The organism is Nocardia sp. GCM10030253, from assembly GCF_042675075.1.
Classification (GTDB): Bacteria; Actinomycetota; Actinomycetes; order Mycobacteriales; family Mycobacteriaceae; genus Nocardia.
Map to the genome: position 1 here is coordinate 1 of NZ_JBHTDL010000010.1, position 56,561 is coordinate 56,561.

At 65.7% G+C, this 56,561-nt stretch carries 56 protein-coding genes (1 of these 56 running past the window's edge); 23 read left to right on the forward strand and 33 right to left on the reverse strand.

The window, feature by feature from the left end; all coding sequences use genetic code 11:
* Positions 1-785: 785 nt before the first annotated feature.
* Positions 786-1,850 carry an AraC family transcriptional regulator gene (locus ACFQZZ_RS22555; RefSeq protein ID WP_378684135.1) on the reverse strand — a complete coding sequence of 355 codons (1,065 nt, stop codon included), beginning with the start codon at positions 1,848-1,850 and terminating at the stop codon, positions 786-788.
* A 179-nt stretch (positions 1,851-2,029) separates the two neighbouring features.
* On the opposite strand from ACFQZZ_RS22555, the gene ACFQZZ_RS22560 reads away from it, so the two are divergent.
* Positions 2,030-3,625 carry a flavin-containing monooxygenase gene (locus ACFQZZ_RS22560; RefSeq protein WP_378685043.1) on the forward strand — a complete coding sequence of 532 codons (1,596 nt, stop codon included), beginning with the start codon at positions 2,030-2,032 and terminating at the stop codon, positions 3,623-3,625.
* On the forward strand, positions 3,612-4,514 hold the full coding sequence (locus tag ACFQZZ_RS22565) for a GntR family transcriptional regulator (RefSeq protein WP_378684138.1): 903 nt from the start codon (positions 3,612-3,614) through the stop codon (positions 4,512-4,514). Before ACFQZZ_RS22560 ends, ACFQZZ_RS22565 begins: the two co-directional genes overlap by 14 nt.
* Positions 4,515-4,730: 216 nt before the next feature.
* Here the strand turns inward: ACFQZZ_RS22565 and ACFQZZ_RS22570 are convergent, their stop codons facing one another.
* Together ACFQZZ_RS22570 and ACFQZZ_RS22575 are read right to left on the reverse strand one after the other, a co-directional pair.
* A complete protein-coding gene (locus ACFQZZ_RS22570; protein WP_378684141.1) occupies positions 4,731-5,381 on the reverse strand; it encodes a TetR/AcrR family transcriptional regulator in 651 nt (216 codons plus the stop codon).
* Positions 5,382-5,385: 4 nt separating this feature from the next.
* Complete coding sequence (locus tag ACFQZZ_RS22575; protein ID WP_378684144.1) at positions 5,386-5,994, reverse strand: TetR/AcrR family transcriptional regulator; 609 nt, start codon at positions 5,992-5,994, stop codon at positions 5,386-5,388.
* Between the two features lie 445 nt (positions 5,995-6,439).
* Between ACFQZZ_RS22575 and ACFQZZ_RS22580 the strand changes: the two genes are divergently transcribed.
* From ACFQZZ_RS22580 to ACFQZZ_RS22620, 9 genes are read left to right on the forward strand one after another with little or no spacing between them, the layout of a single operon-like run.
* Positions 6,440-7,291: an MlaE family ABC transporter permease gene (locus ACFQZZ_RS22580; RefSeq protein WP_378684147.1), complete on the forward strand. Its 852-nt coding sequence runs from the start codon at positions 6,440-6,442 to the stop codon at positions 7,289-7,291.
* Positions 7,291-8,157, forward strand: coding sequence for an ABC transporter permease (locus ACFQZZ_RS22585; RefSeq protein WP_378684150.1), 867 nt, complete (start codon positions 7,291-7,293; stop codon positions 8,155-8,157). Before ACFQZZ_RS22580 ends, ACFQZZ_RS22585 begins: the two co-directional genes overlap by 1 nt.
* Before the next feature lie 5 nt (positions 8,158-8,162).
* Entirely contained in the window at positions 8,163-9,215 is a 1,053-nt protein-coding gene (locus ACFQZZ_RS22590) for an MlaD family protein (RefSeq protein ID WP_378684153.1), read from the forward strand.
* Positions 9,212-10,231, forward strand: a complete 1,020-nt coding sequence (locus tag ACFQZZ_RS22595; RefSeq protein WP_378684156.1) for an MlaD family protein — start codon at positions 9,212-9,214, stop codon at positions 10,229-10,231. The genes ACFQZZ_RS22590 and ACFQZZ_RS22595 overlap by 4 nt, the downstream gene beginning before the upstream one ends.
* Positions 10,219-11,250, forward strand: a complete 1,032-nt coding sequence (locus ACFQZZ_RS22600) for an MlaD family protein (RefSeq protein ID WP_378684159.1) — start codon at positions 10,219-10,221, stop codon at positions 11,248-11,250. The genes ACFQZZ_RS22595 and ACFQZZ_RS22600 overlap by 13 nt, the downstream gene beginning before the upstream one ends.
* Before the next feature lie 2 nt (positions 11,251-11,252).
* Complete coding sequence (locus tag ACFQZZ_RS22605) at positions 11,253-12,350, forward strand: MlaD family protein (protein ID WP_378684162.1); 1,098 nt, start codon at positions 11,253-11,255, stop codon at positions 12,348-12,350.
* The gene (locus ACFQZZ_RS22610; protein WP_378684165.1) at positions 12,347-13,423 is read left to right on the forward strand and encodes an MlaD family protein; all 1,077 of its coding nucleotides are present in this window, start codon (positions 12,347-12,349) and stop codon (positions 13,421-13,423) included. Before ACFQZZ_RS22605 ends, ACFQZZ_RS22610 begins: the two co-directional genes overlap by 4 nt.
* Positions 13,420-14,406, forward strand: coding sequence for an MlaD family protein (locus tag ACFQZZ_RS22615; protein WP_378684168.1), 987 nt, complete (start codon positions 13,420-13,422; stop codon positions 14,404-14,406). Before ACFQZZ_RS22610 ends, ACFQZZ_RS22615 begins: the two co-directional genes overlap by 4 nt.
* 37 nt (positions 14,407-14,443) lie before the next feature.
* The gene (locus tag ACFQZZ_RS22620; RefSeq protein WP_378684171.1) at positions 14,444-15,040 is read left to right on the forward strand and encodes a hypothetical protein; all 597 of its coding nucleotides are present in this window, start codon (positions 14,444-14,446) and stop codon (positions 15,038-15,040) included.
* A gap of 123 nt (positions 15,041-15,163) precedes the next feature.
* On the opposite strand, the gene ACFQZZ_RS22625 is transcribed toward ACFQZZ_RS22620, so the two are convergent.
* Together ACFQZZ_RS22625 and ACFQZZ_RS22630 are read right to left on the reverse strand one after the other, a co-directional pair.
* The gene (locus tag ACFQZZ_RS22625) at positions 15,164-15,790 is read right to left on the reverse strand and encodes a TetR/AcrR family transcriptional regulator (protein WP_378684174.1); all 627 of its coding nucleotides are present in this window, start codon (positions 15,788-15,790) and stop codon (positions 15,164-15,166) included.
* Positions 15,787-16,446, reverse strand: a complete 660-nt coding sequence (locus tag ACFQZZ_RS22630) for a TetR/AcrR family transcriptional regulator (RefSeq protein ID WP_378684177.1) — start codon at positions 16,444-16,446, stop codon at positions 15,787-15,789. Before ACFQZZ_RS22630 ends, ACFQZZ_RS22625 begins: the two co-directional genes overlap by 4 nt.
* A 119-nt stretch (positions 16,447-16,565) precedes the next feature.
* Here ACFQZZ_RS22630 and ACFQZZ_RS22635 point away from each other — a divergent pair, with 119 nt between their 5' ends.
* Complete coding sequence (locus ACFQZZ_RS22635) at positions 16,566-17,969, forward strand: ABC1 kinase family protein (protein ID WP_378684180.1); 1,404 nt, start codon at positions 16,566-16,568, stop codon at positions 17,967-17,969.
* Here the strand turns inward: ACFQZZ_RS22635 and ACFQZZ_RS22640 are convergent.
* The 9 genes from ACFQZZ_RS22640 to ACFQZZ_RS22680 form a co-directional block, all read right to left on the reverse strand.
* Complete coding sequence (locus ACFQZZ_RS22640) at positions 17,936-18,547, reverse strand: hypothetical protein (RefSeq protein WP_378684183.1); 612 nt, start codon at positions 18,545-18,547, stop codon at positions 17,936-17,938. The genes ACFQZZ_RS22635 and ACFQZZ_RS22640 overlap by 34 nt on opposite strands.
* A gap of 15 nt (positions 18,548-18,562) precedes the next feature.
* On the reverse strand, positions 18,563-19,507 hold the full coding sequence (locus tag ACFQZZ_RS22645) for an MlaD family protein (protein WP_378684186.1): 945 nt from the start codon (positions 19,505-19,507) through the stop codon (positions 18,563-18,565).
* Positions 19,504-20,535, reverse strand: a complete 1,032-nt coding sequence (locus tag ACFQZZ_RS22650; protein WP_378684189.1) for an MlaD family protein — start codon at positions 20,533-20,535, stop codon at positions 19,504-19,506. The genes ACFQZZ_RS22645 and ACFQZZ_RS22650 overlap by 4 nt, the downstream gene beginning before the upstream one ends.
* Positions 20,532-21,581 (reverse strand): MCE family protein, encoded by a 1,050-nt coding sequence (locus tag ACFQZZ_RS22655; RefSeq protein ID WP_378684191.1) that lies wholly within the window; start codon positions 21,579-21,581, stop codon positions 20,532-20,534. Before ACFQZZ_RS22655 ends, ACFQZZ_RS22650 begins: the two co-directional genes overlap by 4 nt.
* Positions 21,581-22,621, reverse strand: a complete 1,041-nt coding sequence (locus ACFQZZ_RS22660; protein WP_378684194.1) for an MlaD family protein — start codon at positions 22,619-22,621, stop codon at positions 21,581-21,583. The genes ACFQZZ_RS22655 and ACFQZZ_RS22660 overlap by 1 nt, the downstream gene beginning before the upstream one ends.
* Positions 22,618-23,625 carry an MlaD family protein gene (locus ACFQZZ_RS22665; RefSeq protein ID WP_378684197.1) on the reverse strand — a complete coding sequence of 336 codons (1,008 nt, stop codon included), beginning with the start codon at positions 23,623-23,625 and terminating at the stop codon, positions 22,618-22,620. The genes ACFQZZ_RS22660 and ACFQZZ_RS22665 overlap by 4 nt, the downstream gene beginning before the upstream one ends.
* Positions 23,622-24,662, reverse strand: a complete 1,041-nt coding sequence (locus tag ACFQZZ_RS22670; protein WP_378684200.1) for an MlaD family protein — start codon at positions 24,660-24,662, stop codon at positions 23,622-23,624. The genes ACFQZZ_RS22665 and ACFQZZ_RS22670 overlap by 4 nt, the downstream gene beginning before the upstream one ends.
* A gap of 3 nt (positions 24,663-24,665) precedes the next feature.
* Complete coding sequence (locus tag ACFQZZ_RS22675; RefSeq protein WP_378685045.1) at positions 24,666-25,460, reverse strand: ABC transporter permease; 795 nt, start codon at positions 25,458-25,460, stop codon at positions 24,666-24,668.
* A gap of 74 nt (positions 25,461-25,534) precedes the next feature.
* Positions 25,535-26,371, reverse strand: a complete 837-nt coding sequence (locus ACFQZZ_RS22680; protein WP_378684203.1) for an MlaE family ABC transporter permease — start codon at positions 26,369-26,371, stop codon at positions 25,535-25,537.
* A 421-nt stretch (positions 26,372-26,792) separates the two neighbouring features.
* On the opposite strand from ACFQZZ_RS22680, the gene ACFQZZ_RS22685 reads away from it, so the two are divergent.
* The 3 genes from ACFQZZ_RS22685 (at position 26,793) to ACFQZZ_RS22695 (ending at position 28,784) form a co-directional block, all read left to right on the forward strand.
* Positions 26,793-27,443, forward strand: a complete 651-nt coding sequence (locus ACFQZZ_RS22685) for a class I SAM-dependent methyltransferase (RefSeq protein WP_378684206.1) — start codon at positions 26,793-26,795, stop codon at positions 27,441-27,443.
* A 39-nt stretch (positions 27,444-27,482) separates the two neighbouring features.
* Positions 27,483-27,764, forward strand: coding sequence for a hypothetical protein (locus ACFQZZ_RS22690; RefSeq protein ID WP_378684209.1), 282 nt, complete (start codon positions 27,483-27,485; stop codon positions 27,762-27,764).
* Positions 27,765-28,121: 357 nt separating this feature from the next.
* Positions 28,122-28,784, forward strand: a complete 663-nt coding sequence (locus ACFQZZ_RS22695; protein WP_378684212.1) for a histone deacetylase — start codon at positions 28,122-28,124, stop codon at positions 28,782-28,784.
* 786 nt (positions 28,785-29,570) lie between these two features.
* Here the strand turns inward: ACFQZZ_RS22695 and ACFQZZ_RS22700 are convergent.
* The 9 genes from ACFQZZ_RS22700 to ACFQZZ_RS22740 all read right to left on the reverse strand — a co-directional run bounded on the left by ACFQZZ_RS22700 (position 29,571) and on the right by ACFQZZ_RS22740 (position 39,877).
* Entirely contained in the window at positions 29,571-30,521 is a 951-nt protein-coding gene (locus ACFQZZ_RS22700; protein ID WP_378684215.1) for an alpha/beta hydrolase, read from the reverse strand.
* 464 nt (positions 30,522-30,985) lie between these two features.
* Entirely contained in the window at positions 30,986-32,131 is a 1,146-nt protein-coding gene (locus ACFQZZ_RS22705; RefSeq protein WP_378684218.1) for an acyl-CoA dehydrogenase family protein, read from the reverse strand.
* A gap of 325 nt (positions 32,132-32,456) precedes the next feature.
* Positions 32,457-33,524, reverse strand: a complete 1,068-nt coding sequence (locus ACFQZZ_RS22710) for an alpha/beta hydrolase (protein ID WP_378684221.1) — start codon at positions 33,522-33,524, stop codon at positions 32,457-32,459.
* Between the two features lie 60 nt (positions 33,525-33,584).
* Positions 33,585-34,490, reverse strand: a complete 906-nt coding sequence (locus ACFQZZ_RS22715; protein ID WP_378684224.1) for a lysophospholipid acyltransferase family protein — start codon at positions 34,488-34,490, stop codon at positions 33,585-33,587.
* A 172-nt stretch (positions 34,491-34,662) separates the two neighbouring features.
* Positions 34,663-36,180, reverse strand: coding sequence for a GTPase HflX (gene hflX, locus ACFQZZ_RS22720; RefSeq protein WP_378685048.1), 1,518 nt, complete (start codon positions 36,178-36,180; stop codon positions 34,663-34,665).
* Between the two features lie 202 nt (positions 36,181-36,382).
* Positions 36,383-37,264, reverse strand: coding sequence for a diaminopimelate epimerase (dapF, locus tag ACFQZZ_RS22725; protein ID WP_378685051.1), 882 nt, complete (start codon positions 37,262-37,264; stop codon positions 36,383-36,385).
* A gap of 56 nt (positions 37,265-37,320) precedes the next feature.
* Positions 37,321-38,160: a TrmH family RNA methyltransferase gene (locus ACFQZZ_RS22730; protein ID WP_378684227.1), complete on the reverse strand. Its 840-nt coding sequence runs from the start codon at positions 38,158-38,160 to the stop codon at positions 37,321-37,323.
* Entirely contained in the window at positions 38,157-39,092 is a 936-nt protein-coding gene (gene miaA, locus ACFQZZ_RS22735) for a tRNA (adenosine(37)-N6)-dimethylallyltransferase MiaA (RefSeq protein WP_378685054.1), read from the reverse strand. Before miaA ends, ACFQZZ_RS22730 begins: the two co-directional genes overlap by 4 nt.
* Positions 39,092-39,877, reverse strand: a complete 786-nt coding sequence (locus tag ACFQZZ_RS22740) for a hypothetical protein (protein ID WP_378684230.1) — start codon at positions 39,875-39,877, stop codon at positions 39,092-39,094. The genes miaA and ACFQZZ_RS22740 overlap by 1 nt, the downstream gene beginning before the upstream one ends.
* A gap of 276 nt (positions 39,878-40,153) precedes the next feature.
* Between ACFQZZ_RS22740 and ACFQZZ_RS22745 the strand changes: the two genes are divergently transcribed.
* Positions 40,154-41,539, forward strand: a complete 1,386-nt coding sequence (locus tag ACFQZZ_RS22745; RefSeq protein ID WP_378684233.1) for a DUF349 domain-containing protein — start codon at positions 40,154-40,156, stop codon at positions 41,537-41,539.
* A gap of 245 nt (positions 41,540-41,784) precedes the next feature.
* On the opposite strand, the gene ACFQZZ_RS22750 is transcribed toward ACFQZZ_RS22745, so the two are convergent.
* The 3 genes from ACFQZZ_RS22750 to ACFQZZ_RS22760 all read right to left on the reverse strand — a co-directional run bounded on the left by ACFQZZ_RS22750 (position 41,785) and on the right by ACFQZZ_RS22760 (position 45,463).
* Positions 41,785-42,426 carry a hypothetical protein gene (locus ACFQZZ_RS22750; protein WP_378684236.1) on the reverse strand — a complete coding sequence of 214 codons (642 nt, stop codon included), beginning with the start codon at positions 42,424-42,426 and terminating at the stop codon, positions 41,785-41,787.
* 268 nt (positions 42,427-42,694) lie between these two features.
* Positions 42,695-44,230 (reverse strand): tRNA (N6-isopentenyl adenosine(37)-C2)-methylthiotransferase MiaB, encoded by a 1,536-nt coding sequence (gene miaB, locus ACFQZZ_RS22755; RefSeq protein WP_378685057.1) that lies wholly within the window; start codon positions 44,228-44,230, stop codon positions 42,695-42,697.
* 276 nt (positions 44,231-44,506) lie between these two features.
* Positions 44,507-45,463 carry a GlxA family transcriptional regulator gene (locus tag ACFQZZ_RS22760; protein ID WP_378684238.1) on the reverse strand — a complete coding sequence of 319 codons (957 nt, stop codon included), beginning with the start codon at positions 45,461-45,463 and terminating at the stop codon, positions 44,507-44,509.
* A gap of 119 nt (positions 45,464-45,582) precedes the next feature.
* On the opposite strand from ACFQZZ_RS22760, the gene ACFQZZ_RS22765 reads away from it, so the two are divergent.
* The 6 genes from ACFQZZ_RS22765 to ACFQZZ_RS22790 all read left to right on the forward strand — a co-directional run bounded on the left by ACFQZZ_RS22765 (position 45,583) and on the right by ACFQZZ_RS22790 (position 50,098).
* Positions 45,583-46,218, forward strand: coding sequence for an HD domain-containing protein (locus tag ACFQZZ_RS22765; protein WP_378684240.1), 636 nt, complete (start codon positions 45,583-45,585; stop codon positions 46,216-46,218).
* A gap of 178 nt (positions 46,219-46,396) precedes the next feature.
* The gene (locus ACFQZZ_RS22770) at positions 46,397-47,125 is read left to right on the forward strand and encodes an amino acid ABC transporter ATP-binding protein (RefSeq protein ID WP_378685060.1); all 729 of its coding nucleotides are present in this window, start codon (positions 46,397-46,399) and stop codon (positions 47,123-47,125) included.
* A 47-nt stretch (positions 47,126-47,172) separates the two neighbouring features.
* The gene (locus ACFQZZ_RS22775) at positions 47,173-48,009 is read left to right on the forward strand and encodes a glutamate ABC transporter substrate-binding protein (protein WP_378684243.1); all 837 of its coding nucleotides are present in this window, start codon (positions 47,173-47,175) and stop codon (positions 48,007-48,009) included.
* 90 nt (positions 48,010-48,099) lie between these two features.
* Entirely contained in the window at positions 48,100-48,780 is a 681-nt protein-coding gene (locus ACFQZZ_RS22780; protein ID WP_378684246.1) for an amino acid ABC transporter permease, read from the forward strand.
* The gene (locus ACFQZZ_RS22785) at positions 48,777-49,673 is read left to right on the forward strand and encodes an amino acid ABC transporter permease (RefSeq protein ID WP_378684249.1); all 897 of its coding nucleotides are present in this window, start codon (positions 48,777-48,779) and stop codon (positions 49,671-49,673) included. The genes ACFQZZ_RS22780 and ACFQZZ_RS22785 overlap by 4 nt, the downstream gene beginning before the upstream one ends.
* Entirely contained in the window at positions 49,670-50,098 is a 429-nt protein-coding gene (locus tag ACFQZZ_RS22790; RefSeq protein WP_378684252.1) for a DUF1801 domain-containing protein, read from the forward strand. The genes ACFQZZ_RS22785 and ACFQZZ_RS22790 overlap by 4 nt, the downstream gene beginning before the upstream one ends.
* A gap of 111 nt (positions 50,099-50,209) precedes the next feature.
* Here ACFQZZ_RS22790 and recX read toward each other — a convergent pair whose 3' ends face one another.
* The 5 genes from recX to ACFQZZ_RS22815 form a co-directional block, all read right to left on the reverse strand.
* On the reverse strand, positions 50,210-50,800 hold the full coding sequence (gene recX, locus ACFQZZ_RS22795) for a recombination regulator RecX (protein WP_378684255.1): 591 nt from the start codon (positions 50,798-50,800) through the stop codon (positions 50,210-50,212).
* A 346-nt stretch (positions 50,801-51,146) separates the two neighbouring features.
* Positions 51,147-52,193 (reverse strand): recombinase RecA, encoded by a 1,047-nt coding sequence (recA, locus tag ACFQZZ_RS22800; protein ID WP_378684258.1) that lies wholly within the window; start codon positions 52,191-52,193, stop codon positions 51,147-51,149.
* A 410-nt stretch (positions 52,194-52,603) separates the two neighbouring features.
* On the reverse strand, positions 52,604-53,053 hold the full coding sequence (locus tag ACFQZZ_RS22805) for a nuclear transport factor 2 family protein (protein WP_378684261.1): 450 nt from the start codon (positions 53,051-53,053) through the stop codon (positions 52,604-52,606).
* Positions 53,054-53,121: 68 nt separating this feature from the next.
* Positions 53,122-54,009 (reverse strand): pyridoxamine 5'-phosphate oxidase family protein, encoded by an 888-nt coding sequence (locus tag ACFQZZ_RS22810; RefSeq protein ID WP_378684263.1) that lies wholly within the window; start codon positions 54,007-54,009, stop codon positions 53,122-53,124.
* Positions 54,010-54,031: 22 nt separating this feature from the next.
* The gene (locus ACFQZZ_RS22815) at positions 54,032-54,493 is read right to left on the reverse strand and encodes a VOC family protein (protein WP_378684266.1); all 462 of its coding nucleotides are present in this window, start codon (positions 54,491-54,493) and stop codon (positions 54,032-54,034) included.
* 155 nt (positions 54,494-54,648) lie between these two features.
* Between ACFQZZ_RS22815 and ACFQZZ_RS22820 the strand changes: the two genes are divergently transcribed.
* Positions 54,649-55,164 (forward strand): CGNR zinc finger domain-containing protein, encoded by a 516-nt coding sequence (locus ACFQZZ_RS22820; RefSeq protein ID WP_378684268.1) that lies wholly within the window; start codon positions 54,649-54,651, stop codon positions 55,162-55,164.
* Between the two features lie 2 nt (positions 55,165-55,166).
* On the opposite strand, the gene ACFQZZ_RS22825 is transcribed toward ACFQZZ_RS22820, so the two are convergent.
* The gene (locus tag ACFQZZ_RS22825; protein WP_378684271.1) at positions 55,167-56,438 is read right to left on the reverse strand and encodes a phosphotransferase; all 1,272 of its coding nucleotides are present in this window, start codon (positions 56,436-56,438) and stop codon (positions 55,167-55,169) included.
* 59 nt (positions 56,439-56,497) lie between these two features.
* Positions 56,498-56,561, reverse strand: partial view of a DUF3046 domain-containing protein gene (locus ACFQZZ_RS22830; RefSeq protein ID WP_378684274.1) — the end only. 131 nt of this gene lie beyond the right edge of the window; 64 of the gene's 195 nt are visible here — the last part of the coding sequence; its start codon lies off the right edge, out of view — the gene reads right to left on this strand; its stop codon occupies positions 56,498-56,500.

A 56,561-nucleotide genomic window follows, 5' to 3' on the forward strand; every position in this document is an offset into this window, starting at 1 on the left:
TAATTGGCACTGACATTCATCGACACACTATTGAGTTCTCAAAGAACACACGCACACACCATCGCACAGATTTTACTCCGGTTGATCAATGCGGCACTTGTTCAATCTTAGCTCAGCATTGAACCCGAACCAAATCGGGATCTCAGTCGAGCCAGGTGGCCAGGCGCTCCTCGTCCTACCTCGTTTCCCAGGCCTCTCAGCTCCGGGTCGGTGTCCGTGTCGCTCTGACTTGGAGAACATTACGTGACGCTTTGGCGAATATGCAAATCGCCTGATTACCGGGGGTTTTGCGGCATGAACGGCGTGCGCGCCGCGATCATGAACCGGGTCGATCCGCCGTACCGAGTACCCGAAGACGCGGTGGTTCCGGTCGATCACACCGTGGTCGACCAGAACCGATCGCCACGCCGCCGAGGAAGTGAGCGGTCATCGGCGCGGACGCGAGGGATTCACCGATCGAGGCGGGTGAACGCCCACCCATCCCCTATGCCATGCACCCGGGTGTCGCGGGTCCGTAAGTCAGGGCGAGCAGGTTTCCTCCGTCGCCATAGTTGGTGAGATGGGTGTGGTCGTCGAGAAAGATGCTCGACGTAATGGCGATGTCACCGCCAGTCGAATTCCCTGCGACTGTTCCCCAACCCCGGGCAGGGACTCCCGCACGATGCTTCCTCCACGCTGACGCCGTTCACCGCACGCTATGCGCCCGAGCCACAGCGGAGCCATGACCAGGCAAGACGTTCGATCATGGTCGACCGTCGCCACCCGGCACCACACACCCGCGAAATTCAGCCCGAGGTGCCGACCAGTTCGGATCGCGTGGCCGCCGACGCTCGTTGCCTCGATGCACGGGCTCGAAACTCTTGCGGCGGGCAGCCTTTCCACCGACGGAACGCCCGAATGAACGAGGCCGCCTCGGCATAGCCGAGTCGCGCCGCGACCTGCTCGGTGGTCATGTCGATGTGGGTGAGCAACTCCTCCGACATCATCTGTCGCACCTCGTCGACCAGCGCACGGAACGATGTCCCCTCATCGTGCAATCGGCGCGAGAGCGTGCGCGGACTCATGAACAATCCGTTGGCCACCGCGAGCTGGTCGGGGATCTCGCCGGGGTTGCGGACCAGCAGGTCGCGCACCGAGCCGGCGACGCCGGTCCGAGCGCGCCGAGTCGTCAGCAGGTCGCGGCAGAGCTGCTCGCAGGTGCCACGCGCCCAGTCATTGGCCTGCGGCAGCGGAAGATCGAGGTAGGCGCGGTCGAAAGCCAGTTCGTTGACCTCCGCGTCGAATTCCGGTTCGAGTTCGAACACCGCACGGTGGCGGGTGGTGTCCGCGGGCGCCGAATGCCGAAAGCGGACGCTGCTCATCGGGATTCCGGCCGAGAACATGTCCTGGCCGATGGTGTGAATGCCGGTCATTACGCGTTCGGTGAGGAAGGCGCGCAGATCCTCCGGTATCTCCGAGTCATCGAAGCGCAGCCGAGCCCGACCGTCGACCTCGTCGAAAGTGAGCCGGCCGAAAGCGAAGGCGAGGTCGACGTACCGCAGCGCCACATCCACCGCGTCACGCAACGTCCGACTGCTGATCAGCGCGAGCCCCCACGCGCCGTAGAACGGCAGGCGATACCGGCGACCCGCCTCGACGCCGAGACCCGCCTCGGCACCGAAGCGCTCGAGCAGATTGCGTAACACCCGCAGCTCTTCGCGCGCCGAGATCTCGGTACTGGGGTCGATCACCGCTTCGGGAAGCAACGACGTCCCCTCCAGGCAAGCCGCTGCGGGCATGCCACGCTCAGCGGCCAATTGCATCAATACATGCACACTCGAGGTGCTGCGGAGTAGATCCCAATCGAACACGCGAATGCATCCCCATCGAATCCGGCACTGTCTCAGTTGGCGAAACCTATCAATCCGCGTCCGCGCTCGTTGGCGAATGGCCAAGAATGTCGGCAGCCCTGGACATTTTGTCTCAGACGGGAAAACCAACTGTGTTATACAGTGTGAACAACAGCATCGATGCGGATCTGGAGGAACTCATGGCCATCGAGGAAGCGACGCCACCCGAATTCGAGGTGGCGGTGATCGGGGCCGGTCCCGGTGGCATCGCGGCGGGCGTCAAGCTACGCAAGGCGGGCATCGATAACTTCGTCATCCTCGAACGCGCCGACGATGTGGGCGGCAGCTGGCACGAGAACCATTACCCGGGCATCGGCGTGGACATCCCCGCCATCGCCTACCAGTACTCCTTCGCCCGCAACGCGCGCTGGAGCCGCTTCTTCCCGCTGGGCGCAGAGGTGAAGAGCTATCACGCCGAGGTCGCGCGGCGGTTCGGGCTCGACCCACACGTGCGATTCCACACCAACGTCGCGCGCGAGGAATGGGACGACGCGGGCAACTACTGGAAGCTGCATACCGAAGACGGTTCGGTCGTCACCGCACGCTTCGTCATCAGTGCCGTCGGCGCGTTCGTCCGGCCGAAGGAAGACGCGGGCATCCCCGGCTGGCAGTCTTTCGAGGGCAAGATCCAGCGACCCGCCGACTGGGACGACGACTACGACCTCACCGGAAAGCGGGTCGGGGTCATCGGCACCGGAGCCAGCGCGGTGCAGATCATTCCTGCCATCGCACCCGAGGTGGCCCGGCTCGAGGTCTTCCAGCGCACCCCGGTGTGGTCGGTGCCAAAGCCCGATTTCCAGGTGCCCGCCGCTGTGCAACGCCTGCTGGGGATTCCTGGCCTGCAGGCGGGACTCCACGGAAGTGCGCTGGTCGTGGTCGATCTGGTGCTGCGCGGGGTCGTCAAAGCTCCGACGGGGCTGGCCCGCCCGGCGATGGACCGGTTCGACGCGGCGTGCATCGCCGGCTACCGGAAGTACCTGAAGCGTGTCGTGAAAGACCCGGCCACCCGAGAGGGCCTGACACCCGACTTCGGTGTCCTGGCCAAACGGCCGACGATGTCCAACAGCTACCTGAAGGCCTACAACCGCGACAACGTCGCCCTGGTGACCGACCCGATCGACAAGATCACCGCCACGGGCATCCAGACCCGCGATGGCGCACTGCACGAGTTCGATGTGATAGTGCTCGCCACCGGCTATGAGGTTTTCTCCGACCCGGAGACCTACCGACCGGGAACCGTGGTGGGCCGCAACGGATTCGATCTCGCGCGGTTCTACAACGAGGAAGGCCTGCAGGCGTACCAGAGCGTGTCGGTGCCCGGGCTGCCGAACCGTTGGACGCTGTGCGGTCCCTACTCGTGGACCGGCAGCGGCTGGCATGCCTTCGTCGAAATGACCGCCGACCACGCGGTGCGCGCCATCACCGAGGCGGGCGCGCGGCTGGCTACGGTCGTGGAAGTCCGCAAGGAAGCGGCCGACGCGTACCACCGGGCGATCTACCGGCAAGGCGAGTCGTTGCGGTACTACCTCACCGACTTGAACGGGCATGTGCCGACCTACTACCGGAACTCGCAGGGCGACACCACCTATGTGCGGCCGTCGGGGTTCTTCGAGGCACGCCGGGGCAACCGGAAGTTCCCGCTCGACGATTACCGTTACGAGACACCGCAATCGGCGGCCACCGGCGGTGACACCCGTCGGTCCGGAACGCGGCGCGCCGCCGATGCCAGTGCGTAACCCGCTGGCCGCCACGCCGTCGAGGTCACGCAAACCGGACGAACTGCCGCAGTTCGTCCGGCCCGCGGCCGCTGCCGGTAGGACCTGGGAGAATCCCAGCGTGAAGAACCCGACGATCGTCGATGAGATCACCGACGAGCTCGCCTACCGGATCGCCGCGGGCGTCTACCCGCCCGGTGAACTGCTGCCGTCGGTACGCCAGCTGGCGGCGGAGTTCGGGATCAGCACCCCGACCGCGAACAGTGCGCTCGGCAGGCTGGCGGCCCTCGGATTCGTCGAGGCCCGTCGCGGCCTGGGCAATATCGTCCGGGACATCTACCTCTACGGCGGAATCGATACCGCGCATTACATTTTCCGGCACTCCAGGCAGCTGCCCGAACGCGCCGCCAAGATCTTCGCCGACATCATCGATGTCGATCACCTGCTGCTCATGCAGACCATCCGCACCGTGGCCGCGGACCCACGCCGCTACGACCTGACGGCGCTGGCTCGTGCCGTGGACCGGTTCGAACTGCTCGTCAGCGCCGGGCGCGCCGGGGTCAGCGAGATCATGGAAGCCGAACTGCACGTGCTGCGCGTCGGTTTCGCCGCGGTCGGGCAGAGCGCCTTTCTCAACCTCTTCAATTCGGTCGGCGACATCCTCATCGCCACCCCCGAGGCAGGTGATGCCTTCTACGAGCCGCTGGAGCCCGCGGGTCATGTGCAGGTCGCCCGGCAACTGCTCGCGCTGTGGCAGTCGGAAACCCCGATCGACACCGCGGCGATCGACATGGTCGACACCTTGATTCGGGCCTACCATGATCAGGTCGTCGAACATTTCCGGCAACTCGTGACGGCCGCTGCCACTACCGCCGAGCCGCGCACCGAGGTGCCCGCAGTGGCACCGTGACCGGCAGGTTGGTCGCGGATACCAGAGCTCACCACAGGATTGTCGGCGAAACCAGGGCCGACACCGAGGTTCGCAACCCGGCGGACGGCCACCTCAGCGGCCGCGCTCCCGACGAGTCCACGGATAAGGTCGCGGCAGCGGTGCGCGAACTGCGTCTGTTCCAGCCCGAGGTGGCGATCGGCCCAGCGCGCCGAATGGCTTTTCCGGCTGCAGGAATCAGGATTCCGGAAAGAACAGCAACTCGAACTGGGCGAGAATCCGGTCGACGTCGAACCGATCGGGTTCGTCGAGGACAAGCCGCGCCGAAGTCTGGATCAGTCCTTGGATGAGCTGCACCAGGACATCCAGATCGACTTCGTCGGTGTCCGGCCGCCCGGCCAACCACGCGCCGAGCACTCGATGCAGCGGTGCACGCAGTTCGTCGTGTGCCTGCTCGACGCGTTCCCTCGAGGTCGAGGGCACTCCGCTGATGGGGAAGTAGACCAGTCGCCAGGTCTCCGGCATGGCCTGCACCTCGGCGAGGAAACGAGTCAGCGCTGCCGACAACACCTCCCGCGGCTCCGCGCCCGACTCGAGCGAGCCGTCGACACCCGTCATCGCGCGGCTGACCGCCTCCTGCATCCGGGATGTCTCCCGCTCGATCAGATCGGCGAGTAATTCGTCGCGGCTGCCGAACGAGTCGTACACCACCGGCCGGGTCACCCCACCCCGCTCAGCCACCGCGGCAACGCTGACGTCGGTAAATCCGCTCTCCGCGACAATCTTGCGCGCGGCATCGAGCAACTGTTCCCGTCGATCGGCGGGCTGTAGGCGCTTGGCGTATCGGCGCCGGGCCGGCTCGGCGGCCGCCCGCTTCCCAGCTGCCACGGCGCTACCCCTTTTCGATTCCGACGCCCGCGACCATCCGGCGTGTCATCCAGCGCATTGTCTTGGACAGCGCCTCGCGCTGGTCGCGGCCGCCCTCGCGGACGATGATCCGAGCCGCCGTCTCGCTCACGCTGATCGACGCGTGACTCATCATCTCGGTGTCGAGTTCCCGATCGACAAGGGCCGCGATCACAGCGAACAGCAGCGCATTGCGTTCCCGAATCGCGTTGCGCCCCTGCTCGACCCGCTCGTGCATCGCGGGCGGCAGGCCGTCACCGGGCATCAGGACGAACTGCCAGGTTTCCGGTGCGGAGAGCACCTGGTCGAGGAAGGTCTCGACAGCGCCCGCCCCGAGGGCCGCCACGTCGATGGTCGACAGATCGGTGCCCTCGGCGAGTTCCGGTGTCGAGGCGGCCGCCATGGCCAGCACGCGTTCCTCCTCGCGGGCCAACAGCGCCGCGAACAACGCGTCACGGTCACCGAACTCGGCATAGACGGCGGGGCGGGTGACACCGGCCGCGCGGGCGATGGCATGCATGCTGATACTCGCGTATCCGTCTCGCACGATGAGTCCCCGTGCCGCGTCGAGGATGCCCTCGCGTCGGGTTGTCATCAGATCTCCCGTGTCGTCAGTGCCGTCGTCACGCGCTTACGTGGACCGTCGCGCCAGTGTACGCGGCGGGTTTGCCCGCTCCTCGCGTTCCGCGCTTCGCGTAATCGGCGCGAGCGTTGCTTCACCGCAACGACATCCAACACCCCGATAACCCGGGACAGTCACGAATTCTACGTAGTCGTCCTCCACACGGCGGCGAAATTGATACCGTTGTTTTCGCTACTCCGCAGTGTTAGCGTCGTCGCGAACAGTCCTATGGAATCGGTCACTTCGGGGGCACGTCGTGAGCACGCTCATCGTCGTCCGTGATCGCTTGTCTACCGACTGTCGAACACTGTGACACTTCTCGTCGCGGGCACCGCCGCCCGCGACACCTAGCGTTTGGGGAAGGCCTCCGGATTGCCGCGGATGCGGTCCGCGGTGGGGGTTCGATGGAGGACTATCGATGGAATCCGAAGCGTCGACGGGGACAAAGGGTGGGCCGACGGCGGCGCAGATCGCGCGCAAAAATGTCACCGACACGACGCTGTCGAGTCTGCGGACGTTCGGGCGAGTGGTCGACCTCGGCCTGGAATCGACACGGGGCGCGGTCTCCGACATCATCGCGCGCCGGTTCCAGTGGCACGAAATGCTGCGCCAGGCTTGGTATCTGGTCACGGTCACCGCAATCCCCGCGGTGCTGATGGCGGTGCCGTTCGGCGTCGTGGTCTCCGTGCAGGTCGGCAATCTGATCCATCAACTCGGCGCCGACTCGCTGATCGGCGCGGCAGGTGGCCTCGGGGTGATCCAGCAAGGCGCCCCGATCGCGACGGGTCTGCTGCTCGGCGGCGCGGGCGCTTCGGCGATTGCCGCCGACCTCGGCGCGCGCACGGTCCGCGACGAGATCGACGCGCTACGCACCATGGGCATCAATCCCGTACACCGGCTGGTGATTCCGCGCGTCTTCGCGATGATGCTGGTCGCGCCGCTGCTCAACATCCTCATCATCTTTGTCGGTATCGTCGCCGGCTACGCGGTCGCGATCGGCGCGCAGAACGTCACCCCGGGTAGCTACTGGGCGACCTTCGGCTCCTTCACCGTGCTGACCGACGTGTGGATTTCGCTGCTGAAGTCGATGCTGTTCGGGTTCATCGTCGTCATCGTCGCCTGCCAGCGCGGTCTGGAGGCCAGAGGCGGACCACGCGGCGTCGCCGACGGCGTCAATGCGGCGGTGGTGCTGTCGGTGGCAACGATCATCGTGGTGAACCTGGTGATCACCCAGGTCGTCGCCATGTTCCTGCCGCTGCGGGTGGCGTGATGACGGCTACTCCCTACATACCCAAGGGCTTTCGCTGGGTCAACCGCCTCAGGCAGAACCCCGGGCGGGCCTTGACGCCGTTCGAGAATGCCGGGTTCGCCCTCGGCTTCGTCCTGCAGGCGCTGGCCGCGATTCCGTTGACACTGCGCCGCTATCGCGCCGAGACGATGCGCACCATCACCGATATGACCTGGGGGCGCGGCTCGGTCATCGTCGGTGGCGGCACGGTGCCGATGCTGGTCGTGCTCGGTATCGCGATGGGCGCCGGTGTCGGCATCCAGTCCTTCACCACCCTCGATCTGATCGGCCTCGGCCCGGTCACCGGTGTGGTGTCCGCGTTCGCGAATACCCGTGAGCTGGCGCCGATCGCGGCCGCGGTCGGTTTCGCCGCCCAGGCAGGCTGCCGGATGACTGCCGAGATCGGCTCCATGCGGATCTCCGAAGAGATCGACGCGATCGAATCCCTCGGCCTGCGCTCGATTCCATTCGTGGTGACCACCCGGGTCATCGCGGGCGCCATCGCGATCGTGCCGACCTTCCTTATCGCCCTGATCCTCAGCTACCTGGCCTGCGACACGGTGGTGGTGCTGCTGCACGGTCAAGCGGGCGGGGTGTACGAGCACTACTTCTTCCAATTCACCAGCGGCTATGACGTGCTGGCCGCGGTGATCAAAATTTTGGTATTCGGCGTCGCGGTCATCCTGATCCATTGCTATTACGGATTTTTCGCCTCCGGCGGTCCGGAAGGCGTCGGTATCGCCTCGGGCCGGGCGGTACGTGCGAGCTTCGTCGCGATCATCGCGCTGGACATGGTGCTGACCCTGCTGTTGTGGGGCGTCAACTCCTCGATCGAATTCCCGGGGTGAGCCGAATGCCGAATTACGGATTGCCCGGAGTCACCATGGGGCGGAGCGGTTCTCGGGTACTCGGTGCGGCGGCGCTGGCCGCGATCGTGGTGGCGACGCTGGCATGGACCGGATATCACAACGCCCCCGACGGTGCGCGGATGCAGATCCAATTGCGCACCGAGCACATCGGCGAGGGCATCATCGAGGGCACCTCGGTACGCCTGGACGGGGTGGATGTCGGAAAGATCACCGATATCGCCAGCATCGGCGAGGGCCGCCAGCTGATCACCCTCGATTTGGACCGGGCTCAAACCTCCGGTCTCACCGATGATCTCGCGGTCGACTACGCACCGCAGAATCTCTTCGGCATCAGCACCGTCGCGCTGAAGCGAGTCGAGGGCGGCGCGCCGCTGCGGCCGGGAGCGGTGATCGATCTGGCAGGCGCCAACGCGAACCGGGTGGCCGACGCGACTATGGGTAGGTTGCTGCGGGCGCTCACCGAAACTTCCACCGAGGTCTTCACTCCCGAATTCGCTGAAGTGCTGCGGTCTTTCAGCGGTGACCTGCAGGCCTTCACTCCGATTCTGGAGGCCGTCGTCATGCTGAGCCGGGCGATCGCCGATACACAGCAATGCCCGTCGTCGTTCCTGATCGACCAATTCGCGTCGTTCTACCAGGGGCTGGGGACGTTTACCTCCGCCACCTTCAAGCTCCTCAAAGCCGTGCTCGACATCGAGGTATTCCAGAACGACCGGGAAAGGTACGACGCGACCATCGGCATGGTCGTCGACGACGCGTTCCCGGCCATCGGCACCATCGGAGATGTGGCCAGGCAACACTTCTCGGGCTACATCGAGATGTTCGCACCCCTTGTTGCCGCCATCGCGGCGACAGTGCCGAACCCGGCGCGGTCGCATACCGAACTCACCGAACTGATCGAACGACTGGACCGCATGTTCGCCGACACCCCGAACGGACCCACCCTCAATGCCTCGGTCTCGCTGCGCAGTGTCCCCGGACTCGCGGTGCCGCTGCTCGGTCAGGCCGGATTCGCCGCGCTGGGAGGGACGCGATGAAACCGACGTCGACCTTCTCGATCGCGTGGAAGCTCGGCCTGTTCGCCGCGGCGATGATCACGCTGCTTGCGATGATCGCGGCAGCCATCGTCCGACCCGTCGGCGGCGATACCGGTACCTACCGCGCCGACTTCACCGATGCCAGCGGATTGAAGACCGGCGATGATGTCCGCATGTTCGGCGTCGCGGTCGGCAAGGTGTCGGAGATCTCCCTGGTGGACGGCCGCGCGCGGGTCGAGTTCACGGTGCAACGCGAGCGGCCCGTCTACGACGCGAGTTCCCTTGCCATCCGCTACCAGTCGCTGACCGGACAGCGCTACATCGACATCCACCAGCCCGAGCACCCGACTCCGAAACAGGCGAAGGGCAGCACCATCGGCACCAACCGCACCATCGGATCCTTCGACATCACCCAGCTGTTCAACGGACTGCAACCGGTCCTGCAGGAATTCTCCCCCGGCGCGCTCAACCACTTCACCGAGAGCGTGCTCGCGGTGATCGAGGGCAACGGTTCCGGCGTCGGGCCCGCACTCGACGCGATCGAAAAGCTCAGCGCCTACGTGACCGATCGGCAGGCGGTGATCTCCACGATTGTGGCGAACCTGGAGTCGATCTCCACGCGGATCGGCGGCAAATCACCGCATCTGATCACGCTGCTGCGCGGGCTGTCCGACGTGTTCACCGCCTTCCAGACGAAGCTCGACGGCCTGATCGACTTCGCGAATGTGGCTCCGTCCGCACTCGGTCCGCTCAACAGCATGCTGGCCACCCTCGGCTTCACCGAAACAGCCAACCCCGATCTCGAACACGATCTGCGCCTGCTGTTTCCGGATCCGGACACGGCGTTGGACCAGCTCGGCAAGCTGCCCGGCCTACTGCAGTCGCTGTCGGCGCTGGTTCCCTCCAACCAGTCCGCGGTCCAGGTCGACCTCGCCTGCTCGAAGGGCAATGCCGAGGTGCCGTCGATGGTCGCAGTGCTGATCGCCGGGCAAAGGATCTCGATATGCCAGAACTGACGAAGGCGCGCAGACCCGGGCACCGTGGCCACGACCGGCACGAGGCCACCAAGAATCGCCGCGAACTGCGCCTCGGGCTGATCGGCGCGGTCCTGGTCGTCATCGCGCTCGCCGCGACTGCCGTCATCTATGTGCTGCCGCTCGAAAAGACCACCTACACCGCATATCTGCCGGAGGCGCAGTCGATCCGGGTGGGCAATCAGATACGGGTCGCGGGGATCTCGGTCGGCTCGGTCACCGCGTTGGAGCTGCAGCCGGACCGGGTGCGGATGAAGTTCACCGTGAACCGAGATGTCTTCGTCGGTGACACAACCACATTGGAGATCCGGATGCTCACCGTGGTCGGCGGCCACTACGTCGCCATGATCCCCGCCGGAAAAGCATCGCTCGGCAGCAAGTCCATTCCACCCGACCGGGTGAAGCTGCCCTACAGCCTGGTTCGGACACTGCAGGATTCCGCGAAACCGGTCGCCGAGGTGAACGGCGGGACACTCCGCGAAAACCTGGCCGCACTGCAAACCTCGCTCGATCGGAGCCCCGACGGGCTGCGCCGGATGGGCGCGGCAATGCAATCTTTCGTCACGATCCTCAACAAGCAGAACGCCGAGGTGTCGCGGTCACTGACCGTCACCGACGAATTCCTGAGCATCATCAACGGCAACCGGTCGCTGATCGGACAGTTCGTCCGCAAGATCGGACTGCTCGAGGTACAGGGCCTGAACAAGAGGGCGGAGATCGCCGAAGCGCTGCGCATCGCCGCCGAGCTACTGTCCAGGATCGCGGCACTCGAACCCTCCTGGCGCGAACAACTCCAGCCGATGGTCGACAAGCTCATGGATACGCTGCCCGCGCTGCGCGAGCTGGTCGGGAAACTCGACGGCGCGATCGGCACGCTCCGCGGCGCGCGCGACCGGCTGCAGACCGCGGTGACCCCGCAGGACGGGATCGTCGTCGACCACTCGGCGGACACGATATCCGCACCGACCGTCTGTATTCCGGTGCCGGGAAAGGGGTGCTGATCGTGAAACGCCTGCTCGCCTCCCCGGGTTTCGTCACCTTGATCGGCGGCGTCATCGTCGCGGTGCTCGCCGTCGCAGGTTACGTCGTCGCGTTCCGCCCTATGGACAAAACCATCGGCTACTGCGCGATCCTGCCCGATGCCGTCGGCCTCTACCCCGGCAACCACGTCACCATGCTCGGCATCCCGGTGGGCACTGTCACCGCCCTCGAGCCCGAAGGCGACGCCGTCCGTGTCGAATTCGACGTCGACGCCGACCACCCGCTGACCGGACAGGTCACCGCCACCACCGTCGCCGACACCCTCGTCGCCGATCGCAATCTCGCGGTGCTCGGTGAACCCGGTGCACCGACATGGAACCGAAGCGCCTGCGTCACCACGACATTCACACCGAAGAGCATCACCGAAACCCTGTCCGCCTTCTCGGCATTGGCCGACCAACTCGGCGGCAGTGGCGACCCGGCCGAGCAGAACCGGATCCACGACAGCGTCGCCGCCTTCCAGCGGGCCACCTCCGGGACAGGGCCGAAAATGAATGCCCTGATCAAAGACCTCGGCACCGCACTGCGTGCACCGGACGCCGCCATCGGCCACATCGGCGCGCTGCTCGACGCGCTCGGCGAGCTCTCGACCAGCATCTCGATCAACTGGCCGGACATCAAGACGACGTTGCTCAACGCCGGTGACGGCATCGCCTTCGTCAACGAGATCTGGCAGCAGGTCATCCAAATCGTCGATTCACTGCTGGTGGACTTCCCGATGTTCAACGACATCGCCCGCAAGTACGGCCGCGAAATCCTGGGCGGTATCGACGATCTGGTCCCCTATCTTCGGCTGCTCGGCGCCAATGTCGGAACGCTGAAGCAGGTCATCGATATGATCCCGGCCCTGGTCGGCGCATTCCAGCGCGCGATCGACCCGGAGACCGGCAAGGTCCGGATCACCTACGCCGCACCGAAAGTCGCCCTGCCGCAAGCAGATGCCGACCAGATCTGCGCCGCGGTCAATATCGTGACGCCCGGCCGGTGCAAGGCGGCGGAGAACGGCCTGGCGCAGGTCGACCTGGCCGCGCTCGTCCTCGGATCGGTGGGTGCACGATGAACAGGTCGATACTCGTGCGCCGCACCGGTTCCTGGCTTGCCGCCGTGCTCGCGGCCGCAGTGCTGGTCAGCGGCTGCGCTTTCGATCCTTCATCGGTGCCCGTGCCGGGAGCATCTGTATCCGGCCCGACCTATCAGATCCGGATCGAGTTCGCGAACGCGCTGAACCTGCCCAAGCAGGCCAAGGTGGTGGCCAACGGCGCGCAGATCGGCACGCTCAGCACCGTCACCGTCGTGGATCCCTCGGCGCAACACGCCGGCCGCATCGACGCGATCGTGGAGATCTCCGAATCGGTCGCGCTGCCGACCACCACCACCGCGCAGCTGCGGCAGAACACCATCCTCGGCGACATCTACATCGGGCTCACCACTCCCCCAGCAGATTTCGTTGAAACCATTGCGCCGGGCGGCACGATTCCGCTGCGGCAGACCCGTCCCGCATTACAGATCGAGGATCTGATGGCGGGCATGTCGACCTTTATCGGCGGCGGCGCGCTGCACAGTGCGCAGGAGATCATCAATCGCACCAATGCTGTCCTGCCCGCGCAACCTGCCGAGACGGCACGGATATTCGAGACGCTCGGGCGTGATGCCCAGGATGTGGCCGACAATCTCGACAGTGTCGAGCGCTTCCTGGACGCCATCCAGCAGGATCTGACGGCGGTGCTGGACAACAGGGAAGAGCTCGACGCCTTGCTGTCCGAACGTGGTGCGCGTGACATCCCGACCTTCGCGAACTCCCTGGTACTGACCCTCGGCGTCGTCGGCGCTCTCGGCATCGTCGGCCACGCCGTAGCGTGGCTCGGCCCCTTCCTGCAAGCGGGTGACGCCGCGGCCGAAGCATTCGTGCCGATGCTGTTGGCCGCCAACCCACTCGACCTGTCCGCGCCGTCCAATCTGAACCGGCTGGTGGCGTTGCTTCGCGACAAGGTCATCCCGTTCGTGGAGCGAGGACCGAAGGTGAACCTGACCCGCATCGGCACGGAAGCCGCCGGCGCGGTGAACCCGGTGTCCACCGACGACCAGGTCGATCAGATCGTCGCCGCCCTGCGGATGATCGGTGCGGTTCGGTGAAACTCACCTCGGTCAAACCCGGTTCGATGGCATCCCTCGGCGCGATCGCCGCGATCCTGGTGGTCGGCAGCACCTACCTGTCCTTCGGGGTGGTGCAGGTGGGCTGGCTGAAGGAGTACACCGAGGCGACCATGGTGCTGACCGATTCCGGTGGTCTGCTGCCACGCTCCAAAGTGCTGCTTTCGGGTATCGAGGTCGGCAAGGTGACCTCGGTGTCCCACACCGGAAGCAACGTCGCGGTGCAGTTCCGCGTCGACGACCGATACCGCATCCCGACCTCGAGCAAGGCCCGCATCGAAACCCTGTCCGGACTCGGCGAACCGTATCTCGACTTCCGTCCGACCACCGGGGACGGCCCGTACCTGCGCGACGGACAGACGGTGAACGCCGCCAACGTGACGATGCCGATCTCGATCCCGGAGGTGGCGCAGACGGCCACCCGGCTACTGAACCAATTGGATCCGCAGGCAATGGCTTCCATAGTCCAGACCTTCAGCCAGGGGCTGGCGGGCACCGAGACGGTCGTCCCGGAGCTGTCACGAGCGACCGACCTGCTGGCCGCGACGCTGCTGGCCAGATCCGATGTCATCCGCGAGATGCTGGTGGCGTTCCAGGCCAATGCGAACGACATGGCGTGGTCCGGGCCCGCGTTGACCGATGCCTCCGGACCGTGGGCCGCCTTCGGCCCCCGGGTCAGCGAGGTGGCGGCGGCGATTGCGCGGGTCATCCGAAAGGGCGACGTCCCAGCCGATTACGTCATCGACACCGAGGAAACCATCGGGCTCGTCCCGTTCCTGCGTCAGCTGGCCGAACGGATCAATGCCATCGGACCGGACGTGGCGACGATGATCCCGCTGTTGCAGCCGTTGCTCCCGCTCGCGACGGATGCCGTGCGCCCGCTCGATATCGGCAACCTCATCACCCAGGCGCTCAACACCACCAGCCCTGACGGAACGTTGAATCTGCAGATCACCGTCAAGTAGCGCCACCACAGGCCGAACCCAATCATTCGGAGCAGCAATGAAACTCGACGTCACGAAGACCGCCGATGCCGAGGCGACCGATGTCGTCGAGTCGAAAACCGATGGTGCACCTCGGTCTATTTCGCTGCCGGTCAGCACGGTGGCATGGGCCGCGGCCACCACCGCGCTGACGATCCTCGCCGTGACGCTCGCCGGCTTCCTCTTCGCGGCACGCAGCGAACTCGCCGACCGTGACACGGTGACCGCCGACAACCGGCACGCCGAACAGATCGCGACCGACTACGCCGTCGGCGCCTCCACGGTCGACTACACCGAGTTCGCCTCCTGGGTCGGCCGACTCAAGCAGAACACCGCCCCCGCGCTTGCCAACAAGTTCGACGCCACCGCACCGAAACTGCAAGAGCTGCTCACCCCATTGAAATGGGCCTCGACGGGGAGCCCGATCACCGCCAAGATCCTGTCCGAGCACGACGGCGTCTACAAGGTGAACGTCTTCGTCAACGTCAGCTCCACGAATGCGCAGAACCCGGCGGGCGCACAGACCACGGTCACCTACACCGTCACCCTCGACCGCGGCTCCGATTGGAGGATCACCGACGTCGGCGGTCTGGATGGCGCGCTCTCGGTCAAGTAATCGACTCCAGCCGGTCGACCCCGACACGAACTGTCTGGTGCCGTTCGCCGAAGTATCGGCAGTGCTGGCCACGGCCGCAGGGGGTCGAAGAAGCACCGGAGAGTTGCAGCTGGCGGACTCTGATCACGTAATCGTCGCGGCGAGGGCGGCGCGAACGAACGCGGTGAGCTCGGTGTTGACGCGTTGTCTGGTCAGTCCGTCGGAGCCGCCGCGCATCGCGGACAGCAGCGCCGACAGGATGACCGACAGCAACACCTCGCCCGCGATCCGGGGATCGACCTCGGGATCGAGGAAACCCTGCGAAATCCCGTTGCCGATGCGTTCCTTCGCCGCATCACCGTAGATCCGCAGATTCCCGACCGTCCGGTCGATCACATCGCTGTCGATCGAAGCAGCTTCCAGCAGAATGAAATTCACCAGGCCGGGTTCGCTCTCGACCAGTTCGTAGCAGCGGTCGATCATGCGACTGAAGACAGCGCAGAACTCGTCGAGGGTGCGCGGGTTCTCGGCGTTGTCCAGTCCGAGAATGCGCTCCTGGATGAGCACGAAGTAGTGATCGATGACCGCATCGAGCACGTCACGCTTGTTATCGAAGTAGTTGTAGAAGGTCCCGTGGCTGACGCCGACGCGGGCGACGATGTCGGCGACCGAGACATTGCGGTAGCCCTTGCTGACGAACAGCTCGTAGGCCGACTGGACCAGCTCCGAGCGCCGCTTCGCGCTGCGGACCACCGCCGCCTCGGTGCTCACGGCGCGAGACTCCGCGGCCGCAATGCCTTCATCATCAAATTCAACACGGCGGCCACCGTACGCTCGCGCACTTCCGCGTTACTCGGTCCGCGCAATTCGCGCATCAACCCGGGCAGTACCAGGGTCAGAATCGTATGGGCGATCACGTCGACATCGACATCCGCGCGGATCCAGCGGGCTTCGATACCACGGCGCAGCTCCCGTGCGACGAACTTGGCGGCGAACATCTCCAGGCCGAGCAGGCGGTCGGCCAGTTCCTTGTCGATGGCGCTCGCCTCGACGAACAGCAGCCGGATGAACTCCGGTTCGCCCTCGACCATGTCGTATATCCGGCTCGCCGCGGCGTGCAAACTTTCCATCAGGTCCTCGGCCGAGGTGGGCAATTGCAGCATCTTCTGTGGCTCGATCGTGGCGACGAGTTTCTCGATGCCGAAATCGACCACGTGGTCGAGGATTTCGCGCTTGCTTGTGAAGTAGCGATAGACCGTGCCCTGCCCGATCGACGCATGGGCGGCAACGTCGGAGATCGCCGTGCCCTCGTAGCCGCGCTCGGCGAACACGACGTAGGCGGACTCGATGATCTGTCGCCGTCGCCGTTGCGCCAACCCGGCTTCGGGCGGCCGACCACGGCGGGCTGCCCGAGGCTGCTCCGGCACATCTCTCCCATCGACATGCTTGCCGATCGATGGCTACCATCGACCTGCGAGATAGGGACTGATGCGTCAGTCTACCAACGGGCCGGCAGCCGCGTGTGCCCACGGGAACGGAGACTCCCATGTCGGATCGTATCCGCACCTCGCGCATCGGCCGCGGCAGCACGGTCGGGCGGTACGCGGCGCGGCAGGCGGTTCGCAACGCTCGCGCGCGGTTCGCGCGGATGACGCGGCCGTCGAATCCGGACGACGAGGCCGCCGCGCGTGAATTCCTGCGGGCGACAGACGAACTCGTCGACATGCTCGGTGGGATGAAGGGCGCGGCGATGAAGGTGGGCCAGATGCTGTCCATCATCGACCTCGCCATGATTCCGCGTGACAAGCGCGAGCATTTCCAGCAGCGTCTTGCCGTATTGCGTGACAGCGCGCCCGCTTTCGCCTTCGATCAAATGCGGCGTGTCATGGAGGACGACCTCGGCGGCTCGCTGGACACCCTGTTCGCCGAATTCGATACCGAACCGATCGCGTCGGCATCCATCGGCCAGGTCTATCGGGCCCGCTTGCCCGACGGTAGCCCGGTGGCCGTCAAGGTCCAATACCCGGGCATCGCGTCCGCGGTTCGCGCCGATCTGAAGAATCTCGCACTCCTGCTGAGGCTTTCGAAGCCGCTGCTGCCGACGGCGAGCACGGACTCCTTCATTGAAGAGCTTACGTTTCATATTGGCGACGAGACCGACTACCTGCGCGAGGCGAACACCCAGCACGAGATGGCGACGCATTACGCTGGCCACCCGTTCATCACCGTGCCCGATGCGGTGTTGCCGCTGTGCGGTCCACGAGTGCTGGTGACCGAATACATCGACGGGATGCGATTCGACGAGATCGCGCGCGAGCCTGCCGACGTGCGCAACCGCGTCGCCGAGATCATCTACCGGTTCTACATCGGGTCGATCTATCTCGACTGCCAATTCAATGGCGATCCGCATCCCGGTAATCTGCTGCTGACCAGTGACGGGCGGGTGGCCTTCCTCGATTTCGGCCTGTTCAAGCGGATGGATCCCACCAGCGTAGATTTCGAGCGGAAGGCTGCCGACCTGGCCTTCGACGAACGCGCCGACGCACTGCACGCCCTGCTGCGCACGTCCGGTGTGCTCGGGCCCGCCGCGCCGATCACCCCGGAACAGACTCTCGAATACTTCTACGACGCCTCGCCATGGACATTCGACGACGAGGACCTCGAGGTGACCGGCGAACTCGCGGGTGGTGCGCTCATGACGGTCGCGGATCCCCGCTCCGCGGCTTTCGGACGGATGCACCGGCAGACGCTGCCGCCGGAACATTTCTTCGCACGGCGCGCGGATTTCTACGCGTTCGGCATGATCGGTCAGCTCCGCGGCACCGCGAACTGGCATCGCATGGCCCGCGAATGGGTGCGCGGCGACGCGCCAGCCACGGAGTTGGGCGTCGCGGACACCCAGTGGCGGGCGGGTCGCTACCGCGCGGCGGGCGCTTGTTTGGGGCCGTAGTCGACGACCTGCCAGGTGCCCGCGTTCTTCGAGACGGTCACCAGGAGCAGGTTCGGCACGGTGGCCGGTTGAGGCTGCTGGACATTCTGGGTGCGCTGGGTCGCGAAGACGGTGACCGAATACTGGTCGTTGCCCTTTGGTTCCACCGCGGTGCCGATCACCTCGCCGGTCGCGACGACCTGTGCGCCGGTCATGATGTTCGCGAGCGTGTCGCGCACTTCCTCGTAGCGATTGCTCAGCGCCTCCGAGGCGCCGTTCTGCACACCGTCGAAGAAGCCGGAGAGATTGCGGTAGTCGTAGGTCAGCGACCGGATCGTGTAGTCCGTGGCCACCTGGGCGGCCTGGTCCCGGTCCGCGTTCTGCTGCCGCAACGCGTCGAGGTCATCGGCGGAGGATTGCCATTGCATGCCGAGCGCAGCGGCCAGAACCACCATCAGGATGGCCACACCTGCCAGGACCGATTCGCGGGTGCTACCCCACCTGGCCCGCAGCCGATTCGAGTCGGCTGAAGCCTCCGCGCGCACATCTTTCGCTTGGTCGACCACCGAGACATCCTGGGTCTCTTCGTTTTCCGACATTGCTCACTCAACTCTCTATTTCGGAATGTCGATCGCTATCCGGGCGGGGCCACCGTCCCGGAACACGGTCGCCAGCAGGTCGATGATCGAACCGGCGTCCACTCGCAGTGGTTTGATGACGCTGGTCGCAGGCTTCAGCACGGTGGCGAGATAGGCCAGGTCCGGTCCGAGCATCCCGAGGTATTTGTCGATCTGCTGGACGAGCGGCCCGAGCGGGTCGTCCCACAGGTGTTCACCCGCATAGGAGTAGTCCTGGAACGACTGGATCAGATGCAGCAGGTCCGGCAGGCCGGTGTCGATATCACCGCGCATGTCGGCGAGTTTCGGGCCGTAGCCGTCGAAGTTGTCGCCGAGCGTCTGCCCGTTGAGGTACAGCCGGGTGATCGCCTCACGCTTGTCGCGCAGCATCTGACCCATGAGAGTCATTGCGCGGGTGAGCTTTCGGATATCCGCCTCGCGCCCCTCGTAGCCCTGCGCCAGCGTGCTGGTGAGCCGGCTGATCTTCACCGGATCGATCTGCGCCGAGAGCGCGTCCATATTCGCGAGCGCGGCGCTGACCGTCGTGGCGATCCGAACCTGCTGTGCCGGAATCACACTGCCGTCGCCGAGATAGGGCCCCTGGCTCGTGGTCGGCCGGAAGTCCATGAACTGCTCCCCTGCCGCCGACAAGTTGCTGATGCGCACCACGCTGTCGATCGGCAACCGGAACTTCGCATCCACCTCGATCCGCACGGCCAGACCCGTCGCGGTCGCCGAGATGGCCCTGACCCGCCCGATCGGCATGCCGCGCAGATCCACCTCGGAGGTCGGCATCAGTCCGCCGGACGACGGCATCAGGACCGTCATGGAGTAGGTGTCCTTGCGCGGATCCATGTCCAGCACGCCGACCATCATGTAGGCGCCGCAGACCAGCGTCAGCACCGTCAGCAGCACCAGTGAGACCGGACCCGAGAGCTTCATCGGACCATTCCTATAGAACGCAGCACCTGGATCAGCTGGTCGGAACGCGCCTCGGCGTCGGCGGTGATGGCCGCTGCCGCGCCGCCGGGACCGACGCGCTGCACGCGAATGTTCGGCGGCGCACTGAAGAACGGAATCAGCTTGTCGCGCAATAGCTGATTCACCTTCTCGACGTTCATCGGCACCGTGTTGTCGGCCGAGGCGATGGTCAGCGCCGCCGGCGTGATGATGCCGATGATGCCGCGCAGATCGCCGACGAGTGGCAGCGCGAGATCGCTGACGTTGTTGGCCAGCGGGCCCGCGTGCACGATGATGTCAACCACGCCGAGAATGACCGCCGCGAGTCCGACGGCCCGTCCCGGGCCCGAGACCAGGGTGCGGTCCACACCGCTCTTGTTCGCCTCCAGTGTGGTCGAGATCGAGGCGGCCGACACTAGGATGCGGTCCAGGTCGTTGGTGTTGGCGGCGAGATCGCGCAGCGCGTTGCGTCCGCCGGCCAGGACTCGGTCGAGCTCGGCCGGATCGCTCGGGTAGGCGGCATTGAGTTGGTTGATCACATCCTGCAACTCCGCCCAACGACCGCCGGTCACAATGTTCGACAGTGCCCGCAGGATGTCCTCCACATTGGTGGCGGGCACCGTCTGCACGGCCGGAATGACATCACCGTTCTGCAAGAAGGGGCCGCCGGAGTTCTTCGGCGCTTGTAGTGCGATGTGGATATCGCCGAGGATGGTGCTCTGGCGCAGTTCGGCCGTGGTCGACTTCGGCAGTTGCGCATCGGTTCTCAGATCGACCGTCGCCACTGCGATGTCGCCGATCAGATCGATGCGGTCGAGCACGCCGACATCGACGCCGTCGGCCACCACCTTGGCGCGGTCGGGCAGATTCAGCACCGAGCCGAACTCGATGGTTATCGTGTACCTGTTCCCGGCGATATACGTTCCGGGAATCGGAATGTCGCTCGCCCGCACCCCGCAGCCCGCGGCGAGGAACACGACCGCGAGCAACGCGGGCAGCAGGCGCTTCATCGCGGCACCGCCGATCCCAACAGCACCTGCGCCAGGCCGATTTCGACGACTTTGCCGCCGATGGTCGCCTCGACGCGCGGTGGGCGGTAGTCGACGCGGGCGGCGCCCACGCTCGTATCGAACAACGCCGCAAGGCTGTTCGCGATCACCGGCACGTGCAGAAGAATGTCGGCGATATCGCCTGCCGAGCGGGTGAAGGTCGTGATGGCGGGCGCGGCCTGGTCGAGAAAGCCGTAGGCCTGGTGGTCGTACTTGTCGACATTGCGGGCAATGACCGGAATGAACTGCACGGCAAGATCGACCGCTCTGGACAATTCGTCCGAGACGCCGCCGATCATCTGGATGCCGTCCTTCAGGTTGTCCAGCAACGCCCGCATATCCGGCCAATTGGCGACGAACATGGTGATGAGCTGATCAAGGTTGTCGATAAGCCTGCGGAGGGCCACATCTCGATCGGCGCGGTCGCCGATCAGCTGGGAAAGCCTGGCCATCAGGATGTTCCACTGCGGTCCGGTACCCGCGAGGGCCCGATCGGCGGCAGTCAGCGTCTCATCGAGCAACGTGTCGCCGGGTTTACCCGCGGCCGCCGCCTGCCCGCCGGTGAGGTCGGCCGAAAGCGCACCGACCGCGTCGAGCGCTTCGCTGATGCCGATCGGAGTCTTCGTCCGCTCCAACGGAATGCATTGCGTCGGATCGAATCTCGGGCCGCTGACATAAGACCTGGTCAGCTCCACATGGCGGTCGGTGACGATCGAACTCGAGATGGTCACCGCGCCGACATCGGCGGGCAGTTCGATATCGTCGGCGACCTTCATCCGTACCCGCATGCGGTCGCCGCGCGCCTCGATATCCGAGACGCTGCCGATGTCCACACCCAGCATGGTGACGCTGTTGCCCGGGTACAGGCCGACAGTGTCGGCGAATTCGGCACACACCTGTTGCTGTGGCCGATACACCGAGGACACCGATGACGCACCCGTCGCGCCCGCCGCGACGACCGACGCCACGGCCACCGCTCCGAGCACAGCCTTGCCTGGTGTTCTCATCAGCATGCCTTGCCCTCGAACGGGATACAGATACCGCGCACCACGCCGGCCGACTGGTCGACGATCACCCCGTCGACGCCGAGCATGGCCGAGATCTCGGCCATGAAATCCTTGATGCCACCGACAATCGAGTCGATCTCGCTCGGGTCCTTGACCAGCTTGTCGAACAATCCCTCCAGCTGGGCGACCGAGGGTTCGATGGAATTCCCGTAGGCCATCACCGGCCGGTCGATGACGACGAACAGCCGCCGCAGCAGGTTGAACACCTGAATGACCTCGACCTTGCGCTGACCGAGGACGACCGCGACGATGCCGAGTTGCCGGACGAAGTCGGCAAGCACTTCCCAGTCGGTGGCGACCGCACCGATGTACTCGTCGGACACGGCCAGCGCCTGGTCCAGCTGTTCGGAGCGGTCGGCGAGCACATCGCTCAGTTCGGCGAAGTTGCCGACGATATTGCGAATCGCGTCCGGCTGACCTGCCAGCGCCTGGTTCACCTGCACGATCGTCGCGCGCAACGTCACGCCGTCGACCTCGCGTAGCGTCGGTGTCGCGGTCTCGATGACATCGGTCAGCTCGAATGGCGTTCGGGTCAGCTCGGGCGGAATGTGCTTGTCGCCCAGTGAGTTCTCTCCCGCCGGACTGAGTGACAGATAGTGTCCGCCGATCGGAGTGAGCATCTTCAGCTGCACCGACGAGCGATCACCCACATGGACGTTTCGATCGATACCGAAACGCACCTCGACGTGATCGCCTACCAGTCGGATCGAGCGCACCTCGCCGACTTTGATGCCCGCGATGCGCACCTCGTCGCCGGATCGCGCACCGCCCGAACTCCGGAAGTCCGCGGTGTAGGTGTGCTCACCGAACGGCACCGCGTACACGACGCCCGCTGCCAGCAGCGCGAGGGCACTGACCACCACACCGGCGATGCCCCAGCGCAATTGGGATCGCGATTCCTTCGCCGCGGCTTGCTCACCGATTACCGCGTCGAGCACGTCCCGGACCATGGCGATCACGTACCGGACCAGGCCGCTCACTTGCACACCACCAGATTCTGATTGCCGAGCACGACCTGCCCGATACCCGGAATTCCCGCCTCACCCGCGCCGCAGGTGAAGGTGCGTGAGAACCCGTCCGCTGGCATGTTGTTGTTCAGGCCGGTGAGCAAAGACGGCACCAGCGACAGGATTTCGACGACCTGGCCGGTCTGCGGCAGCAGTCGGCGCAGCAATCCAGCCAGCGGCGGGTAGCTGTCGTCGTAGGAAGCCTCCAGTTCCTCCAGCAGTGGCACCAGTGGTTCCAACGCACGATTGGCATCCGTGACCGCGTTCACCAGGGTGGAGGTCTTGCTGCTGAACTGCCGCAGGATGCCGCCGAGCTCTTTCACCAAATCGCCGACCGCGACGGACTTTCCGCCGATCTCGCGGGAGATCTCGCCGAGGTTGCGGATCAGCAGCACGATCAGCGCTTCGCGATCCCTCGCGAACGCGGTCAGCCGATCCAGATCGGCAAGCAGCGGACCGATGCCCGCGCCGTCACCCTGCAGGACACGAAGCATGTTCTGCCCGAACTGATTCAACTGCTCGGTGTCGAGCGTGCTGAACAGCGGCTTGAAACCGTTGAACAGCTTGGAGACATCGAAACTCGGAATCGTCCGCCGCACCGGGATGTTGGCCCCGGACGCGAGCCGGGTCCCGGTGGGCTGCTGGTTCATCAACTCGATGTAGCGCTGCCCGATCAGATTCTGATAGCGGACGGCGGCTTGGGTGTTGTCGTAGATCGGTCGGGACCCGTCGACGGTGAATCGGACCGTGGCGAGGGTTCCGTCCAGATCGACGGATTCGACCTTGCCAACCGCGACGCCCGACATCCGGACCACATCACCCTCGTACAGTCCGGAAATATCGGTGAACTGCGCGCTGTGGGAGACATCGGTGTCCGGAACCGGAATCCGCAGCGCGGCAATGACAAACGCCGAGCACACCGCCACGATCGCCACGAATACCGCCAGTTTCGCCGCGGCACCGCCTACCGGGTTCATCGTGCGCCTCCCGGAGCCGTCGGGATCAGCGAATCTGCCAGGTATGGCATATTTTTCACAATCACCTCGAGTTGCAGCTGCACCTGTCCGTCGACGACCGGGAATGCGGATCCGATGGCGCCGAGGAGCGCAGGCAGGCGGGGGTAGGCGGGGGCGATCGTGCCGATCGACGCGCTGATAGGGACGACCAGGTCCAGCACGCCATCGATGATCTGCGCCAGATTCGGGTTGCGCTCATGCAGTAGGTCGGTGACGGCGATGACCAACTTGTCGTTCACGCCCGCCAGTGCCTTCTGCGTCCGTTTCTTGTTGGTCGGGTCACCGAAGTATTCGCTGTGGTCGAGTATGCCAAGGATTACATCGACCGCCGATGGCGTGATTTCTGCTATGCCCTCCGAGGTTTCGGCGCCGATCTCGAGATAGTGCGCCAGGGGTGCCCGTTGATTGGTGGCCAGCATTCGCGCCATGTCGAAGAAGGCCGACACGGTGGGGCCGAGATTCGAGGAGTTCTCGATCAGCAGGTCGAAGATCCGGCGCACCTCGTCGGAGTCGAGCACCCGCGCCAGCCGGGCCGCTCGCCGGAACACACCCGCCACGGTCGCGTTGGTCGCGTTCTCGCCGATGGACAGCGTGGTGTTCTCGCGCAGCCGGGCGCCCTTGCCTTCGGTCACCAATTCGATAGCACTGGAACCGAAGACATTCGAGGAGGTGAACCGTGCGGACACATCATCGGTCAGCACCGCGGCCTGGGCACGGTCGAGCTCGAGCACGAGCCGCTGGTGACCGTAGCCGACCGTCTCGACCCGGCGCACAGTGCCGATCGCGAAGCCGTGGAATTTCACCTCCGCCCCCGGCTCGAGTCCCTCACCGAGGGTCGCCGCATCGATGGTGACGGTGAAGTGGTCCGCGAACTTCCCCTGGGTGTAGGACGAAATGAGCAGCCCCGCAACAACAATGACGATTGCGACAAAGAGGCCGCAGGCGCGCAACGCCCACGGTCCTGCCGCCCGGCCCGAATGATCGCGAAAGACCGGCATGGCTTACCCCGAGATCCTGATTCCGACGTCAAGGCCCCAGAAGGCGATCGTCATGATCATGTCGGCGATCACCACGAGGACCAGGCTGGCCCGAATCGCGCGGCCCGAGGCGCGACCGACACCCTCGGGACCACCCGTCGCGTAGAAGCCCTGGTAGCCGTGAATGAGGATGATCATGACCACGAATACGGTCGCCTTGATCAGCGAGGCGAACACATCGCCTGGTTGGAGGAAGGCGTCGAAATAGTGGTAATACGTGCCCGATGATTGGCCGTGCAGCACATTCACCACGACCGCGCACGAGAGGTAGCTCAGGATCAGCGTCAGCAGAAACAGCGGAACGATGGTGATGACGCCCGCGATCACGCGCGTGGTCACCACGAAGGGAATAGGCCGGATGCCAATGGCTTCCAGCGCGTCGATCTCCTCGGAGATCCGCATCGCGCCGATCTCGGCCGTCATCCGGCATCCTGCCTGCGCGGCGAACCCGATCGCGGCGACCATGGGCGCCATCTCCCTGGTGTTCGCGTAGGCGGAGACGAAACCTGTCAGCGGGCCCATGCCGACCATGTTCAGCGCGGTGAATCCCTCCACTCCGATCGAGCCGCCGACCGCGACGCCGAGAAAGATCAGCACCGCAACGGTGCCGCCGCCGACGATCAAAGCACCACTGCCCCAGGTGATGTCGGTGAGCACGAGCATCGTCTGGCGGCGGTAGGCGCGCAGCGTGTGCGGCACCGCCGTCAGCACCTGACCGACGAAAGTCAGCTGATGCCCGAGTGATTCCAGAATCGACATCGGGCCACGGACACCGCTCGCGGCCACTCGCCCCGCCACACCGAAGGGTTGATATTTCGCCGGTACCTCGACCATCAGCCGACCCTCTGCGGCATGAACATCGACACCAGCTGTGTGATCACGAGATTGACGCCGAACGCGGCCATTACCCCGATCACCACGGCGGCGTTCACCGCATTGGCGACACCCTTCGGTCCGTGCATCGCCTCCAACCCTCGCTGGCACGCGACGATCAGCACGATGACACCGAAGATCACCGATTTGACGATCGCCACCACCAGATCGCCCATAGACGCGAATGCCGCGAACGATGTCAGGTAGCTGCCCGGAGTCACGCCCTGGAATCCGACCGCGATCACATACCCGGTGAACACCCCCATGAAGATGATGAGCAGGCACAACATCGGCGTCAGCACGATCATCGCGGCCAGCCGAGGCGCGACCAATCGACGCACCGGGTCGATGCCCATGGTGCGCATCGCGTCGACTTCCTCGCGGATGGTGCGCGCGCCGAGATCGGAGGCGATCGCCGAACCGGCCGCGCCACCGAGCAGCAGCGCCGTCACCATCGGCGCACCCTGCCGAATCACCCCGAGCCCGCCCGCCGCGCCCGCGACGGAGGTCGCACCCACCTGCTGAGTCAGACTACCGACCTGTACGGAGACGATGACGCCGAACGGAATCGCCACCAGCACAGCGGGAATCGCGGTGACGCTGACAATGAACCACCCCTGTTGAATCGTCTCCCGCCACGGGTGCCGCAACCTGATGAGATCCCGGAAGAGAAACCCGAACGCCGCCACCGCGAGCTTCAACGCCCGTCCGAATGTCCGCAGCCCCGAGAAGACCAGATCCAGCCCCCACGTGATCAGCGGCGCGGGTAATCGAACCACCCTATCGACAAGCGCCATGCAACCCCGCCTTGCTCGAGCCCTACCGGGCGACCCTACCGCGCTTAGCTGACTGACATATCACTCTTTGCAGAAATTCCCATTGATGCCGGTCAGATCCATTTCCTGAACGCCGAGTTCTTGGGAGTCGACCGCCGTTTCGGCGATCGAGGTATCGCCGGTACGGGTGTCTGCATCGCGATCCGCCCGTCGTAGGCCATTCGCCCCGACCGATCGATCGAGCCCATGACTCGGTCGGCATCAGTCAGTCGGCGACCGAGCAGCCAGAGGAATTCGGGCTCGAACGCGGCGAGGTTCAGCACGGTCACCAGACCCGGAGGTGCGCCGACGAGCGCGGGTCTGCATCGGGAGCCGGACGACGACTTCCCAATGTGTCTCAGACAATCTAATCTGAGGGTGACACTTTCTGAAGGGGACATTGATGTCTGCCACGCGACAAGCGTCTGTGCGCGCGTTCAATGGATTGGTAACCCAGGGCTGGAACAGGGCCGCGGGCCTGTACAACACATCGATCCTCCAGCGGCTCGCCTATCGGCCGCCGCAGGACGAGATCATTGCCCAGCTGGCGGTCAGTGGGGCCAAAAGAATCGCCGATGTCGGTTGCGGCACCGGTATTCTGGCCTCGCGGATCGCGGCAGATCTGACACCGGAGGCGATCTACGGCTGCGACGCCTCGGCGGGCATGTTGAAGCAGGCCAGGTTTCGTTCGGACCGAGTGCAGTGGCGAAATCGACAGGCCGAAGACCTCGGGTTTCCCGACGACGCCGTCGATGCGGTGGTTTCCACGCACGCCTTCCATTTCTTCGATCACCAGGCCGCCCTCGCCGAGTTCCATCGGATTCTGGCACCTGGCGGACTGCTCGCAATCGTGCTGAACAACCCGACCAGCCGATTCGCTCGGGTACTCCAGCCCGCACCGATACAGGGCCTCGCGTACTTTCCGCCGCCCAACGAGATGCGAACACTGATCGAGGCAGCGGGATTCACTGTCACTGAGCAGCGGCCTGTGCAACGTCATCCGATTCCGCCCGCGCTGGTACCGGACGTGCTGACCGTCGCACGACGCGACTGAGCCGCCCGAGGTCTTACCCTCCACTCCCGAGGACACTTCATGCCGCATCCCGCCACACTTGCCAAGCTCGCACCTCGCATCGAGCAACTCCCGGCTCCGATCCCCCGCGTCTGGGCCGGTCGCACCCGCTTGCACGCGATGCTCGGAGAAACGATCAATCGAATCCAGCAGCGGCAGTATTACTTCCGTGACACCGTCGCTCGGCCGGGGATGCAGCGGCTCGGGGTGCGTCGACAACACCTCGATGCCGCACGCACTCAGCACACCCGCATCTTCGACCCGATCTACGACACAGCGCGCACGGCACACTGGTATGTCTGAAGCCGGTGGTCGGCGCACTTCGGGTGCAGCATTCCTCACCTGCCGGTACACACCTTCGCCTATCCCGATAGTCGCGCGTCGATCCTGATCGGACGGTGCAGCGCCTTCAACAGCACCGCGCGCACAACACATTGGTCCGTCTGACGTCGGCAGCTTCGGGCGCGGCGCGCGTCACCTGGCTGCCCAGCGCTTCGGGCAACGGAGTTCGAGCCGTTGACTTTCGGACTGGCGTCGGCAACCGGGATGCCGACTGCCGCCGAGTGATTGCGCTGGCTATGGGTGGCTTGACCTGAGGGATTGGTTGCGGCATAGCGTTGCACCCACGTAGACCGGGTTGCACTGCCTATCGTCGAGGTGATGCCTAGCAACGATGTTCCCGGCGCGGCAGGTCGATCCAACAATGGGACCGGCCTGGTCTGGTATGCGGCCTACGGGTCGAATATGCATCTGCCACGGTTACGGTGCTACCTCGCGGGCGGCACCCCTGCGGGCGGTGCCCTGACTCTCCCCGGCTGCCGCAACCCCGCAGACCCGACACGTTCCGCCCCGATCATGCTGAGCGGCCAACTGTATTTCGCCACCGAATCGCTGGTCTGGACCGGCGGCCGGGCCTTCTACGATCCGGATGCTCCCGGTGTGACCGCCGTCCGCGCCCACCTGATCACCGCCGCCCAGTTCTCCGATATCGCCGCTCAAGAGATGTACCGCGAGCCGGGCACCGACCTCGACCTGACCGAGGCAATCAACTCGGGCCGCAGCACACTCGGCCCCGGCCGCTACGAAACATTGGTCTGCGCAGGCACCCACGACGGCTACCCCCTCCTGACCTTGACCGCCCCTTGGCATTGCACCGACCTGCCTGGCAATCCACCATCAGCCGCATACCTACGTCATCTAGCCACCGGTTTGGCAGATTCGCACGGATGGACCACCGAACGGATAGCCGCCTACCTGGCGGCATGCCCAGGCGTGGACATCGGCTGGACAGCTGACTCCCTCACCGCCCTACTCACCCCGTGAGCCCTGCGAGACAACTGGCATTCCATGACTGGTGAGACGTTCCGTCCTCGATTACCCCACTCCCAGAGCATTTTCGGCTCGACGGTCGCTCGTGTCATGCAATGCCCTTCGCGCGATGTCGCGTTGCCGCGGGCAGACAAGCCGTCTTCGAGGCCCGTGAGAAGTATGGTCACGACACCTGCGTGCTCGATCGATAGCATCGGATACGCCTCGAAATGGCCTGGGGGACAACCGAATGAAGGGAGTTCCTGAGCAGTGAGCAAAGTACTGCGCTGGCCGACTCCGCGTTCGCCGTGGCGGCGCCGTGGCAATGTTGACGACACTCGTTGCGCTAACGATGCTTTCGTTTGCTGAAGAACCGGCTGCGCGCGCTGATGCCGCGCTGCTGTTGCCGACAGACGATCCGTTCTACCGTGCTGCGGGTTCGCTGGTCGATATCGCACCGGGCACCGCGCTGAAGACACGAACCGTCGGGCTCGCCTCCCACGGGCCTCGCCCATGATTCGATGTCGACATACGACAGCTACGCGACCAGGCCAGCGCCTGGCCCGCGACCTGCGCAGCCACTGAGTGAATTGTCGATCACCACTGATCGCGCCTGTGGACCTGCTCGACAAGGCGATCGTGCCGACGGATCAGATACCGCACGGTCGCGAGCTAGCAGAGCATTCGGGCCGCACCCACCACCGTGTGTTGCATTACCGGTAGTCGTCACCGAGCTCGAGTTCGCAGCGCGGTCCGACCAGGTATCGGGGCCGGGTCACTCGATGGCGTCGCTCGGCATCCTCACGCACCAAGCGCGCGAGCCAGGTGCGGCCAGGAATCGTGCAGGTCAGTTTCGAACTGCCCCCAGGTGTGCGAACCCTCCGGCCGGTTGACGTGCACCGCGGGCAAACCGAGCTCGGCGAGCCTGCTTGCGAAGGCCGACGTGCACGAACTCGCGATCGCCTCGAGCGGCGGGAAAGGCAGGCCGCCTTCATCAATCACGCCGGGAGTGCCGGTAGCGGCTGACAGGTAGATGGTTTTGCCTGCGAGAGCGGACGCGTTGGCGAAAGCGTCGTGCGCCCGCCACACCGCTTGGCCCAGCGTGCCCCACATGTTGACCGGGTTGCCGCCGCCGCGACCCACTTGGGCGGTAACCATCGCCACCCCCAGCGGGTCCGAGGCCCAGGGGCACCCGCTGTACGCCGCCACGGCGCTGTACAGATGCGGCGCCTGGATCGCGAGGTCGACCGCGGAGGCCGCGCTCATCGACACTCCCGCAATCGCGTTCCGCCCAGTGCTGCCGAGTTGCTTGTCGAGGACCGCAGGCAGCTCCTGCGTGAGATAGGTCTGCCACCGGTTGCGACCAACCGCCGGGTCGTCGGCGAGCCAATCGGTGTACATGCTGAAGGCGCCCCCGACCGGCATCACCACATTCACGTGCTTGTCGGCGAAGAACTCTCGGACATCGGTGTCGTCCCACCACGAGATCCCGTCCACACCGCCACCGATCCCGGTGAGCAAATACAGCGTGGGCGCGGAGCGACCCGCGGCATGAATCACCCTGTTGCGCACCACACGATCCATCGATGGCGAGTAGATGTCCATCCTCGATACGGAGCTGTCCAGGGGGACGTCGTCGACCAGGTGTGCGCCCGCCGGAGCCGCGGCGGCGGGGGAAACGGATAGGACGAGAACGGAAACAGCGGCGACCAGCACGCTGACGAGCACCACCAAATACTTTGAAGCCCTCATGTTTCCGTTATACCCGTAAGTTCGCACAACGAATCTTCGGCGCGGAAGCACCGATCTGGCGGTTCAGTACTTGGACTGCGCCTTCGCAAGCCTGGCCACCCCGGCTGACGCAGACAGCGCGTGCGGTGCTGACGGCTCGCGGCGAATAGGCCATCGACGAAAACCCGGGCACAGAAGAGCATCCCCACGTGCGCGGAGAGCACCTCCCAGCCTTGCCCTACCTTCCAGGACCATCCCTGCGTGCGCAGGGAGCACGAGCGCGGCAACATCTGTCACTTCCAAGACACCGGATCATCCCGCGTGCGCGGGGAGCACACTTCTTGACCAGGCGCTTTATCGACGCAGCAAGCGTTTTTCATTCAGTTTGGTTCGCCGGCCACCTCGAACCGTGGCCTCATCGAAACATACGGATCCCAGTCTACGGCCGACATCTGCCGCCGACTGGAGTCCGAAACCGCTTGTCGTCAGGACAGTTTCAGCGACCGCCCGATGATTTCCTTCATGATCTCGGTCGTCCCACCGTAGATCGTCTGAACCCGAGCGTCCATGTACGCCTTGGCAATCGGGTATTCCTTCATATAGCCGTACCCACCATGCAACTGGAGGCAGCGGTCAATCAGGTCGACCTGTTCCTCGGTGCTCCACCACTTCGCCATGGCGGCGTCCTCGACGGAAAGCTTGCCTGCGTTGAGGTCCTCGATGAAGCGGTCGACGAGGACGCGGACGGCGGTGGTTTTGGTGGCCAGTTCGGCGAGGACGAAGCGGGTGTTCTGGAGGGCGCCGATGGGCTTGCCGAAGGCCTTGCGGTCGCGAACGTATTGGATGGTCATGTCGAGACATGCCTCCATGGCGGCGGCCGCCATGACGGCGATCGACAGGCGCTCCTGGGGCAGGTTATGCATGAGGTGGATGAAACCCATGCCCTCGGTGCCGAGCAGGTTCTTGCCGGGGACGCGGACGGCGGTGAAGCTCAGTTCTGCGGTGTCTTGGGCTTTGAGGCCGAGCTTGTCGAGGTTGGCGCCGCGTTCGAAGCCGGGCATACCGCGTTCGACGACGAGGAGGCTGAAGCCCATCGCGCCTTTTTCGGGGTCGGTTTGGGCTACGACGATGACGAGGTCTGAGTTGATGCCGTTGGTGATGAAGGTCTTGGCGCCGTTGAGGATCCAGTCGTCGCCGTCGCGGACCGCGCGGGTTTTGATGCCCTGGAGGTCGGAGCCGGTGCCGGGTTCGGTCATGGCGATGGCGGTGATGATTTCGCCGGAGCAGAAGCCGGGGAGCCAGCGTTGTTTCTGCTCGTCGTTGGCGAGTTCGGAGAGGTAGGGGGCGATTACGTCGTTGTGGAGGGCGAAACCGAGGCCGGAGTATTGGCCGCGGACGGATTCCTCGGCGACGATCGCGTTGTAGCGGAAGTCCTTGACTCCGCCGCCGCCGTACTCCTCTGGCATGGCCATGCCGAGGAATCCCTGCTTACCTGCCTCGAGCCAGACGTCGCGGTCGACGATGCCCTGTTCTTCCCACTTCGCGTGATTCGGCGCGACGTGCTGATCGAGAAACTTGCGGAACGACTCCCGGAACAGATCATGTTCGGGTTCGAACAATGTGCGCTCCACACCAACCTCCTAGTGACCACAGCGGTCGGTCCACACCGACCCGTCGTTGTCACATACGGTACCCGGAAAGAGAATGGCAGTTCACTTCGCGTCCGGAATTTATTGCCCCACCAGGTCCAGCGGCGGTGAAATCCGCAGCAGATCGAGATTCCCGGCAAACGCCCAACCCAGGCGGGCGCCCGTGGGCATTGGGCCAGGAGCCTCATCGAGTGAACCGGCCAGGAGATGACGCACACGCCGTCGAGACTCCAGCGACTCGCCCGGCTCGGGCCTGAAGGACGAGACCGTCTGGAGCCGATGCGCACCCCCGGTGACTCGACTCGGCTCAGGCCGGGAGGCCGAGGCCCTTGGCTAGGACCGGCCAGGAGGAGACGAGGGCGTCCTCCCAGTAGCCCCAGGAGTGCGTGCCTGTCGGCTGGAAGTCGTAGGTGGCGGGGATGCCGAGCTGGTTGAGGCGGTTCTGCATGTTGCGGGAGCAGTAGTCGGCTGCGGCTTCGAGGCCGGCGCCGAGGGTCACCTGGTTCACGAGGCCGCCGACGCCGGGTAGGGCGTGGGTGCCGTCGAGGGTGTCCCACTGGCCGGGGAGGCCGGTGCCGTTGGAGATGAACAGGTTCACGCCACGTAGTTGGTCAGCGTGCACGTATGGGTCGTTGGCGGCCCACATCGGATCGCGTTGCCGTCCGTACATGTTCTTGGATTTGCCGCCGCCGGCCGCGACGACGGCATTGACGAAGTTCCAGCCGATCGGGTCGCTGATCTGGGCGCACCCGCTGTAGGTGGCAGCCGACTTGAACAGGCCGGGTTTGGCGATGGGCAATTGCAGCACGGCGGTGCCCGCCATCGATAGGCCCGCAATCGCGTTGGTCCCGTTCGCGCCGAGCGCGGCGTCGATCAGGGGCGGCAGTTCCTCGGTGAAGAAGGTCTGCCACTTGTTCACGCCGAGGGCAGGGTCGGGCTCGCGCCAGTCGGTGTAGTAGCTCCAGGCACCGCCGACCGGCTGGATGACGTTCACGTCCTTGTCGGCGAAGAACTGCGCAGCGGAGGTTTTCACGTCCCAAGTGGCGTCGTCCTCGCCGCCGCCGGCTCCCGAGAGCAGGTACAGCGTCGGTCGCGCGACGGAGGTGTCGGCGGGGCGCTGCACCTTGATCTCGATGTTCTTGTCCATGGCGGCGGAATACACCTGGAGGACGAGGTTGCGGTCGTCCTTGATGGTGAAGTCGGCTATCCGGGACCCGTCCGGCGAACGGGGCGAGGCGAGCAGTGAACCCGAAGCGACGATCGGATCCAACGGTGCGGCCGCGGCGGTGGCCAGGCCTCCTGACGCCGCGGGCACCCCCAGGAACATCACTACCGCACTCGCCGCTGCCGCCGTTCGTCTCCGTGTCCACTGCATTGGACCACCGTAGCTGGCACTAACTGAGAATTTGCTGACAGCGCAGGTGAGGACCGGTCGTCAACGATTCAACAGGCCGCGCAGCCGACCGATCAGGGTTCGACCGGAGTCACGCTCCCGCTCGGCGAAGAGGAACTTCAGCTCCTCCTCCAGCTCTTTACGCACTACATCGCGCAATTCCACTGCGGCAGAATGCTTGTCTGCCGCATCACGCCACGGTGCCGGGTCGATCGGGGCACCCGCGGAGAAGTAGAACCGCTCCGGTCGTGGCACGACGGTCGGGCCGATGCCACGGATGAGCGGCGGGGTCAGATCCTTGCTGAGCCCCAAGGCTTCGACCGCCCAGCGCAGCGGACGCATCACCGGGTGGTCGCCGTCGAAGACAATGTCGTAGGCGTCGTCGACGCCGATCATCGCCACCGGCACGATCGGGGCGCCCGCCTCGATCGCCATGTGCGCGAATCCGGACCGCCCCTCCCATTTCAGGGCGTACTTCTCGTTCTTGCGGCGAACCGCCTCGCGACCACCACCCGGGAACACGATCACGGCCTCGCCTCGGGCCAGCAGCGCCAGGCAGTTACGCCGGTTGCCACGGACCGCACCGAAGTGGTGCAGCAGTTCGCGCACGCCGGGGACCGAGATCAGCACGTTCTCGGCGAGGCCGCGGATCAGCCTGCCGCGGCGGCGCAGGATCTCCGGCAGCAGCAAGGGCGCGTCGATACCGCCCATCAGGTTGTGGTTGCCGACCAGCAGCACCGGACCCTCGGCGGGGATGTTCTCCAGGCCGTAGAAGCGCGGGCTTGTCCAGGCGCGCAGTGGCGCAAGCAGGGTGTCGAGCACCCGCAGATCGGTGTCGGTCAGCGAAACCGATAGCGGCGCACCGTCACTGAGCACCTTGTCGGTGTGCGACGAGTCACCGGACGGCCGATTGTCGGAATCGGCCGAGCCGGAGTTGTCGTGCGACATGGAACCCTCCTGATGTCGATTCGACGACAATAACGTAACGAAATCGACTGCGTCGCACCGGTTGTGCGGCCGGAATGCACGAAACCCGCCGACCGGGGGTCGGCGGGCCGTGCACGCTCGCACAAACGGGACAGTGAGCGTTACGTCACACTCCGGTTCCGCGTCGCGACGATCAGTCCTGCGACGGGCCGTTCGTCTCCGAGTATCCAATGGTCTCGGCATGCCCGTTGGCCTCCGGGAACCCGTCGCCCTCCAGCTCCGCGGCGGACCCGGCGTGGGCGTATTCCGACAACGCCGCGGCCAGTGCATGCGGAACCCGTGCCCGCACCCGAGTGCCACCCTCTTCGTGAGCGGACGTGGTGATCCGGCCATCCGCGTGAATGCGGGCGAGCAGGTCGCCGCGGGTATAGGGCAACAGCACGCTGATCTCGACATCGAGTCCGCCGAGGACCTCGGCCAGCCGCTCACGCAGCGCCGCGATGCCCGCGCCGGTGTGGGCGGACACGTAGGCCGCGTCGGGCAACACCCCGCGCAAGCGGGTGAGCTCTACCGGATCGGCCGCGTCGATCTTGTTGACCACCAGCAGTTCCGGCGGCGCAGCCGAGCCCGACTCCTTGATCACGTCGGTGATCACCTCGCGGACCGCCTTGATCTGATCGGCGGGCAGCGAGTCGGAGCCGTCGACGACGTGCAGCAGCAGATCGGCGCCGGTGACCTCCTCGAGGGTGGACCGGAACGCCTCGACCAACTGGGTCGGCAGGTGGCGGACGAAACCGACGGTGTCGGTGAAGACGACCTCGCGGCCGTCGTCCAGGCCCGCGCGCCGGGTGGTCGGATCGAGGGTGGCGAACAGCGCGTCCTGCACCAGCAGGCCCGCACCGGTCAACGCGTTCATCAGGCTGGATTTGCCCGCATTGGTATAGCCGACGATCGCCACCGACGGAATGCCGCTGGAATTGCGGCGGGCCCGCTTGGTGTCGCGCGCGGTCTTCATCTCACGGATCTCGCGGCGCAGCTTGGCCATCCGCTCACGGATGCGACGACGGTCGGTTTCGATCTTGGTCTCACCGGGACCACGCAGACCGACACCGCCGTTGCTGCCCGCGCGACCACCGGCCTGCCGGGACATGGACTCACCCCAGCCGCGCAGTCGCGGCAGCATGTATTCCATCTGGGCCAGCGCGACCTGCGCCTTGCCCTCGCTGGAAGTGGCGTGCTGGGCGAAAATATCCAGGATGAGCGCGGTCCGGTCGATCACCTTGACCTTGACGACCTTCTCCAGCGCGGTCAGCTGCGCGGGAGTCAGTTCACCGTCGCAGATCACCGTGTCGGCACCGGTCTCGAGCACTACGGAGCGCAGCTCATCGGCCTTGCCGGAACCGATGTAGGTGGCCGGGTCCGGCTTGTCGCGGCGCTGGATCAAGCCCTCGAGCACCTCGGAACCCGCGGTCTCGGCGAGTGCGGCCAGTTCGGTCATGCTCGCCTCGGCCTGCACGGTGCTGCCCGAGGTCCATACGCCGACCAGCACGACCCGTTCCAGGCGCAGCTGCCGGTACTCGACCTCGGTGATGTCGGTGAGCTCGGTGGACAGACCCGCGACACGACGCAGCGAGCTGCGGTCCTGGAGCTGCATCTCGCCGACCGTGGGGTCCGCGGACTTCGATTCCCGGGTCCAGCCCGAACGCGCCATGCGCGCCTTGTGCTCGGCCACTACGTCGCCGGTGTCGGCGCCTTCGTCGAAGCTCGCCTCATCGGCGGCCTCGGTGAAGTCGTCATCGTCGGCTGCCGGCGTGAATTCATACGTCTCTTGTTTCGTCATACAAGATCCATGGTCCCACGATGTACCGACACGGCGCATCCGAGTATTACAACGCCACGCCGCCCGGCGATTTTCAGAGAGCCTGCCACCACCCTGCGGCGATGTGACCGGAGGCGACCAGCACCGACGGGCCACGCAACTGGGCGGAGCCGTCGCGGAGGGTGACGGTGACCTCGCCGCCGGGGATCCGGACCCGGACCTCGCCGCTGTCGGTGGCGATGGTGAAGCCGGCGTTGGCCAGTGCCGCGGCGGCCGCAGCGACGGTTCCTGTTCCGCAGGAACGGGTTTCGCCGACGCCGCGTTCGTAGACGCGCATGTCGACGGAGTTGTCGGCATCCAGCGCGGTGACGATCTCGACGTTGACGCCGTGTGGGAAGAGGTCGGGGTCGTAGCCAGGGGATGCGGTGAGATCGAGCTTGGCGAGTGCGTCGACGGACAGGCCGGGGTCGACACAGGCCAGGTGCGGATTGCCCACGTCGATGCCGATTCCGGAGAACGCCCAAGCCGTGATGGTGGCTGTCGAGGGACCCAATTCACGCACCACGCCCATATCGACGGTGACATCACCGTTGACGGGGTCGGCGGCGTGCACGGTGACCGGGCGCGCCCCGGCCCGGCTGCCGACCACGAACCGCGTGCTCGATTCGAGGCCGCTCATGGCCAGGTAGTGCGCGAATACCCGGACACCATTGCCGCACATCTCCGCGATCGAGCCGTCGGCATTGCGGTAGTCCATGAACCAGTCGGTGGCGTCGACGCCTTCGGGGATCTCGGCGAGCACGCCGCGGTCGCGCAGGGCTCCGGCACGCGCCACGCGCAACACTCCGTCGGCACCCAGGCCGCGCTGGCGGTCGCACAGCGCGGCGATCCGCTCGGGGGTCAGATCCAGCCGAACCTCCGGGTCTGGCAGCACCACGAAGTCGTTCTGGGTGCCGTGCCCCTTCGAAAATTCGATGTCCGCCACGTTCCGATTCTCCCTGTGTTGTCTGCTCCCACCTGTTCCCAACTGCGTCACCTGACAAACGTCCGACGCTGGCGGGAAATTTCGTACAGCGTGGCCGCCGCGGCCGACGGCGCCCCGAGCGAGCTGGCGGTGCCGCCCATCGGGATGTAGACCATGTCGTCGCAGGCCTGCTGCCAGGCCGCGCTCATACCGCTGGTCTCGTTGCCGATCACCAGGATGGTCGCCTCGGTGAAATCGTGGTCGAATACCGCGCTCGCGCCGTCCTCGTCGGTGCCGACGATGTGGGTGGGGATGCCGCGCCGCACCTGCCGGTCCCGGAATTCGAGCACCTGCGTGGCTCCAGCAGCACGGAAGACCGGCATCGCGAACAGCGACCCGGTGGAGGCGCGGACGGCTTGCGGGTCGTATTGGTCGGCGCCATGGCCGGTGACGATCACGCCGTTGGCACCGAAGGCGTCTGCCGAGCGAATCAGGGTGCCGAGGTTGCCTGGCGAGTTGGGGCGGTCGAAGACCACGACGACCGGCGGTGCGGTGTCGCCGGGTTCGCCGGGCTCGAAAGTGTCGAGTTCCGACTGTCGCGATACCGCGACTGCCACCAATTCCGGTATGCCGGTGGCCTTTTCGCCGAGTTCGGCCATCAGCTCCGGCACCAGGCCGACCTGCGGGACCCCACTGGTTTCGAGGAGTTCACGCGCCCAGCTCGACAGGTCGGGCGTGCCGAGGCGGTAGAGCATCGTCTCCAAAGGCCAGTCGTTGGCGATCGCCTGGGTGATCGGGCGCACGCCCTGCACGAGAAAACGGCCGTCACGGTGGCGTTTGGTGCGGTTGTTCAGATATGCCTGCCAGACCTGGACCGAGGCATTGCGGGTACTCACACGTCTTGTCACTGCGGAGTCCGTTCTTTGTTGTCGAGACGTGGCGCGTTCAGCAGGGACAGCACGGTACTGACCAGCTGCGGGTCTGCGCCGTCCACCCAGCGCACCCTCGGATCTCGCCGAAACCACGAGCGCTGTCGCCGGACGTAACGCCGGGTGCCGATCAGGGTGCGTTCCCGCGCGTGGTTCAGGTCGTATTCGTTGTCCAGATAGGACAGGACTTGCGCGTAGCCGATGGCACGGCGCGCCGTGACGCCGTCGCGCAGGCCGACATCGATGAGGCCGCGCACCTCCTCGACGAGTCCGGACTCGAACATCAGGGCGGTGCGTCGCTCGATACGCGAATCCAGTTCTGCGGTATCGCGATCCACGCCGATGATCGCGGTGCCCCAGCGTGGTTCCCCGATGACGGGCGCCGAGGCCGCGAACGGGCGACCGGTGAGTTCGACGACCTCGAGTGCGCGCACCATCCGCCTGCCGTCGGTGGGCAGGATGGTCGCCGCGGCGGCGGGATCGGCCGCCAGCAAGGCCTCGTGCACCGCGCCGAGGCCCTGCTCGGCGAGCAGGCTCTCCCAGCGCGCCCTGACCTCGGGATCGGTGGCCGGGAACTCCCAATCATCCAGCAGCGCTTGCACATACATCATCGAGCCGCCGACGATGATCGGGGTGTGCCCGCGCGCCATGATCGCGGTGACGTCCGCGGTCGCGGCGGACTGGTAGGCGGCAACGGTCGCGGTCTCGGTGACATCGAGGACGTCGAGTTGGTGGTGCGGGATGCCGCGGCGCTCGTCGGGGGCGAGCTTTGCGGTGCCCACGTCCATGCCGCGGTAGAGCTGCATCGCGTCGATGTTCACGATTTCGCCGCCGAGACGCTCGGCGAGGTCGAGGCCCAGATCCGATTTGCCGGTGGCGGTGGGGCCGACGACGGCGATCGGGGTGATCATCACGGAGCATCACCCCGCTCTCGGACCGGCCGCCACACACTCACCTGGTAGCCGACGCCGAAAGGCGCGTCCTGATAGAGCGTCTCGACCTCCGGGTCGCTCGGGTCGGCGGCGAACAGCCCGGCCAGCACCTGGTAGGCGGCCCGCCCGGACATCGCCAGCTCGGCGCACAAGGCCGGATCCAACGCTAGGAGTCCCGCCCGATCACCTGCGGCCAGTGCGCGATCGAGATCGTCCTGGACGGCGGTGGCGCGCGAATCCAGATATCCGGGCGAGGCCGTGGACAGCGTTGCGGCACCGTCCGCGACTATCAGCACTCCCAGCGGCTCAGGTACGTCGTCGAGCACAGTCCGCAGTTCGGTGCCGATTTCGGCACAGCGGGCCGTCGATGTATCCGCGGCGACAATCCGGGCGGAGGCCTCCGCGGACGGTGCGGCCTGTCCCCGTAACCATCCAGCGATCAGCGCGGACAGCGGAATCCGCGGGTCCGGCACATCTTCGGCAGACTTTGTCGAGAGGGCTGGATTCGACAGCGCGACCCGGGTGTCGACACCGAATCCGCGGAACGTGCCCAACGTGTCGGGGTCGAGCAGCTGATCGGCGGCGCCGGTTCCGACCACCATCCAGCGGTGTGCGACCGCCAGAGCACCTGCGGCCTCCAGGGCCGCCGCACGGAGCAGCGCGGGCGCGTCGACCGGATCCGCCCCGGTCACGCGCGTGGCACCGCCGCAGAGCGCGGGCACGAGGATCGGCGGCGACGGGACCAGGGCCGCAATGGAGAACACGCCGTAACCGTAGTCGTTCGCAGGACCGGTGCCACGCACCGCGGGTACCGGTCCCCGGCTGACCCCGCGGCCGGTCGGGTTCGAGTGTCTCTGCCGCAAACTTGGCCGAGATTGATAGTGTTCGAGGTGCTACAACCCAGGTCATCACGGGTTGGCTTCCCTGGAAACCACCCGTGCGAGGACGTCGATCAATAGTTTCTAGGGCTCGAACCGGGTTCAATGGGATGAGCTAGGGCGTAACCAGGCAGCCGTGACGCGCGGCAGGGACGAGGAGCAATGACGGACAGCAACGGAACCGCGAAAGCCACCCCCGGCATGACACCGCGACCCTCGGACGTCCCGAAGCCCGGTGCCCCGAAACCGGGCGGCACGCAGGCCCATCCCAAGCCGCACGCCATGAAGCCGGCTCCTGGCGTGGAGCATCCGCATCCCGTGCTCGTCCCGTCCTCCAGCGATCCCAGCGAGTGGGGCCGCGTCGACGACGACGGCACCGCGTGGGTGAAGACCGCCGAGGGCGAACGCGTCGTCGGTTCTTGGCAGGCCGGTGACGCGGCCGAAGGCCTCGCGCATTTCGGCCGCCGATTCGACGACCTGGCCACCGAAGTGGCATTGCTGGAGGCGCGATTGGCCGCGGGAGCGGACGCTCGTAAGACCAAGGCAGCGGCTGTCACGCTGGCCGAGTCGTTGCCTACCGCCTCGGTCATCGGCGATATCGATGGGCTGTCTCGCCGACTGGCCGCGATCGCCGAGCACTCCGAAGAGGCGGCGGCGCACGCCAAGGAGGAGAAGGAAAAGGCTAGGCACGAGCACACCGAGCGCAAGGAACAACTGTGCGCCGAGGCCGAGAAGATCGCTACCGAGTCGACCCAGTGGAAGGCCGCGGGCGATCGGCTGCGCGAGATCCTCGACGAGTGGAAGTCCATCCGCGGGGTGGATCGCAAGGTCGACGACGCGCTGTGGAAGCGCTACTCCAAGGCGCGTGAGGCGTTCAACCGCCGCCGCGGCGCCCACTTCGCCGAGCTCGACCGGGAACGTTCTGCCGCCAAGACACGCAAAGAAGAGCTGTGCGTGCGCGCCGAGGAGTTGTCCGGCTCCACCGACTGGGTGGGCACCGCGGGTGTTTTCCGCGACCTGCTCGCCGAATGGAAGGCCGCGGGTCGAGCGCCACGCGAGGCCGACGAGGCGCTGTGGCGGCGGTTCAAGAGCGCTCAGGATGTGTTCTTCGCCGCGCGCAACGCCGCCGTCAACGAACGCGACGCCGAGTTCGAGCACAATGCCACCGCCAAGGAAGAGCTGCTGCGCGCCTACGAAAACATCGATCCGGCCAACGGCCTCGATGCCGCCAGGAACTCGCTGCGCGAGCTGCAGGACAAGTGGGACGCGCTCGGCAAGGTGCCGCGTGAACGGATGCAGGAACTGGAAGGCAAGCTGCGCGCCATCGAGAAGCGGGTGCGCGACGCGGTCGACTCACAGTGGCGCAGGACCGACCCGGAGGCGATGGCCAGGGCGGCCCAATTCCGTGAGCGGGTAGCGCAATTCGAGGAGCAGGCGGCCAAGGCGACCGCCGCGGGCAAGAAGCGTGATGCCGAGAAAGCCCTGGAGCAGGCCAAGCAGTGGCGTGAATGGGCCGAGGCGGCAGAGGGCGCTGTCAGCAACCTCTGACGGCTCAGGGAAGCGCCGCCACTACTCGGCTGAACGATGTCTTCGAGCAGTCATCGGCAACTCCGACCACCACGTCTCGACAGGTCAATTCGCGGGCATCGTCACTGACGGACCCACCGCAGAGCGAGTCTTTCGAGCGACCGTTCGCGGCCTGCTCGCGTTCGGCCATAGCGCACGCGACGAAGTCGCTGGCCTCGGCCGCTCGGATACGAGCCATCGGGGCCGCGAACACGCAGCGCCGCAGATCAAATGCCGCGGCGGCGGCGCTCGCGTTCTTCGGCGGCGGCGGTGGCGATGCGGCGCTGCTCTTCCGCGGCCAATTGCAGTGCGGTGCGGCTCCATACGACGCGGACCCAGTGGAAGGTCAGCACGATGACGGCGAGTGCGCCGAGGATCAGGCCGATGCCGGGGCCGGCGCCGTAGTAGTTGGCGCCGCCGGGGCCGCCGACGCCGGGGGTTTGCCGGTGCCAGATGGCGAAGACGCCGAAGGCGCTCGCGATGGCGGACCCGGCGACCGCGATCCAGGCCAGTGCCCAGCGTCGGGTCATCAGGGCGAGCAGCGAGAAGCTGATACCGAAAACGACGACGAACCAGACGAAGATCCGTGACGGCAGACCGATGTGCTCGAAGCTTGCGGCTTCGGTGCCGAGCAATACGTCGAAGCCGCGGGCGGTGCCGGCGTGCGGCAGCACCAGCGACAGCAGCAGTACGAACACCGCGCCGGCGACAACCATCGCGCGGATGCCGGGGTCGATCTCACCGGCGACGCGGCGCTCGACGGCATCGAGATCGTCGCGGAATTGCTCGAAGTCTTTGCTGCTCTCGACCGAATTCACTGAGCCCTCGCTTCGTTCGGCGTCGTCATGGTCGGCACTGCCGGAGTCCACTGTGCCATCGCTATCTCCGGCACCGGCGGCCGACCCACTACGCGAGGTAGTATTTGCCGTCGAATCCGGACCGTGGGGGTTCGATTCCCCCTCAGCCGCAGGCGGATTCACACTGTCCTCGCTCCGACCGGACTCGGGTTCCACTCCCCCGTCTCCGCGCGTCACGTCACTGCCTTCGCCTGGCTCGCCGCTCATACCGTCGCCTCACTGACGCGCAGCTCCGGCATGCGCGATGCACGCTGGAACATGACTCCCGCACTTAGCCCGCTCATGCGTCGCAGCCGGTCGAGCAGCCTGCGGCGGCCGGTTCCGGTGCGGGTGCACCGATGCGGGGCAAGCCGAGGCCGACACCTATCGGTTCGGTCTTCGGGGTGATGCCGCGTTCGTGCGCGTCGCCCGCGCGGGTGCGGCGATGGGTGCGAACGGGTCCGTCGGCGATCAGGTAGTGCGGGGCGGCGCCGGTGATGTCGACGGTGATGACGTCACCGGGGCGAATCACGTCGGTGCTGCCGGGTTCCGTGACGGGCGGACGGAAGTGCACCAGTCGGCCGTCGCGGGCGCGGCCGCTCATGCGTGCGGTGGCGGCGTTCTTCTTGCCTGCACCCTCGGCGACCAGCAGCTCTACCTCGGTACCGATCAACTCACGGTTCGCCTCCAGGCAGACTGCCTCCTGCAGCGCGATCAGCCGTTCGTAGCGTTCCTGGACGACCTCTTTGGGAAGCTGGTCGGGCATGTCGGCGGCGGGCGTGCCGGGCCGCTTGGAGTACTGGAAGGTGTAGGCGCTGGTGAAACGGGCCTGGCGGACCACGTCCAGGGTTTCCTGGAAGTCTTCCTCGGTTTCGCCGGGGAAGCCGACGATGATGTCGGTCGTGATGGCCGCGTGCGGCATTGCGGCGCGGACCTTTTCGATGATGCCGAGGTAGCGCGCCTTGCGGTAGGAGCGGCGCATCGCCTTGAGCACTCGATCCGAGCCGGACTGCAGCGGCATGTGCAGCTGCGGGCAGATATTGGGCGTTTCCGCCATCGCCTCGATCACGTCGTCGGTGAACTCGGCCGGGTGTGGGGAAGTGAAGCGGACCCGCTCCAGTCCCTCGATCCGCCCGGCCGCACGCAGCAGCTTGGCGAACGCGCCGCGGTCGCGCTGCTCCTCCGGATCGGCGAAGGACGCGCCGTAGGAGTTCACGTTCTGTCCGAGCAGCGTCACTTCCAGCACGCCCTGGTCGACCAGCGCCTGTACCTCGGCGAGCACGTCACCGGGGCGGCGGTCGACCTCCTTGCCCCGCAATGACGGCACGATGCAGAAGGTGCAGGTGTTGTTGCAGCCGACCGAGATCGACACCCAGCCCGCATACGCGGACTCCCGCTTGGCCGGCAAGGTCGAGGGGAACGCTTCGAGCGACTCCAGGATTTCCACCTGCGCCTCGTTGTTGTGCCTGGCCCGCTCCAGCAGCACCGGCAGCGAGCCGATGTTGTGGGTGCCGATCACCACGTCGACCCAAGGAGCCTTACGGACCACGGTGTCGCGGTCTTTCTGAGCAAGGCAGCCGCCGACCGCGATCTGCATACCGGGCCGGTCGGCCTTGATCGAAGCCAAATGACCGAGGGTGCCGTACAGCTTGTTGTCGGCGTTCTCGCGGACCGCGCAGGTATTCAAGACGACCAGGTCAGCCGTCGCCCCCGGCGCGGCCTGCACGTATCCCGCATCCTCGAGCAGGCCAGACAAACGCTCGGAATCGTGCACGTTCATCTGGCAGCCGAAGGTGCGGACCTCGTAACTGCGAACTGCTCCCTCTACCTGGCCCATCGAATTCACCTGTCCAGGGTAAGGCCGTCGGTATCCGCGCCGTTCAGCGCATAGGTATGCGGTTGCCTCGCCTCCGCCCGGTCCCCAACGAGCCAACCGCCCTAACACCCCCCGCGCCAGCTGCACACCCCGTACACGGGGTATGCGGGGCTACGAAACAAGGTGTGCTGTCTATCGGGCCGCACCGCGCAGCGTGGTGCGGCCCTCGGTAGGCACACGGGTTGGACCGGGTGCCCGCATGGGGTGGTGCGGGAACGGCATCGTCCACTGCGGCGATCAGGCAGTGGTGCGAAAGCGGGCGCGGTATGCCGAAGGGGTGATGCCGAGTCGCCGTCCGAATGCCCGGCGGAGCGACTCGTCGCTGCCGAAGCCGCTACGCGAGGCTGCGTCGGTGACCGTCGCGCCTTCCGCAAGCAGGGCTTGGGCTGCCTCGACGCGCACGGACTCGACGTAGACGGCGGGTGTCGCGCCGAGTTGGTCGTGGAACAGGCGGGTCAGGTGTCGGACGCTCAGGCCCGACCGTGCGGCAAGTGCTGGTACCGAATGATCGGCCGACGCGTCGGCGGCGATGCCGTCCACGACCGCCCGCAGCGGATCATGGCGGACCGGCGGGACGCGTAGCGATGCGGAGAATTGCGACTGTCCTCCCGGTCGCTGCATGAAGACCACCAGATCGCGAGCCACCTCGCGTGCCAGGGCCGCGCCGGCATCCTCCTCGACCATTGCCAGCGCGAGGTCGATGCCGGCGGTCACGCCTGCGGAGGTGAGCAGATGTCCGTCGCGGACGTGGATAGCATCCGGCTCGACGCGGACGGCGGGATAGCGGCGATCCAGCGCGGCGGCGTGTCGCCAATGTGTGGTTGCCCGGCGGCCGTCCAGCAAGCCCGCTTCGGCCAGGGCGAACGCGCCGGTGCACACCGAGGCAACCCGGCGGACCCGCGGGGCCAGCTCGGCAACAGAGGTGAGCAGACTGCCGGGGATTCGATCGCGCGGGAGATCCGCGGAGCCGGGGACAACGACGGTGTCGACCGGGACGGCGGTGTCGATCCGGCCGTCGACGGCCAGCCGACCCGTCGCGGTCGTCACGTCCGCGCCGTCGGCGGAGCAGACCGACCAGCGATATGCCGCGCCGAGGTCACGCGCCGTCGCGAACACCTCGAGCGGGCCGGTGATATCGAGCTGTCGCACGCCGTCGTAGGCCAGGAAGACGATGTGGCGAAGCTCGCGGGACATGCCTCGAGCCTATCCCGCGAGCATGGCCGAATCCGAGGGATATCTGTCCATACGGACATGGCCTCGATCCTTGCGCGCAACAAGACTCGATGACGAGAAAACCGACACGAGGAGCCCCCATGAGCCACATCGCCGACATCGTGATCCCCGACAGCCGCCTGGCCGCCGCCGCGACCGAACTCGTTCGCGACGCCACCGGCGATCTGCTGTTCGACCACTCCCGTCGCGTCTATCTGTTCGGCGCATGGCAGGGCGCTCGCCGCGGTCTCGACTTCGATCCGGAACTGCTCTACATCGGTGCGATGTTCCACGACCTGGGGCTGACCGACGAATACCGCACCGCCGACCGCAGATTCGAGATCGACGGCGCCGAGCAGGCCGCAGCGTTCCTACACGCACACGGCATCCCAGAGGAGTCGGTGCGGCTGGTATGGGATGCCATTGCGCTACACACCACGCCGGAAATCCCGCACTGGATGCGGCCGGAGATCGCGTTGGTCACCGCGGGCGTGGAGCTCGATGTCCTCGGGATCGGCTACGGCGACCTGCCCGCCGACATCCGTGAGGCCATCATCGCCGCGCACCCGCGCCCGGACTTCAAGAAGCGGATCCTCGCCGCGTTCACTCACGGCATCGCGGATCGGCCGCAGACCACCTTCGGGAACGTCAAAGCCGACGTGCTTGCCCGCTTCGTGCCCGGCTTCGAGCGGACCGATTTCGTGGATGTGATCGAGGAGTCGAACTGGCCCGAGTAAGACCGGCCGGAGGTTACAGGCACGTGTCGCTTCGGCGTGGCGGGGCGGTGTGTCGCGGAAACCCGGGCAAATTCGTATTTTCCGCTTAAGGTCTTGATCCATGACCGACGCCGCTGCCGCGCCCGACACGACCGGGGCCGCCACGACCGGGGATGAGAGCGCCACCACCAGTGCGCCGATGATCTCGATGCGCAATGTGGATAAACACTTTGGTGAGCTCCACGTGCTGCGGGATGTCAACCTCGAAGTTCCCAAGGGACAGGTCGTCATTGTTCTCGGCCCTTCGGGGTCCGGGAAATCGACGCTGTGCCGCACCATCAACCGACTGGAGCCGATCGACTCCGGCGACATCGCCATCGACGGTGTGCCGCTGCCCGCCGAGGGCCGCGCACTCGCCGCGCTGCGTGCCGATGTCGGAATGGTGTTCCAATCCTTCAATTTGTTCGCGCACAAGACGATCGTCGAGAACGTCATGCTCGCGCCGCTGAAGGTCCGCAAGATTGCCAAGAACGACGCGCGCAGCCGAGCGATGGAACTGCTCGAACGCGTAGGCATCGCCAACCAGGCCGACAAGTACCCGGCGCAGTTGTCGGGTGGTCAGCAGCAACGCGTCGCGATCGCCCGCGCCCTGGCAATGAGCCCTAAGGTGATGCTGTTCGACGAGCCGACCTCAGCACTGGACCCGGAAATGGTCCAGGAGGTGCTCGACGTGATGGTGTCGCTGGCCAAGGAAGGGATGACCATGCTGGTGGTCACCCACGAAATGGGTTTCGCTCGTCGCGCCGGCAACCGGGTGTTGTTCATGGCCGACGGACAGGTGGTCGAGGATGCCGAGCCGGAGGCATTCTTCACCGCGCCGAAATCCGAGCGCGCCAAGGACTTTCTCGGAAAAATATTGAGCCACTGACCATCTGACAATCACGGCCATCGAAACCATATGAGGGAAGGAACTCGATGAGGATCAACCGTGCGCTTCGAATCGGTGTCGGGGCGATCGCCCTGGCGCTGACCGCCGCGACCGCAACCGCTTGTGGCGGAGGCGACAGCAAGACCGCCCTGGACAACGCCAAGGACGGCAAACTCACCATCGGTATCAAGTTCGACCAGCCGGGTCTCGGCCTGCGCAACAAGGACGGCTCCTACGGCGGGTTCGATGTCGAGGTCGCCAAATATGTGGCGGGCAAGCTCGGCGTCAAGCCCGAGGGCATCACCTTCAAGGAAGCTCCTTCCGCACAGCGCGAGACGCTCATCGAGAACGGGCAGGTCGACTACATCATCGCGACCTACTCGATCACCGATAAGCGCAAGGAAAAGGTCGACTTCGCCGGTCCGTACTACGTCGCCGGTCAGTCGCTGCTGGTGCGCGCGGACAACACCGACATCACCGGCCCCGACAGCCTGAAGGGCAAGAAGGTCTGCTCGGTCAAAGGCTCAACCCCGGCCGGCAATATCGAGAAGAACTTCCCGGACACTCAGCTGCAGACCAACGACACCTACTCGCTGTGCCTCGAGGGGCTCAAGGGCGGGTCCTGGGACGCGGTGACCACCGACGACATCATCCTGGCCGGCTACGCCGCGCAGAGTGCGGGCACCTTCAAGGTGGTCGGCAAGCCGTTCACCACGGAGAACTACGGCATCGGTCTCAAGAAGGGCGACAAGGAACTCCGCGACAAGGTCAACGACGCGATCGAGGCGATGATCGCCGACGGTTCCTGGAAGAAGGCATTCGACGAGACGGTCGGTGTGTCCGGATACCAGGCGCCGACGCCGCCGACGGTCAACCGGTACTGAGTTTCTTCGCGCGGATGGCCCGGGCCTGCCGGACCGGGCCATCTGTTGTTCCCCTGTTGAATCCACACCGATCGGAGGGACGCGTCCGCCGTGTTCGACCTGATCTCGAGGTACGACGACCAAATCCTCAAGGCCTTCTGGGTAACCATCCAGCTGACCGTGGTGTCCGGTCTGGCTGCGCTGGTTATCGGCACCATCGTCGCCGGGCTGCGCGTGTCCCCCGTACCTGTTGCCCGCGCGGTCGGTACCGCCTACGTCACCATCTTCCGTAACACCCCGTTGACCCTGATCATTGTGTTCTGCTCGCTCGGTCTCTACACGACCATGGGCTGGCGACTCGCCCCCGAAGGCCCGAATTCGGTGGCGCAGAACAACTTCCGATTCGCGATTGTCGGGCTCAGCATCTACACCGCGGCTTTCGTCTGCGAATCGCTGCGCTCGGGCATCAACACGGTGCCGCTCGGCCAGTCCGAGGCGGGTCGCTCGCTGGGCTTCAGCTTCGCGCAGAATCTGCGACTCGTAGTGCTGCCGCAGGCATTTCGCGCGGTCATCGCCCCACTCGGCAGCGTGTTCATCGCGCTGACCAAGAACTCCACGATCGCCTCGGCGATCGGCGTCGCCGAGGCCGCCCACCTGATGGCAGGCATGGTCGAATCCGAAGCCGTGCCGCTGGCCATCGGCGCGATCTTCGCGCTCGGCTTCGTAATCCTGACTCTGCCGATGGGCCTGCTGTTCGGCTGGCTCGCCAAACGATACGAGGTTGCCCGATGAGCGCCGGTGCTTCGGTCCTTTTCGATGCGCCGGGCACCCGCGCGCGTATCCGGTACAACATCTACTCGGTGCTGGTCGTCGTCGCTGTCGGCGCTGTGCTCTGGTATCTGTACAGCGGCTTCGCCGACAAGGGTCAGTTCACCGCGGAGAAGTGGAAGCCCTTCCTGGAGAAGGACGTCTGGACCACCTACCTGCTGCCCGGCTTGAAGGGCACCATCGTCGCGGCACTGATGTCGATCGTGTTCGCGCTGGTGATCGGCATGATCTTCGGCATACTGCGGCTGTCGGAACATCGGGTGGTGCGATGGATCGCGGGCGCGGTCGTCGAACTCGCCAGGGCGATTCCCGTGCTGATCCTGATGATCTTCCTGTTCTCGGTCTTCTCCGATTACAAGCTGTTCAAGGTGGACCAGCTCGCCTTGGCCGCGGTGGTCACCGCGCTGACGATCTACAACGGTTCGGTCATCGCCGAGATCGTCAGGGCCGGCATCCGGTCGCTGCCGAAAGGGCAGACCGAGGCCGCGGTCGCGCTGGGTCTGCGCAAGGGCCAGCTGATGCGGCTGATTCTGCTGCCGCAGGCGATCACCGCCATGCTGCCCGCGCTGATCTCGCAAATGGTTGTCGCGTTGAAGGACTCGGCGCTGGGCTACCAGATCACCTACGTCGAAATCGTGCGGTCGGGGCAGCAACTCGGTGCTGCCGAACAGAACACGATTCCCTCGCTGATGGTCATCGCGATCGTCATGATCGCACTCAACAGCGCACTGACGCTGGTGGCGACCAAGGTGGAGAAGCGGCTGCGCGGGCGCAAGAAGAAGGGTGGCGCCGTGCTGGCGGCCGACTCGATCATCACCGACGCCGCGCCCGGCGTGGACATTACAAAGAAGCCGTGAGTCTCGATTCGACGGCGCTCGACGACTACCTGGCCCGAACCGGGGCCAGGGAGCCGGAGTTGCGGGCGCTCGATGCGGTAGTCCGCTCGAGCGCACCGTCATTCGAGCCGGTGCTTACCGAGGGCATGGGCACATCACTGCTCGGGTATGGCCTGATGCCGTACCAGACCAAGAGCATGAAAGAGCCGTCCGAGTGGCCGGTCGTGGCGTTGGCGGCGCGGAAGAACTATGTCTCGCTGTACATTTCGGCGGTGCAGGACGGTGAGTATGTCGCCGTGCGGTACGCCGACCGGCTCGGGAAGGTCGATGTCGGCAAGTCGTGCATCCGGTTCAAGCGTCTCGACGATCTGAATCTCGATACGGTGCGCGAGATTTTGGCTGACTTGGAAAGGCGCTCGCTCGCGGGTGAGAAGCTGTACGGCTGAGAGCGGTCTTCCGGTTGGGACAGCCAAGCTCAGAGACTTCTCTCCATGCAATCCGTACCTCTAGCACCCGTAGCGGGCGCGATCCTGAGAGGGTGCGTATTCGGCGGCAACCTAGTCGATCGAGTCGGGGAGGTCTTCGGTGTCGGCAGCTGTGCCGTGGCTGGATAGCTCCGCTTTCACCACCTGGTAGGCGGTGGACTGGTTGTAGCCGCGGCGGGCGAGCATGCCGACTAGGCGGCGGATTATTTTGTCGCGGTCCAGGTTTGCAGGCATCGAGCGGAGTTTGCGACGGACCAGGTCGGTGGCGCGGGATTCTTCGTCGTCCGCGGTGATGGCATCCAGGGCGGGGGCGGCGTCGGATTGGGCGACGCCCTTGCGTCGGAGTTCTTGGGCCAGTGCCTGTTTGCCCTTACCGGAGAAGGTGTGCCGGGCGTGGACCCACTCTTCGGCGAAGGCGGCGTCGTTGATGAGGCCTACTTCCACGAGACGGTCCAGGGCGGTCTCGGTCACCTCGGGGGTGAAACCCTTGGCCGCCAAGCGCCGTGCGAGTTCGGCGCGGCTGCGGGCGCGGACGGCGAGCAGGCGCAGACATGCGTCCTTCGCCTGCTCGACCGTCCCGCCCGGCAGGGTGGGTTCCGACGAGGACCGGTGCGCACCGGCCTGTTTCGGCTCCGATCGACCCCGCTCGGATCCGGCCGCCACCGGATCCGTCTCCCATCGGCTTCCCGAACGATCAGAATCGCCCGATGGGGTGGTTTTCGCACGCCGACGCCTCGACGTGGACCCGGTCGAGCGCGCCCGCTGCGGTTCGAGCGCGCCCGACCAGCTTCCTCCCATGTCCGGATCGGCCGAACCACCTTCAGCCGACCGGAACCGTCCGAATCCGGACTCGTGCGGTCGCGATCCAGTGTTGACCGGATCAGCGGAACGGCCGGAAGCGGACAGGAGTTCATGTAGCCGACGCCGCGTTTCGTTCACCGGGTCGGGCCGCGCCTCATCGGGCGCGGCCGGACCGGAACGTTGCGGTGCGCGTCGGCCGTTCATCGGATCAGAAATCGGCGGGCACCTCGGCGACCGCATCGGCCGCGGTCACATCGGCACCGATGCCCAGCTTTTCCTTGATCTTCTTCTCGATCTCGTCGCGGATGTCGGTGTTCTCCAACAGGAACTTGCGGGCGTTCTCCTTGCCCTGCCCCAGCTGGTCACCGTCGTAGGTGTACCAGGAGCCGGACTTGCGGACGAAGCCGTGCTCGACACCCATATCGATGAGCGAGCCTTCCTTGCTGATGCCGAAGCCGTACAGGATGTCGAACTCGGCCTGCTTGAACGGTGGCGACACCTTGTTCTTGACCACCTTGACGCGGGTGCGGTTACCCACGGCGTCACTACCGTCCTTGAGCGTCTCGATGCGGCGCACGTCCAGGCGCACCGAGGCATAGAACTTCAGCGCCTTACCACCCGTGGTGGTTTCGGGGGAACCGAACATCACGCCGATCTTCTCGCGCAGCTGGTTGATGAAGATCGCGGTGGTACCGGTGTTGCTCATTGCACCGGTCATCTTGCGCAGCGCCTGGCTCATCAGACGGGCCTGCAGACCGACGTGGCTGTCGCCCATCTCGCCCTCGATTTCGGCGCGCGGCACCAGCGCGGCCACCGAGTCGATGACGATGATGTCCAGCGCGCCGGAGCGGATCAGCATGTCGGCGATTTCCAGGGCCTGCTCACCGGTGTCCGGCTGCGAGACGAGCAGGGCGTCGGTGTCGACACCGAGCTTGCGAGCGTACTCGGGATCGAGGGCGTGCTCGGCGTCGATGAACGCGGCGACACCGCCCGCGGCCTGCGCGTTGGCCACCGCGTGCAGCGCGACGGTCGTCTTACCCGAGGATTCCGGGCCGTAGATCTCCACCACGCGGCCGCGCGGCAGACCTCCGATACCGAGGGCCACGTCCAGCGCGATGGAACCGGTCGGAATCACCGAGATGGGCTGGCGAGCCTCCTCGCCGAGACGCATGACCGCGCCCTTGCCGAAGCTCTTCTCCACCTGAGCCAACGCCATCTCGAGCGCCTTGTCGCGGTCATACGCCTGTGGTGCCATGTCCTGATCCCCTTTTCGACGGGTAAGTCTTCGTTCTTGGTTGGCGCCCACATTAGAGGGCGGCACCGACAAGTTCTGGGGCCCACATTAGACGAACAGATGTTCGAGTCAAGCGACGCGCCCGGCAACACGCATACCGGCTTACCCCACCCCTGGCAACCGACCCGTTAAGCGAGGTCACGCCGCACCGGGTCCGCGGCGATGCCATCACCGCACCAGCGAAATCCGGTCACTGTCCAGCAGTGTCTGCACCTACTCGAAGACCCACAGCGCCGCCCGCACGGCAGACCATGCCGATCACACGGCCGTCACCGCGCAAACATCCGCATTCGACGGCACCGCTGAATCCGCGGGCTGTGCGGCGGTACCCAGCTCACGGTTCGCGCGCACAGTGCGACATCCGGCACCGGTCACTGCTGAGGCTGGACCGAATTGTCGCCCTCTTCCCGTGGGCCGAAGATGCGGCGGGCGGATTCGGCAATGCGGACGTCGTTGATGCTGGCCTCACGGCGCGACATCAGGCCTTCGGGGGTGAACTCCCATTGTTCGTTGCCGTAGCTGCGCCACCATTGGCCGGACTCGTCGTGCCACTCGTACTGGAAGCGGACCGCGATGTGGTTGCCCTCGAAGGCCCAGAGATCTTTGCGCAGCGCATAGCCGTTCTCGGTGGACCACTTTCGGGTGAGAAAGTCCACGATGGCCGCGCGACCGGTGAAGAACTCGTCGCGGTTGCGCCACACCGAATCTTCGGTGTAGGCGGCCGCGACGCGCTCTGGATCGCGAGTGTTCCACGCATTTTCGGCGGCGCGGACCTTCACTTCGGCAGATTCACGATCGAAAGGAGGTAGTGGAGGTCGCACGACGACTTCTTTCTTTTGCGTGGAGATTCGGACAGTCCGGGCAGACCTGCGCGGCAATGAGTCACGGGTCAGGGATTGACGGGGGAATGTTCGGCGGGACCCCATCGGAGCGGGACCGCGGCATGCATTTCGACGACTTCGGTGATGGTGAAATCGATGGAGCACTGGGCGCCGGTGACGAAAGTATCCGATTCCCAATTGAGTTCGGCGGTGCCGGTGAGTTGGAGAGTGCTGCCGGTGACCCAATCTGGGACCAGGATTCCGCAGCGCGGATTCACCTCGATGTTGCCGAGCGTCATGAACATCGAGTTGCCCCGGTAGTCCGGCCAGCGCAGCTGCGTCGGCGAAAGGACCTGCAGGAAACCGGGATTGCCGCCGCGGTGGGAGGCGTCGGCATTGCTGTCGAGGTCCGCCGTGGCGAGGAAGAACGTATCGGCTGCGGCGATGACGTCCTGCTGCCGTGCGTCGAGTTCGGCGCCTCGGCGCGGAGCCGAGGGTGCGACATCGGGGCGGTAGGACTCGATCTGCCTGCGGGAGATGTACTTCGGACAGTTCGAATACACCTGGTCGGTAGCGATCCGCAGTCCACCGTCGTCCGGAGTTGCGGTGCCGTTGACCCGCATCCGCCGTCGGCGCTGCGGCTGCAAGGCGATCAGGCCGATCCGGGCCGGGCGAGCGAGCGCGTCGCGCAGCGGATCGCCGGGGATGGGTCGCGCGTCGACGGCGAGCGTCACGTCGTCGACGGCATGCACGAAACCGGGCGGGCCTGACAGTTCACCGGCCCACAGCCGCCCAGCGTCGTCGGCGGCCGCGATCACCACCACCGGCTGCTCGGCGAGGAAGGACGCGGCGACCGCCGGAATGTCACCACGGATCATCCGTCCGACACGCTCAGCGATGTGGCCCTGCCCCATGCGCTGCTGGACGGCCAACTCGCCGGAATGAAAGGTGCCCATCGCAATTCACCCACAATCGAGGTCAGAAGAATCCACACGTCGGGGCGGCGCCGGTGGGTGCTGGTGCGGATTCGGCGCCGGTCGGGGCGTAGACCTCGAGGCGGATGCCGTCGGGGTCCGCGAAGAAGATTCCGCCGGAGGCCACTCCCTCACCGTGCGCGACCACGCCCTCGTGGGCGAAGTTCACCGCGAGTTCGCGCAGCACCGCCTCGACCGACCGAACCTGCTCGATGGTGTCGACCTGGAACGAGAGGTGATGCAGGCCAGGCGTTTCGGTGGAGAACGCGCCGTCGGACTGCTCCCATAAGGTCACCATGAGCTTGCCGTCCGCACCCAGGAACGCCCACCGCCGGTTGTCGTCGGTGCTGGCCGCGAGTTGTTCGAAACCGAGCGCACGCTGATAGAAGTCCACCGATCGGTCCAGGTCGGAAACGTTGAGCCCGATGTGCCCGGTGGCCAGCTGGGGTCGGATTGCGGTAGTCATCGTGGTCCTTCCGGAAATGTTCAACCATCATTTCTTGTTTTAATGGTTAGAAGATAGCGGCGCGGAGCACGCCGCGTCAACCCATAAAATGGACTTATCCGGTTAGAACGGCGGTGGTTGTCTTGGCAACACAAGGGAGCCCGTTACCCTCAGTCATGCTCGATCCACGCCCCCACCTCGGTGAGCCGCTGGCACTCGACCTGCTGAACACGAGGTGGATCGAGGACGGACCTCAGGACCTGCTGACCGATGTGGCAGGCCTGGACGTCTGGCTGAACTCGGCAGGCCTGGCCGAGCGTACGACCTCCGACGAACGGATGCTCGAAGCGGTACTCGCCGCGCGCTCCGCCATCTACGACGTGGTGAAACACACCACGATCTCCGGGCTCAACGATGTGCTCGAGCACGGCCGCATGCGGCGCACTCTCACCGCCGACGGACCCGCCGACATAGAAGACGTGGCGGATCCGGCTTGGCTGCCCGCCTGGTTGGCCGCCGACAACCTGCTGCGCCTGCTCGCCGAAACCCCCGGCCGCATCCGCCAGTGCGCCCACCCCGACTGCGTGCTCTTCTTCTACGACACCTCGAAAAACGGCACCCGCCGCTGGCATTCGATGGCGACCTGCGGCAACCGCGCCAAAGCTGCGCGCCACTACGCGAAAAAGGTGTGAGGTCAGAAGAGTTCGTCGAGCAGCCGGTAGTAGTCCAGTCGCCGCCGATCGGGCTCGGTCAGCTCGTAGGCAGTGAAGAACGCGCGGACCTCCTCGTCGCCGAAATCCTCCCGTAGATCGCGTTCGGCCAGCGCCAGATCGCGGTACCGGTCCGCCACACCCAGGCTGCCGACATCGATCAGAATGCCGCCCTCGAGCACGTTGGACGGCGTGAAGTCACCGTGAGCGACCACCAGGTCCTGCTCGTCGGGGCGTTCCGCGTGGAGTCGGTCCAGTACCTGCTGTGGGTCCAGATGCCCGTGGTCGTCATCGAAGTCCTCGGGATCGATCAAACCCTCGAGCACTCGACGGCGGGCCTGCGCCAACATGACATCGAGTCGACCGTCGAACGGGCAGTCGGCAATGGGGATGCTGTGCAGGCTACGCAGCAGCACACCCATGATCGCCCCCACGGTCTCACCGGTGGCCGCCACGTTGGCCGCGGCAGGACGGTCGGCCGCAGGATTGCCGCCGGGTGCCGTATTGCTTTCGGCCGCAACACCTTCGGCCGCGATACGGCTATCGTCCTCCGCGCGCGATGCCAGACTCGGCACGCCCGCGTCGGCGAGGGCCAGTACATCACCGTCGAATGCGGCCACGTCCGGTAGCCGGATCCCGTAGCCGCGCAACCAGTTCAGGCGGACGTGCTCCGCTGCCGCTTTGGGACCGCGCTTCACCCAATACGCGCCGTTGACGAATGAGACTCCGCCGCTCAAACCTTCGTGATCGTCCGACCAGACCGGTGTATCACCGAGCAGTGTGGCCACCGCCGGAGGTAGCGCAATGGGCAGGTCGTCCAGGGCGTTCAAAGTCGCACGGGTCGACTCGACCAACTCGGAATCGGCCTCCGCGCTGCGCAACATCAACGCCTCGGCCAACAGTTTGCGGGCTTCATCCAGCCGGTTCTGCTCGGCGAGCGCTTTGCCCAGATGCTGCAGCGCGAAAGACAGTACCTCCGGCACGTCGGTTCGGGCCAGATCCAGCGCGCGCAGGTAGAGGATTTCGGCGATCACGGCGTCACCTTGATATCGGTAGACGTCGCCGAGATTGATCAACACCGCGACTCGCCGTCGCTCGGTGTCGGCCAGTTCCAGGGCACGGTCGAGATGGTCGAGTGCGTCCTCGTGGCGCCCGAGCAGCAGCAGGTCGATCCCGGTCTGCTGCCATTCGACGTAGCCGGTGGGCCTGGCCGCCGCCACCCGCGCGGCCAAGTGCTCACGATCAGTGGGAACCATGCGCAATCGCCTATCGAAACGGTATACGGCGGCCTCACTCGGGCCGCGCACATCGCCGGTCACCAGCGGCCGCGCGGCACATCGAAGTCCGCACATAGCGCCCGCCACACATCCCGTGGATCA

Bases quoted from the DNA above. Each gene is read 5' to 3' on its own strand.
- ACFQZZ_RS22560 (WP_378685043.1), top strand. From the start codon at position 2,030: ATGGCCATCGAGGAAGCGACGCCACCCGAATTCGAGGTGGCGGTGATC.
- ACFQZZ_RS22565 (WP_378684138.1), top strand. From the start codon at position 3,612: ATGCCAGTGCGTAACCCGCTGGCCGCCACGCCGTCGAGGTCACGCAAA.
- ACFQZZ_RS22575 (WP_378684144.1), bottom strand. From the start codon at position 5,994: ATGACAACCCGACGCGAGGGCATCCTCGACGCGGCACGGGGACTCATC.
- ACFQZZ_RS22580 (WP_378684147.1), top strand. From the start codon at position 6,440: ATGGAATCCGAAGCGTCGACGGGGACAAAGGGTGGGCCGACGGCGGCG.
- ACFQZZ_RS22585 (WP_378684150.1), top strand. From the start codon at position 7,291: ATGACGGCTACTCCCTACATACCCAAGGGCTTTCGCTGGGTCAACCGC.
- ACFQZZ_RS22590 (WP_378684153.1), top strand. From the start codon at position 8,163: ATGCCGAATTACGGATTGCCCGGAGTCACCATGGGGCGGAGCGGTTCT.
- ACFQZZ_RS22595 (WP_378684156.1), top strand. From the start codon at position 9,212: ATGAAACCGACGTCGACCTTCTCGATCGCGTGGAAGCTCGGCCTGTTC.
- ACFQZZ_RS22600 (WP_378684159.1), top strand. From the start codon at position 10,219: ATGCCAGAACTGACGAAGGCGCGCAGACCCGGGCACCGTGGCCACGAC.
- ACFQZZ_RS22610 (WP_378684165.1), top strand. From the start codon at position 12,347: ATGAACAGGTCGATACTCGTGCGCCGCACCGGTTCCTGGCTTGCCGCC.
- ACFQZZ_RS22620 (WP_378684171.1), top strand. From the start codon at position 14,444: ATGAAACTCGACGTCACGAAGACCGCCGATGCCGAGGCGACCGATGTC.
- ACFQZZ_RS22635 (WP_378684180.1), top strand. From the start codon at position 16,566: ATGTCGGATCGTATCCGCACCTCGCGCATCGGCCGCGGCAGCACGGTC.
- ACFQZZ_RS22640 (WP_378684183.1), bottom strand. From the start codon at position 18,547: ATGTCGGAAAACGAAGAGACCCAGGATGTCTCGGTGGTCGACCAAGCG.
- ACFQZZ_RS22645 (WP_378684186.1), bottom strand. From the start codon at position 19,507: ATGAAGCTCTCGGGTCCGGTCTCACTGGTGCTGCTGACGGTGCTGACG.
- ACFQZZ_RS22650 (WP_378684189.1), bottom strand. From the start codon at position 20,535: ATGAAGCGCCTGCTGCCCGCGTTGCTCGCGGTCGTGTTCCTCGCCGCG.
- ACFQZZ_RS22655 (WP_378684191.1), bottom strand. From the start codon at position 21,581: ATGAGAACACCAGGCAAGGCTGTGCTCGGAGCGGTGGCCGTGGCGTCG.
- ACFQZZ_RS22665 (WP_378684197.1), bottom strand. From the start codon at position 23,625: ATGAACCCGGTAGGCGGTGCCGCGGCGAAACTGGCGGTATTCGTGGCG.
- ACFQZZ_RS22670 (WP_378684200.1), bottom strand. From the start codon at position 24,662: ATGCCGGTCTTTCGCGATCATTCGGGCCGGGCGGCAGGACCGTGGGCG.
- ACFQZZ_RS22675 (WP_378685045.1), bottom strand. From the start codon at position 25,460: ATGTCGATTCTGGAATCACTCGGGCATCAGCTGACTTTCGTCGGTCAG.
- ACFQZZ_RS22680 (WP_378684203.1), bottom strand. From the start codon at position 26,371: ATGGCGCTTGTCGATAGGGTGGTTCGATTACCCGCGCCGCTGATCACG.
- ACFQZZ_RS22685 (WP_378684206.1), top strand. From the start codon at position 26,793: ATGTCTGCCACGCGACAAGCGTCTGTGCGCGCGTTCAATGGATTGGTA.
- ACFQZZ_RS22690 (WP_378684209.1), top strand. From the start codon at position 27,483: ATGCCGCATCCCGCCACACTTGCCAAGCTCGCACCTCGCATCGAGCAA.
- ACFQZZ_RS22695 (WP_378684212.1), top strand. From the start codon at position 28,122: ATGCCTAGCAACGATGTTCCCGGCGCGGCAGGTCGATCCAACAATGGG.
- ACFQZZ_RS22700 (WP_378684215.1), bottom strand. From the start codon at position 30,521: ATGAGGGCTTCAAAGTATTTGGTGGTGCTCGTCAGCGTGCTGGTCGCC.
- ACFQZZ_RS22710 (WP_378684221.1), bottom strand. From the start codon at position 33,524: ATGCAGTGGACACGGAGACGAACGGCGGCAGCGGCGAGTGCGGTAGTG.
- ACFQZZ_RS22715 (WP_378684224.1), bottom strand. From the start codon at position 34,490: ATGTCGCACGACAACTCCGGCTCGGCCGATTCCGACAATCGGCCGTCC.
- hflX (WP_378685048.1), bottom strand. From the start codon at position 36,180: ATGGCGCGTTCGGGCTGGACCCGGGAATCGAAGTCCGCGGACCCCACG.
- miaA (WP_378685054.1), bottom strand. From the start codon at position 39,092: ATGATCACCCCGATCGCCGTCGTCGGCCCCACCGCCACCGGCAAATCG.
- ACFQZZ_RS22745 (WP_378684233.1), top strand. From the start codon at position 40,154: ATGACGGACAGCAACGGAACCGCGAAAGCCACCCCCGGCATGACACCG.
- miaB (WP_378685057.1), bottom strand. From the start codon at position 44,230: ATGGGCCAGGTAGAGGGAGCAGTTCGCAGTTACGAGGTCCGCACCTTC.
- ACFQZZ_RS22760 (WP_378684238.1), bottom strand. From the start codon at position 45,463: ATGTCCCGCGAGCTTCGCCACATCGTCTTCCTGGCCTACGACGGCGTG.
- ACFQZZ_RS22765 (WP_378684240.1), top strand. From the start codon at position 45,583: ATGAGCCACATCGCCGACATCGTGATCCCCGACAGCCGCCTGGCCGCC.
- ACFQZZ_RS22770 (WP_378685060.1), top strand. From the start codon at position 46,397: ATGATCTCGATGCGCAATGTGGATAAACACTTTGGTGAGCTCCACGTG.
- ACFQZZ_RS22775 (WP_378684243.1), top strand. From the start codon at position 47,173: ATGAGGATCAACCGTGCGCTTCGAATCGGTGTCGGGGCGATCGCCCTG.
- ACFQZZ_RS22785 (WP_378684249.1), top strand. From the start codon at position 48,777: ATGAGCGCCGGTGCTTCGGTCCTTTTCGATGCGCCGGGCACCCGCGCG.
- recA (WP_378684258.1), bottom strand. From the start codon at position 52,193: ATGGCACCACAGGCGTATGACCGCGACAAGGCGCTCGAGATGGCGTTG.
- ACFQZZ_RS22810 (WP_378684263.1), bottom strand. From the start codon at position 54,009: ATGGGCACCTTTCATTCCGGCGAGTTGGCCGTCCAGCAGCGCATGGGG.
- ACFQZZ_RS22815 (WP_378684266.1), bottom strand. From the start codon at position 54,493: ATGACTACCGCAATCCGACCCCAGCTGGCCACCGGGCACATCGGGCTC.
- ACFQZZ_RS22820 (WP_378684268.1), top strand. From the start codon at position 54,649: ATGCTCGATCCACGCCCCCACCTCGGTGAGCCGCTGGCACTCGACCTG.
- ACFQZZ_RS22825 (WP_378684271.1), bottom strand. From the start codon at position 56,438: ATGGTTCCCACTGATCGTGAGCACTTGGCCGCGCGGGTGGCGGCGGCC.